The following is a 46,126-nucleotide window of genomic DNA, read 5'->3' on the forward strand; positions in this document are numbered from 1 at the left end:
CGCACCACCCCGTCAGTAGCTGAACAGGAGGGACAGCTGATAGAAACAGAAGCCACTGGAGCACCTCAAAAACACCATCATACACTAAATCAGTAAGTTGGCAGCATCACCCCATCGACGCGCTGATTTTATTTTTACGTTTGCCATGCGCTATTGCAAGCAAACCTCTGATGAAGATCAGATGCTTGAAGGAGTCAAAATGAGCCCTTTTCTGGAGAAGGCTGCAAAACGGGTGAGGATACTTGCTGGAATCAATGTGAAGATCTGATTCAATCCCACCCGCTATTACTGAATGTGTTTCATGATTAGCCACACCATCCTGCACTTACAATGCACAGAAGGAGTGAGCACAGAAAGAAGTCTTGAACTTTTCCGGGCATATAACTATACTCCCCGCATAGCTGAATTGTTGGCTATGCGGTTTTATGGGGCCCCGGTAATCTTTCTAGTCGCCAAACTTGAAGAAGATTATCGGGGTTTTCGCTTTTCTGGCTCCTGTAAATCCACATCAGAACCAGTTCCCTGCCACCTTACGGCGTGGCCAGCCACAAAATTCCTTAAACGATCAGCAATCTACCACTCACTCCTGAGATAAGCAAGAATGTGAATATTTACGAAGTCGCTCTGCGTTTCAGCTCTGATTCAATCAGTTTTTCAAGCATCTGCGCCTGAGTAATACCTTCCTCATCCGCCAGTTCACTCAGCCTGTCTTTTAACCGGGCCTGAATAACCGCATGAAAAGCCTTATGAGTGTTGCTTCTGCGAGCCAGAGAAGCTCTTTGCCTCTCTCTGGCCGGAACAGGGTTACCTTTCCGGTATGTACGCTTGGTGCCTGATGAGGAAGTCACTGCATTTTCTGTCTGCGACATCTCGCCTCCTCAATTCTCAAACAGGGATCGTTTCGCAGAGAATACTACAGTTTTTTGAAATCAGCGACTTGAAAGTTGTGACGATGATCTGTGTTGGCGCACAAATCATGTCTGATTACGACCGTTTAATGTGATTTTGATAATGAAATGACTGAAAAGCTGGAAATGCCTTAGCCAGGGTGCCGGCCCCGGGCGGGACCGGCTGTTTCTGGTATATAGGGTGTCTGCCCCTGAAATACCTCACACTTCCGGAAAGCGGGGACTTCCGTCCCCGCCCGGCAGCTTACTTCCGTGCTTCGTAGGCCAGAGTTACCTGCACCACTGTATTTCCTCTGTGAATATTCAGCTCACATAACCGTTCCCTGAATATCAGTGAAAAACACAACACCGTGGCGCACACGGCGAGCAACCCGATAAGGGCATATTTCGTCATAAACTTTGACCTCTCAGCAAAGAAGAGGCTACAATCAGTAGTGTTAAGGTACTTCATGCAGACCTCACGAGTTAATGGATTAACGAGTGGGGTCTTCGCATTTCTGGTACCTGCGTCTTGCCTGAACCAGAAAGGCTCAAACACCCGCCGCGATAATACCACATTCCCTGTTGCTGACTATTACCCCCATTTGCCTGTTTTTGTTACAAAAACGCCGGGAGCGGGGGAAAACTTACTTTTTCCCGTTTCCGGGGGGGACAACTGAGCATTGCGAACGCGTCAGCTACGATGTTCCGGTGATTGCTGATCAGCCCCTGTTGTATTCATAAACTAATTAACATTCATTCTGTCTGGTGCATAAATCTGCCCGTGAACATCTGCAGACAATACCGGCCATGAAAAGATAAATAATACCAGTGGAATATATTTCCTCATGTTATTCTCCATATCAGATAAATGGCACCTGTATTTCAGCCCCCCTGAATATCGCAGCACACATTGAATAAGACCTTATTTTGTGAAATTAATCACAAAATATAAAATCGCGACTTAATACGGAAAAAACTCTGTGCTACTCAGAACTGGCCGGTCATACTGCCCGACCGGATATTAAAAAAAGCAAATCTCATAAACTCCTTTCAGCCTTCTGACTCCTGGAGTAATGAAGGCTGCTTTTTTCGTTACACCCTTCCCCGGCAGCGCCGGTGGCAGTGTTCAGCCCTTTTCCGGGCAAACTGTTGCCAGTCTGTCCGGGGAGCTATGCAGGCAGCCCGTCGCCATGCTTCTGCCGCTTCCATCCAGCGTCCACTGACCTCCAGAATAACGGCCCGCCCGCCGGCACGCTGGTAACGCCAGACCTGACCGTTCCGTGAACTGTTTCTGAATCCATTCATTTTTCTGCTCCTCCCTTTTAGTCGTCAGTATTATTGTGGTAAATAATTCAGTGGACTGGCTTCCTTTCGGGTACGGAAGTTATTTCCTTTTAAGCCTTATTGTTTCAGCCTCCCCGGTTTCCGGGGAGGCTTTTTTTATTTCCCATCAAGCACGGCCTGAAGTTCTGCCTTTGTCCGGTTCTGGCGGCGAATTTTCTCCAAACGCCCTGCCGCATACGCTTCCTCCTCCTGAGAAATATGCTCCGTCACATACCCTTCCGTGTCATACCGGCAGGCACCGGCTTTCATGGCACACAGATAGCTTTCTGAACGGGTGATGGCCTTCAGCGCCCGGCGCAGTTTTTTATGCGAGAGCGGGATATTCCGCTGCGCCACGTCTTCCAGTAACACGTCCCGGATACCGCAGGCCAGAAGCCGGGGCGTGTTACCGTCAAACAATCCCGGCCACCAAGGTTTCAGAGTGTTCACCGCCTCATCCAGCGAGGGCAGCGTCAGATAAATGGACAGCGCCTGTCTGGCCTGTGCTTTCTTCGCCGCCAGCTCTGCTTCCCGGGCAGCCTTCTCCGCCAGTTTCTGCTTTTTCACCTTCCATTTTGGTGGCGTGGTGACATTGATGATGGTTTTCCGGCTCCGGGTCGGTGTTTCCCCTTCCGTTTTCCGTTTCAGTGTCAGTACCGGTCGTTTCTGCTCTGTCATGATTGCCCTGACCTTTGTGAAAATATGTCCTCCAGGTCGTTGAAACTACTCACTATGATATTAAGCTGACCTCAACGACCTCTGACATATTAATACCGACAATTAAAGATGTTTTTTAAACCATTGCGTCTGTACTGCCGCCACACGTTCAAAAAAAGCGCCTTTATAAATATCATAATGGCATGCGTCAGCTTCCTCGTATAATTCCTTAGTACCAGAAGCAACAGCATCATATAAGGCTCTTCCTTGTTCTGGTGGATTAACACTATCCTGGCCGGCAATAACAACCAAAACTGGGCACTGTACTTTGGCTGCGCTCTCTGCCGGTTTATATTGCAACGTCTCCATAACCGTAAGGAAAGGTATTTTTATATCCATTTCAGGATACTGACCTTTTACCTTCTCGAAGAATACCTTTGATTCATTATCACTCAGTACCCGGGTAACCCCCACAAACATCTCTTTCCCGGTATTTTTCTTCTTTTCTGCCATTTTATTCAGCGTGGACAGAAAAGAAGCTTTCTCCAGTTCATTCATTTCTCCGGTAACCAGAACCTCACCGTCAGCAAAAGCCAGCTGGCTGACAATACTTTTCACTCTTTTATCCTGCGCAGCTGCATTGAATACATGACACCCACCCAGCGATGTTCCCCATAATCCTATACGCTGATTATCAATACATACCTGCTTTTCTGCCCAATTGATAACTGAAATAATATCTTCGGTCTGCATTGCCGGAACCAGACGACCTCGTTCCCCTTCACTCTCACCGAATCCACGATAATCAAAAGTAATCGTTGCAAACCCGGCTTCTGTAAACGCATTCGCAAAGGAAGGCAGCAGAACATTCCGGATACCGCAAAATCCATGGCATAAGAGAATCAAAGGATGTTTTATATTTCCTTCCGGGACACGAAATGTCAGGGCAATACCTTCAGGGAGTTTGTGATCCGTAATTTTCATAAATATCCTGTGTTATGTTGTTTATTAATAAGCAGAATCAGCGCCAGCATCATACCAGTCACACAGCCAGAACGCCCAGCACAGTAAGATGACAGGCATAGAACGTCGGGAAAAAATCCCCGTACCAGAAACGGGGTAGTGATTTCCCTGTACAGGACACCAGACCAACAGTCAGCACCGTCATCACAAGGCCGGCCACCGCCGCTGCATCACTGGTGGCAAGGTTAAGCGCCGGAATAACAGCCAGCAGGCAGGCGACCAGCGCCAGACGTTCCATTCTGTCTTCCGCCCGGTACAGCCTGTGGCTGACTGCCAGCATCAGCAGCCCGGCAATGCCGTAACTGGTGCCGGAGAAAGGCAACCACATTGCCAGAAGCAACATGGTCTCTGCGGAACGCCACCAGGTGCGCGTTTCACACCATGTCAGCACCTGTGCCGCAACTGCAAAGGCAAACAGGATATTCCCCTCATACCAAGGAAAGCCGGCCAGATAATATGCGAACTGGGCAATCACCGCCCATCCCCACAGCCGGTTAATGGCCTCCTGCCGGATATGCGTATGACGGGACAGATTCAGCCCCCACACCAGGGCAAACAGCGGAAAGGCCCCACGCCCGACCAGAAACATCCACGACTGGTCCAGATGCAGAATGCGGTTTGCATGGTCCAGAACCATCAGCACCAGTGCCACCGTTTTGATGATATCCCGCTGTCCGGGTGACCAGACCAGCAACGACTGCAACCAGGTATCGGTCCGGGCAGCCAGTGAATCATTACGTGTTGTGTTCGTGTTATCCGTTGTCATCAGCGTTTATCTTCCTGTGTCAGTCTCCGCCCAGGGTTTTCTCTTTCTGCAGGTCACGAACCATATCCCGCTCCATCTGCTGCAGTCGCTCCTGCAGCAGATTTTCCCGGGCAACCTCCCGGACCGCTTCCCGCACCCGTTGTGGTTCACGCAGTACACTCTCCGGCAGCGCGGCTTCCCGTTCAGATATGGCAGACCGGTCACGCTCCAGCCCGGCAATATCCCTGACAGCCTGCTCTGTTTTGCCGTCCGGCAGGTCAGGTTTGTTCTCTGCCATTTTACGGACAATTTCATCCGCACGGCGTTCCGTTTCACGGCGGATGGCCTCTTCAGCCTGCCGCTGTGCCAGTACCTCTGCCGTGACCGGTTCGCCATTTCCGGCTCCCGGCTGAACGCTGTTGTCCGGGATATCCCCCCACACGCGACCACCGGTGATGGTTCTGGGATTCCACGGACGACCTTCACCGGCGATTCTTACCACCACACCGCTGTCAGGATTATCACGGGCAATCCGGACACCATCCTGCATATTATCAGCCAGCAGGCTCTCTCCGTTACGGCTGCCCTGCAGGGCCACGAACTGCGCATCCCCGCTGCCTTTCACCCGGCCTTCACCACTGAAGCCCCGCAGCCCGTTTCCGTCATCCGTGGTCAGCGGGTTCAGCCAGATACCAGCTGACTTGCCGTTACGGTCAAAAGCCGGCAGTGCCACATACGGCTGCGGATATTTGCGCCCGGGTGCAATAAACCGTGCAGGACTGTCTCCCCCGGCCAGCCCTGCCTGACGGAGAACGGCACGGCCGGCCACCACGTCCCGCAGCTCCCGCGCCGTACTGAACAGCCGCTCTGCATTCATGACCTCCCGGTCCGATTTCGGCTCTAGCACATCGTGGGCAGTTCCTTTCTGTACGGCATTGTTGATGGCATCCGTCCAGCCCTGACGGTTATCGGTGTACACCTGCACATGCTGCTTCATACGCGACAGGGCCACGTAGGCTGACTCAAAGCCGGCCATCAGTTTCCGGTTACCTTCCGTGCCTTCAAGCGCGATGGCAAAGGTTTCACTTGCCCCCTGCGCACCGTGGGCGGTGATGGCATAAGCCAGGTCAATATGTTGCTCTGCCCGCTCCTGACCTGGGCGAATCACCCGGGTCTGCTGTCCGTCCGACAGCGTGACACTGTCACCGGAAACCGCTGTCACCGTCCAGACGCTGTTGGCCACATAACCTCGCTCCCGGTCACTCTTCGTGAAGCGCATCCGGTCACCGGTTCCCACCCGGATGGTGTCCGGGGTGTACAGTGTGACGCCTTCAGCCACCGCCTCCCGGGGCGAAATCAGCCGCGTGTTACCTTCCGCATCCTCCAGGGTTATCAGCCCGTCATCCTTGCTGATACCGGCAATCCGGTGATACACACTATCCACCAGGGCAAGGGCATCCGGGTTATTCTCCCAGGTGGAGAGACGACGCAGTTCTCCGTCACGTATATTCGCTGTGTTCAGGACAGGCACCATGACCTGCTCTTTGCCCAGCTCACCGGCCTTTTCCCGTGCATCATGAATCATGCTGTTCAGTACGCGCCGGTCCTCATTCAGGTGTGTGACAATCAGCGTCTGCTCCCGTGCTTCCGGTGTCCTGCCGGTATAGTCGCGGACAATGGCTTCATACAGTGTCATGGGGATATCCGGGAAAGCCTCGCCTTTCAGCATCGCCTTCTGCTGCGCTTCTGCCAGTTTCGCTTCCTGGCTGTGACTGAACTCCGTCACGGAGTGCTCCGGTGCCCATGCGCCCTCCTGACGGGGAACCTGAGACGGTTTCACACTCTCAAGCCCGGACAGTGCCCTTTCCACATCCCGGTTAATCAGGCTGTATACCGCCTCCCGCAGTTCCGGCGTCTGACGCACAATCTCCTTCATGATGACCACATCGGCAGCACTGCGCGTCTGCTGGAGACGGAAAGGCTGACCGGGCGCGATGGCCTGCAACTGGTCCGTGTCACCACTGGCCACGGCACGACCGCCACCGGCCGCAATCAGGGCGTATGCCCGTGCCATGTCGGTATTGCCCACCATAGAGCTCTCATCGAGCAGGAACAGCGTGTTGCTGAAATTCGGCGTTTCTCCGCTGCGCTGCAGCAGCTGCGTGTCATGCAGAAAGGACGCCAGCGTCTGTGCATCCACGCCGGCGCTGCGCATCTCACCGACCGCACGGTGCGTGGGCCCCAGCCCCACGACACGGGGACGTTCACTCTCCGGCAGCATGTTCACGGCTGACATCACCGCCCGGAACTGTGTGGTCTTACCCACACCGGCATAGCCCTGCACCACCGTGAAACGGTCGGACGTTTCCAGTATCATGCGGGTAGCGGCACGCTGTCCTGATGTCAGTTTCTCCATGAGTTCGCCAGGTACTCTCTCCATCAGTGGCGTGACCGCCTCCTTACCTTCGAGAATATGGCGAAGAATGCTCTTTTCTGCCTCATACGACGCACGGGAAACCAGCAGGCCTGTGCCATAGCCTTTTGCCACATCCACATACAGTAAATCACCGCGTTTTATCTGCGCATTGATTTCCCCTCCCAGTTCAGTAAAACTGGTTCCTTCTGCAGCAAACGACTTCGCCTCTGTCAGCAGGTCCACCATGCTGAAGGCCAGGTTTTTACTTTCCACCACAGGAAGCGCCAGATGAATAGCCTGCTGTGCCGGCGTGTGAAGCCCGGTTTTCTGCAGACTGATAGCGGTTTCCAGCAATGTCTCACCGGCACGCGCCTTTATCTGCTCAGAAACCACCGTAAAGGAGGGATGGCGGGCAAGTTTTTCCGCAGTACGGGTTTCATCCAGTGAGGAATACAGCCGGACATCACGACCGCTGCGGGCCAGACCGTTCAGGGTGGCGTTGTCCATTGCCATCTGTGTGACGGAGGCAAAAACCTTCGCACTGTCGCTGACGGAATGCCCGGGCGTTTCCACCCAGCCGTTCTCCAGCTTCAGTGCCATGAATGGTGAATCGCTCACAGGCAGGGAGGCCGGTTCAGCCCGCCCCGGCACAACAACCGTCATCGCATCTTCACTGACGGATGCCACCTGCAGGCGGTCACCGCCGGAGACGCGGAGTCCGGGAATTTTCCCTGTCACCCTCAGTCGCTCGCCGTCTGCCACCGGCATTTTTTCCGGCCGGAACAGCGACCAGCTGCTGTCCAGGGAGGAAATACGCACCACCTGCGTTTCATCCTGCGCATCCCGCAGGGTCAGGCTGTTACTCTGCGCCGTCACCCGGTCGATAACATAGCGGTCATGACTGCGTGTCTCCGGGTTCCACTGCTCCATCACCATCCCCGGACGGTACATATCCCGCAGATAACGGCTCCGGCTGTCCAGCCAGACCGGCGACAGGGCGGTCATGGTTACCTCCGGGCGTCCGAGCACGCCCTGTGTTTTCAGCTCACTGCGAATGGCCTGTGTCAGTATGGCCTGTTCCCGTACCCCGCTGACCTGTGCCACGCTCTCTTCTCCGGCTTTCACGCTGGCAGCAAAATCTCCTGCCAGCCGGGCATAGCGGACATTACGGTCCGGTTCACTGATGATGGTGGCCGGCCGCTGTTCTCCCCCCTGCCAGCGATATGTGTTCACCCCGGCATCTTTCATGGCCATCAGTGCACTGCCTGTACCGGTTCGCTGCCCGCTGTCGGTTATCAGGACCTGTACGTTATGACGTGCGGCACCGTCCAGCAGGGTTAACGTCTCTTTCAGGGAGAGTTTTTCGCCCTGGTCAACGATAACAGTATTGCCCGGCGTGAAGGCCATGCCCTCCTGCAGCTGACGACGTCCGGTTATCAGCTCACCGGACAGCCGTTCATCCTGCTTCAGGTTCATCTGCGAGCGACGGTCAGCGGCGATAATCTGCACCTCCCGCCCCTGCTCCCGGGCCATCATGACCAGCTCCGCCACCCGCTCACGCTGCCCGGCTGCACCGCCCTGCCCGGACACAATAGCCAGCGACGGGCGATCCTGTGCCAGAACACTGACCGCATCGCTGTAACCGGCCGTCCGGGGGACACTTTTCTCCGGATGTACGGTCACCCGGTTCTGTTTCATGATGTCACGACTGAGTGCCCGGACTGACAGCTCATCGAGCACATGAATCCCGGACGTGAACAGCCCCTTCTCACGATCGAGGGGGATAAGCTGCTCACGGCTGATGGCCTCATCGATACCGGCGCGTGCCCGTTCAATCACACCATTTTCCGGCGGCAGTATGCCGACCGTTCTGGCCAGCACGTCCGTGTACGTAAACTGCACTTTGCGTTCACTTAATCCGGCAATGGCCTGTGTCACCGCCTGCTGCACATCCGGCCCGTCCTGTGAAGCGGGTCCGGGCGTCTGCGTGCGGGTCTCCGCCCGTTGGTCCGCCGCGTCACGATACGCCCGGATGTCGAACCCGGTTTCCTTCAGCGTCTGCATCCATTCAGCCATTCTGACTTCAGGATCGACGTGCTGTTTGGATTTTCGCGTATCCAGTGCCGCCACATCCCGGGATTTCAGCGAGGCGTCTTCCCCGACGGCCTCCCGGATAGCCTGTGAGCGTCCGGAGAAGGCCTCCACCGGTACGCCCGGCATCTCCCACATACCGTGCTTACCAACCACTTCCGTTTCATAGCCTAGCGCCTCAACCTGCTCTTTCAGTTTTTCCCGGTAGAGCCTGCCGAAGGCAATCTGATTAGCGTACACATTCTCAATGAACCCCGTTTTCCCCACTTTGTCACTGCTCAATGTCTTCCACTCGCCGTTATGCTGCGTGACATTGGCCACTACCGCATGTGTGTGTAACTGTGGTTCCTGATCGCGACTGGTGTCGTGGTTAAACAGTGCCATCACCAGATTACCGGTCAGCACCGTTTCTGACTGTCCGTCCGTCATAACCCGTGTGGAAGCCAGCGCCTCCACCTGACGGACAGCAAAATCCACGGCCTGGTTATGTGCATCAATAAGACGTTTATCACCGCCTAACATGGCCATCACGGAGACACTTTTGGGGGCGGAGAAGGTCAGGTCGTAGCCGGGACGATGCTTATTACTGCCATCCTGCATGCGGCTTAAATCCGCTCCGTCCGGCAGCTTCCCCTCCAGAAGACGGGTAAAAACATCCTTATCGACGCTGCCCTGCAGCCCCAGCTGTTCAGCCCCCCTGCCGGCCCAGCGTTCTCCCATGCTGCCCAGCACATAGTAATTATCCTTGTCGGTATAATAGTTACCGGCACTTCCGGCCGATCTGACCTGCGCGATACTCATCATAAACGTATATCCCTTTGACATATCCCGGTATCAATCCCACAATGGATATACACAAGACATATCCACATAAGGAGGCAAATAATGGAAACCACCGTATTTTTCAGCAACCGCAGCCAGGCGGTCAGACTGCCAAAAGCGGTTGCATTGCCGGAAAACGTAAAACGCGTTGAAGTGATTGCTGTCGGACGAACCAGAATCATTACGCCAGCCGGAGAGACATGGGACGAATGGTTCGACGGACACAACGTCAGCGCCGATTTTATGGATAACAGGGAACAGCCCGGCATGCAGGAAAGGGAGTCATTCTGATGCTGAAGTTTATGCTCGATACCAACATCTGCATTTTCACGATAAAGAACAAACCCGCCAGCGTCAGGGAGCGTTTTAACCTGAACCAGGGGAGAATGTGTATCAGTTCGGTCACCCTGATGGAGCTGATATATGGTGCAGAAAAAAGCCAGATGCCTGAACGTAATCTCGCTGTGATCGAGGGATTTGTTTCCCGCATTGATGTTCTGGATTACGACGCTGCCGCAGCCACACACAGCGGCCAGATAAGAGCAGAACTTGCCCGTCAGGGACGCCCTGTCGGGCCATTTGATCAAATGATCGCAGGTCATGCCCGCAGTCGGGGACTGATTATTGTGACTAATAACACCCGGGAATTTGAACGTGTGGACGGTCTGAGAATTGAAGACTGGAGCTGACCTGTTCATCAGAAATCATCTCCCGGCTCAACATCCTCCCCGCGCTCCCGGTGCACATTGATGTTCACCTCTTCACGACGCTGCATCTTCTGCTGGATATCCGGATTCTGCTCCCGTTGCCATGCCTCATAAACGGCCATATCCACCACTTCACCGGATTCACTGATCCCGGGTGGCAGTTGCTGTTCCATCTCTTCTTCCGGTTTCATTTTCAGCTCCTGCTCGATCCCCCCTGCCGGAACATTCACACCTGCATCTGACTTCTTATCGTTGATGGCAGGAGACACCGGCTGTTGCGGCTGTTCAGCCTGAGTCACGTCTTCTCCGGAAACAACCTCCGGGACATCCGGTTCGAAGAGGCTGGCCATCTGACGACCTTCTGCTTCCCTTGCGGCAAGTACGGCACTCAGACGGTTCTCCATTTCCGGGTTGATGTCACGCGGAATAAACTCCGGAGCGACCTTCGGTCGTGTCTGATATTTCAGGGAGAGTTTTACTGCCGGATACGGTCCGGGCAGGGTGACATAACAGGTCAGATCCGGCAGAGACTGAATGTCGGAATAACTGACCAGCGTCTGACGCTCCATATCCTTACCGGTCGATACCCCGTCACGTACCGGATCAGCACCGTAGGAATACTGCTCGCTGGCTTTCAGGTGCTCTTTCTCACCAATTTCACCGGCAGCGAACTCTGCAATCTTATGGCTGGGAGAACGGAAAAAGGCACGGGTGTTCATGACGTCAAACAGCGTGGCAGCCGCTTTCTCACCGTAGATATCTTCCAGCTGGGCATAGGACTGGATACCAAACACATAACAGCCACCGAACTTACGGGCTTCCGGCAGGATCTCCACCAGGTCCGGCAGTTTGTGTAACGTGGGTAACTCGTCACAGAAAAACCACACACGACGGTTACGGTTTTCTCCCATTGCCAGCAGACCACGAATAGCAATGGACAGCCACATGGAGATCACCGGCTTCAGGGAGGCATGGGTGTCGGCGTTCGACGAAATAAACAGCCAGCCGTTTTTCTGATCTTCCCGGACACCACGCATCCAGTCACGGATGGTGAAGGGCTCACCGTTATGCTCAATCCCCTGCAGGTAACGGATGGCTTTCACGTAGTTGGTCAGCACAGCACGGATGGATATGGCCGTTTTCTCGATTTTCTCTTCCACCAGGTTGGCCGCCGGTGAATTACGCAGGAAGGTACGCAGCTTTTCAATTTTGATGGAAAGCAGTGTGTCCACCAGTTTGCTGTAGCTGCGGTTGGGGTCATTACGCATCAGGTATGCCGCTTCCGCAAAAATGGTACGTCCTGAACCCTGCCAGAACGGGTCCTCTTTTGTCCCCATCGGGATCAGAGTATTTGCGGTATTATCAAAATCTGGCTGTGTCAGGCACTCCTTCCACAAATCCCAGGCAGCACAGCGTGCATCCAGCGGATTCAGGATTTTATCGATGGAGGGATCATAGTAACTTTTAACAAATTCCCCCGAACGGTCATAAATCACCACCATATCACCACGCTGACGGGCGTAGTTGGCCAGACGACGGATAACCTCCGACTTACCGGCCCCGACAGTGCCGTGCAGACAGAAGTTCTGGATTTCAGAATCCCGGATAATCGGCAGATCGCCAATCCGGATATCGGAATCCTTGCCATCTTTTTTCAGCATCCTGGCCACCTCTTTCGGATTGTCAGTCAGCTGACGACCACCTGTGATTTCATTTTCGCTCTGTTGTTTACCCTGACGCCCCAGAATCCAGGAGACAACAAAGAAGGTGATCAGGCAGATAACCAGGGCCACGACAGACGCCAGAACGAATGCCGACCATAACTGCTCACCGCACCAGATCATATATTTATCATGCAGTACCTGAGCCGCGTTCATCCGGAAGGTTTTGCCGTAATACTGGATCTCATAGACCGGCTGGGACCTGATTAAATCCCGCATGCCTTCCAGCGTGGTGCACCACCAGTAAATGCAGCCATTCACAAACGTCTGCCAGCTTATTTTTACCCATAAAACCAGACCAACTAGGATCCAGAAAAAAATAAACAGGCAGTAAAGTATGATATTGGCGATCTGACTGAACATGCGGATACGCATGGACGCAATCTGACCGCCCTGGGTCATATCCTTTGCGTTAAAACTCATGATGATATTCTGAAGAAAGAAAGTCAGTCGGACTGATTATTAATGATGAAAAGATTAATAACCGTTAAATTCCGGCTTCGCCGGCAACACTTCACGGTCGCACAAAGAATTTGCACAACCGCTCAGTGTTTTCATATTTATTTCGGAAACGCCGGGGAGAAATAAAATTTATTTTATTTCTCCCCGGGGTTGGACAACGAGCAAAGCGAGGCGTCAGTCAGGAGGCCGGTCAGACCAGCCTCCGGAAGATAATCAGAGAATATTTGCGATTGATTTGGCCAGCTGGTCTTCGAGAACAGGCTTCGCCTCTTCAAATTTCAGGTTAACCTTGTTCGCATTTGAGACCACACGGGTCTGGTATTTATGCTGGTTACCTGTTTCAGTACTGGTCTGAATTTTCGCACCTGATGTGCCCTGACGCAGGGCGGCAACATTATCCGTTGTCACCGTTGCCTTAGTACGCTCTGCAATCTGCACATCCGTGATCATGGTATAGTTCACATCTTCCACCATCGCATCTGCAGCCATACCCACCAGACCGGCAGCAAGGCCCACACCGAGTGTGGCACCGGCAGAATTGGAATTATATCCGGTGATACCGGCACCTAACGCTGCACCAACTGCTGCGCCTTCATAACCACGGTTCAGCCATCCCTGAGACTCCCGCAGATCCATCTTATCGGCCTTCAGCACATTCGCCTGAATCCAGTAGTAGGCTTTATCCGGAGAAGTCACCACCTGATACCCTTTTGCTTTCACAGCATCAGCAATTTTGCCCTGCAGCCCACTCATGTCTTTATCAGACGTGTTTTTGATCTGCAGAAATACCGTGCGTTCGCTGGCGGGTTCAAGCCAGATGGTCTCACTCATCTGAGTCTTCACCTCAAGGTTACGCTTCTTGATTGCTGTGCTCATCGCACCACACCCTGAAAGGGCCAGAGTGGAACTGACCAGTGTAACCATCATCAATTTTTTTGTTTTCATCAAATTACCTTTTTTACAAACTACAGTTTTCTTATTGCCTGTCATAATAGTCCTGCCAACGAGTCCCAAAAGTATTTCCCGCTGAATCAAAGCCTCCATGCATAGGATATCCGGTTGAAGGGTTATAGTAGATCGTTGGGGTCTGTTCAATGCCCCCGAAGTCTAACTTTTCACTCCCATCATATTGGTCTTTGAGTTGATTTTGCCCCCATTTTTTTATGCTTATGCAACCACTAACTTGCCTTAATTCGTATAGTGTACCAATGATAAAAACCATCAGGCTTAATAACGGAGAGAGTAAGGAAGATACTGGCATCGTTATATACCAAACGCCTTTACTAAACTTAAACTCATCCGACACATCCCGTTTTTTTCGTATTTGAGAGAACAACCAGATAAACAGTCCCTGCCATAGCACTATGAAGAACAGCATAAAAACTGTTTCGGCATTCCCCCAATCAGCCAGATAACAGGCGATAAACTGTATCACTGTTACCAGAGCAATATGGGCTAAACATCTCATTATCATCTCCCAAACACAGTATTATTGCTTATACTTATCCTGATACTCCTTTGCCCTTTTCATCAGTTCCTGTGGACTGTCAGCCCCGGGCATTCTTTCCTGAGCCGACTTTTCTTCATTATATTTATTATTCTGAGATAATGCCTCTGTTTTATGGTGATTCTGCAGTTCAGAATACTGTCCTCTTACAATATTTTCCTCGCCACGTATGCTGTTCTGAGTATCACCTATATTCCCTTTATATTCTGTGACCATATTATCAACCTGATGTTTTACATCATTACGGATATTACTGTCCTGCGTTCTTTGCTCAATAATGGCCTGATGTCCCTGATGGTCAGCAATAATATCCTGACTGCCTCCACCCGAAGGTACGCTCTCCATTCCTTTACCAATATCGCCACGGGATTCCCGCCAGGCATTATCAACACCAGGCTGTATCTGTTCCTGCACAAAAGACCAGGCCATTGCCCGACGGCGTTCTGCAATCTCCGGCGAACTGGTATTTGTCAGAATAGCTTCGGCATCCTGCGGTGCGTGTTTCATCACATACTGTGCAAACTGTTGCGACAAATCTTCGCTCATCTGCCCACTCATGCTTTCAGTACGGGATGCCATTTCAGCATATTCATGGCTGCGGGTCATATTCGTCGTGTACTGGTCGTAACTCTGTTTCGCTGAATTCAGGGCTGCAGACAGTTGATCCACCCGGGAATCAGCATTATTGTCAGTATGGCTGCCGGATTCACTGACTTTGCGACTGGTAAAGTAATCGCTGGCCTCTTTAAAGTCCTTACTGGCTTTAGCGTCAATATCATGACGAGCATCATAGCTGGCCCGTGAACCACTGCTGGCCTGATGCGCATCATCATCACTCCAGTCAATGCCAGCCCGACCACCACCTCTAACGCCTAATCCTCCACCAACACCAAGAATTTTAGGTTTAACCCCCCATTCAGCATGAGCATCTCCATACATCCCGGCAGAAGCTCTCGTACTTCTGGATGCCAGTTCCTGAGTCGCCTGCTCATTACTGATATTATGCGCCTTCGCATAGCTTTCCACTGCACTGCGCATACGGCTGGCCATCATGGAGTCCTGTGCACTCATCGTACTGTCAGCACCACTGGTGACAGAGTCACTGCTCCCCCGGTTAGAACCAAACTGACTGAGCGTGTTCCAGGCACTGGCAATACTGCTGCTGAAACCATGCAGGGCACTTTCTGCTCTGTTCGACGCCTCCCGGGCCATTTCCTGTTGTGCCACTGCAATCTGACGCGTTGCATTGATACCGACCGGTAAACGGGACATCGCTCCGCTTGCATCCATCACCATATTACCGTCACGGGTCTGTGTGGCGGTTGCGCCACTGCCGGTCTGGTACATCATCTGACCAAACGACGTGGTGCTGTTGGTGCTCCAGCTGAAGCCGTTCACGTTTTCCGTCTGCATGTTGCCGTAGGAGTAATTACCGTCAACCACACTACCTGCCGCACTGGCAGTCGGGCTGATAGCAGAGGAAGCGAAATGGCTGTACACACTGGAAAATCCGGCCCCAAGCCCCCTGACCATCATCCAGGATAATGGCGGGATCATCATGGAAAGATACCCGACAGTGGAAGCCAGATCGGAGTATTTCAGTTGTATCTGTGAAATTTCAGAGAGCACCACCGGCGCACCATTCTGTTTCGCATAAAATGTCATGGCACTGTTCAGAATGGCGTACAAGAGTGGCCATGACTGCAGCCACATCAGGGCAAACACATAACCTTTCAGGACAGACAGCGTCAGTTTGTTGAATACAGCCGCCAGTACCAGGAGCGGGAAAATACCGATGGCGATCCCCGTCAGGATGGTCTGCGTCATGGGCAGTGTCCGCATCGCCACATGACCGATGGAGACATGTGCCAGACGTTGTTTCTCCATCGATGACGTGGTGGCCAGATTCACCAGGCTGGCCGAATCACCATTACGTGCGGCATAACTGGTGATCCCCTCCTTCAGCGCATTGATGGTGACATTCTGGCGGATGATCTGGCTGGCTGATTTACTTGAGCCATAGAAGTAACTGTAACTGTCGCCAATCAGCGTACTGAACAGCAGGTTAGGATCAGGGCGTCCACCAAATAGCTGCTGGGCATAATAATGCCAGGTTTTTCCGCCACTCTGTGTGTCCAGATTCAGCTTGTCTTTCAGCGAAACCGACGCGTCCTTACAGGTTACGAAATTATTATTACTGTCATAAACGCCCCGCAGCGGGCTGGGGCGGGAAAAAATCAGCGTGTAGGGATCAGCGGAGGCCATCAGCTCCTCCAGCGTGTATTTGTGGTTCAGGTAAATATCCCCCATAACACAGTTCTGCACATAATCCTGGAAAAGATTGGCGATTTCCGGATTGCGGGACAAAAAGTCGGTGCTTTTTGATACCAGTTCTGCGCCAAACAGCATCCCCGTTTTGCTGTAGGTGACACTGTCCGGTTGCGTGAAGATCATCTCGTAACTGGCCACCATTGCATGCCCGATACGGGTCGTCAGTGAAAGTGGCATCGCCAGTCCGACCGGCACATTATCCACCCGGTGAACTTTGACCAGGTCACTGTTATCAATAATCTGCACCGATGTGCGGACATTAACCAGCAGGCTGATAAGCACAAATACGGCCACCCAGCCCAGCAAATCCATCACGTTGTGCCGCTGTACCCACATTACGGCCACCGCGAGAACAGACAATGTGAGCGCAATTTTTTCAATGGAATCCCACGTCCTGGTTCCCATAAAGGCGGCAATGGCGTTCAGGTTATTCCGCAACCACTCACCACCGGCAATCACATAAACTTCATTCACCGCGTGCTCCCTCCGAAGTGATAGTTGTTTTGGTAACGACTGAGCATGCGGGCGGAAAGCTGCTGACGCATGTAGCTCATCTGACGATCGACAACCAGCAGCGCATCCTGCTGTACCTGCACCTGTGACTGAAACGCCGCAATCTGCCGGGTGGCATCATTCATGTTGTCGTTAATATGTCCGATAACCGCTTCGTCATAATTTCCCGTGGCCACCATCGCCCGGGCCTGCTGTATCAGCTCCTGAATGTACTGCAGCAGGATGTCGTAACCGATATAGTCCGTCAGCTGGTAAATCATGCTGTTGGAAACTCCGAGCATCTGCGGGTCAACCAGGTATTTGAAGACGGGGATGGTGGTACTGGAAATAAAGCCTTTTTCCTTGTCATCCAGAGGCGTGTCACTGACCGCCTTGTTCTGAATGCTGGCCAGAAGTTTAGTAATCTGAGACTTCAGTGCATTATCCCGGCTGATAGTCACCGGTGTGTCTGCCACCACTTTCAGGCATTTATCAGAATCGTTGCAGTGATAAATTTTTGCTGTGCCGCCTTCCATCATGGCCCGGATAATTGAGCGGTCAGTGGTTCTGGCTGACAGCGGTGTGATTTCGCCGTTGGGACCAAACACCAGTGAGCCGGTCAGCGTCATCACAAATTCTTTCAGCTCTTTGTTGCCGTCAAACATTCTGTTTTTGGAAAGCGCATTCCACATGATGTTGATGTTTTTGGTCACCCGCTCCTTATCCTTGTCGCTGGCTTTATCCCTGACACTGTCAGATTTCCCGCCAACGGTACATCCCTGCCGGGAAGCCGCCCAGTCAGCAAAAATATTGCTCTCACCGGCAATGTCCTGACAGACTTTCTGCTGGGACACCTGCGTCCGGGGGAAAAGCCCGCCGATAATCCCCTGTGCAGCCTGGCAGGAACTGAGGTTCATACTGTTAATGTCGCTTGCCATTTTCTGCACGAAGTCTTTTGCGGTTTTTATTTCCGGCACCGTTGTCTGCAGGGCAAGGTCAAAAAAGTAACCGGCAGCATTGCTCATAATCTGCTTAACAAAACGCTGCAACTGCTCACCATTAATAAAACTGAACGAGCCGAGATAGGCGTCGATGCCGCCACATCCAGCATTGATATCCGGCAGCGTCATGGAAATTAGCTGAACATTTTTGACCTGAGTACGGGCATACAGGGAGCCACCGTAAGCATAGCCGGCGGCCTGCCCCTGCCAGACGCCCGGCTGTGTGGTATTGGAAGCAAATCCCAGCTTATTAAAGAACTGATTCATGTCGCTGTTCACATCCGCTGACGCTGCAGGCGTCACCGTCAGTAAGGCGGCACAAAGAACCAGAAGAGGTTTAATGCGTGGCATCATTCTTGCCCTCCCTTAATGTGTTCTCCCGGTGCATACGACATTTCAGCAGGAATATCTCGATATTTCCGTATATTAATTCGTACATTGGGGACAGAAAAAAATGTAACAAGAAACCCGGCTGCAAGCGCATATAACGCATACGGAATGGCATATATCAGGATATTCCACATATAACTCGAATTATTTAATTCCGGGTCCGCTTTCCACGAATCAATACAGGCATCAAAAATAATATCCATAACTGTCCATAAAACAATTCCGGCAGTCAGGAATACCAGAGACAACCCAGCATACCTGCCAGTAATTCTGGAAATGTATTTATAATCTCGTTCTGTACTTCTGATTTTGAGCTCAGGATTACTTTTATTTTCTCTCATTATAAGTTCCCTCTGATATTTCCGATGATTCATTCAGACCGGTCATGCGGCTGTAATATATTTCAGACACCGAAATCCATCCCACAATTGCCCCCACAAAAAACACAACAGAAACAGAAAAGGTAAGACTCAGCGAAACGACAATTTCTACAGGGCTGGCGGGATAAAAAAGCCCCTGACGGATAAAGGGGATATTCAGGCTGACGATTATTCCCGTCACGATGCCGGATATTCCGGCAATGAGTAACACCACCTGCTTATTTCGCACCTTTTTTTCCTCCGTACATCTGCAAAACGGTATCCACCCGCGCCATAAAACCGGCGGCATCCGTTGCCCCCTGTAAAAGCGGTAATGCCTCAAGCGTGTTGACGTTGACCAGGAAGGTGGTCGGTGTGGCCACCGGGATATTCGGGAAGAAGGTCTGCATCACCTCCGGTGGCACCGGTAATGCTTCAGGAAAGGCCGTATCCCCCTGACCATCCAGGGTGTAGGAAAAAACGGAAAAGCCGTACTGCTGTGCCAGCTGTTTCAGTACCGGGTCAAACTGGTGACAGTAAGGGCAATGCCCCTGCATAAACAGCACCACCTTCCAGTCGGCCAGGTTAACCTGCCTGCCATTACTGAGGCGGAACCAGCGGGGAGCCGGCTTTGCTGTCCTGGCTGACGTGCCTGCTGCCGGTTGTGCAGGCTGCGTAGCCATACCCTGCGGATTCCAGAGTCGCTCTATTTCATCCCGGGTGGAGGCCTGCACAGCAGCGGCGCTCAGCAACAGGGTGAACAGCAGTGATTTAGTGAGAGACATGTCCGCCCTCCTGCTGCCCTTCCATCATGGCCTGTTGCCTGGCTTCCAGTGCCTCACGCTCTTCCCGGCTGACACGGGCAATCCATGCATCCAGCACCTGGTATGCGCCGAACAGTACGAGAATGGCCGCAATCAGCTCCGCCAGAAAAAAAGCCATCCAGGGTTTGCTGTAAACAAGACGGGCGACGATATGAAACCAGACACCCAGGGAAAATACCCACATTCCCGTAATATCAAGCCGGGGTAAAGAGAATCTGCGTTTACTTATCATGTTAAACTCCGGTTATTATTTACATGAGAGTATTCATGTCTGTAATATTCGCGTTTGTGTGATATTAATCAGAGGTACAAATGGAAAAGCGATCTTTTAAAGAAAAACTGGAAATAATCAGAAACATAATAAGAGAGTCGTTACCGGGAAATGCGGCAATTATTGCGCTGATATATGCAGCATCACATTCATTACCGGTCAATGCCTTCCCTGACTATCTTGTAATAAGTTTATTAAGTATCGCAGCAGGCATCGTTGTATTATGGTTATTTTCAATTATCTATATTTATTTTTGTGAGCTATTCAGAAGCCACTGGATTGCGGTATGGTTTATCATATGGTCTTCAGTAATCAACCTCATTATTTTGTATGGTTTTTATGACCGTTTTATATGACTTAGCCTGTCATAAGCCCCCTTATAAAAAACCACATCACTCCGGACCATACCGATGACAACACAATACAGATAAATATTCTTCTGAACCTGTCGAAGCTCGTAACGTCCGGTAATGCGGCCGCAACTATTGAAACAACCAGTGCTGCGCCCTGACTCATAATTGCACCACACAGAAACCAGAGACTGGCGGTAAGCACATATAAACACGCGATATTAATAACAAGGAAAACCAGTGAGCTCAGGAGAAACATTTTCCTGTCATTACGCTCAGAAAAGAAATAACCGGCAATAATGACAAATATTAACAGAACAACACCTGTAAACATTTTCAAATAATCTTCACTCATAAATCAAATCCGCGATTAAAAATTGGGTTTAAAATCTTCAGAAACGTTCAGGAACTGTTTTGCCAGGTCGTCCTGCGAAATAAAGCCGTATGATAACGGGCGAATACTGCCCTGTTTCGGGTCAACCAGCATCATGGCCGGGAAATATTTCACGCCGAGGCGCTGCGCCTGCCCCTGGTCAGTCCGGGAATCCGGCAACAGCGGATTAATCACGCCATCCACGGAAACGGGAATAACACTCAGACCATACGTATCCCGGAAGCCATTAATGACCTGCGCCAGTTGCCCGTCGATGGGGTCCTGCCCCCGGTAAAAAAACATGATGCCGTAGTGTTCAGCCAGTTTCGCAATGGCCTGTCGCTGCTGCGCCTGGTCTGCTGCCAGCTGGTTCCGTACCGTGCCGTTGTAATGGCTGTACTGCAGGTTATAGTCCAGTTCAGGATGTGCCAGCATGGCCTTTCTGGCGCTCATGGTGAAAAGCCCGGCCTGCTGAGTCCAGTAATTTTGCAGCCGGAAATATTTCACAAAATTATCCACGCCGGGATACAGAATGGCTTCGTACAGCGCCCGCTTTGTTGCCGTCTGCAGTGCGGCCAGTTTCTGCATAATATCCGGTTCCTGACGGGGGGCTGCAGGTACAGGTTTATTTTCTTTTTCCTTCGGATTTATTTTCTCGTTATACCACTGCCAGCCTGCATCTTTTCCTGACGCCGGAAAAATAAAGCAGCAGAGTAACAGTGGCAGTAATGCTTTATTCATCTTCATTCCTTTCATCACTTTTTCTTTCATCAGGTTTCTGCAGGTCAGTCAGGGCAGAAAAACAAAAATACAGAATAAACAGGAGCACACCGGAGTAAAGGATAACGAAAGCAGCGGCAAGCATCCCGTCTGCCGTGGTTTCTTTTACCGTATCCCACGACCAGATAATTACCGGAGAAATGACAATCGCTGTAATCAAAAGCCGGATAAGAAAATCAATAAAACGGTTCGACGTGAATATGACTTTCATCATTTCCCCCGGTTATTTCCCATACCTTACTGTCCTGCCTGTTTCAGCTGGTCAGCAATCTGCTCTTTCACTTTCTGCGTCAGAACGCCACTGTCCGGGATTTTCTGGTTATTCATCAGGTCTTCGTAGAAGTTAGTGAAATCCAGTCTGTTGAACTGAATTTTCTGCAGCTCATCAACCGTAATCCCCCGACAGTCAGGATGCTTCGCACTACCAAAACTGATACGCAACTGACCGTTGCGCCCCTGCTGCTGGACTATCTGCGCCAGCTTCGAATCAAACTGACAGTAGCTGCGTTTTTTCTCCAGACAGACACCCAGCACTTTCTTCGAACAGAACTCCCCGACGCTGACGGTCAGTTTGTTTGATTTTGCTTTAGCCAGGGCCTTTTCATCACTGCTGCATTTGGCCAGCCCGATATCCTGTCCCCAGCCGCTGTCCTTACAGCAGTTGCTGTATCCGGCTGCAGCCTTCTTACAAAATTTCGCCTGACCGGTGAAAGCACGGACATCCCCCCCGTTCAGCGCCGCAACATCCTTACCTGCTGCGGCCAGTGCCGCCAGCTGAGAAACGGCTTCGGCAAAATCATTACTCTGCCCGCTCTGAGCCTTATCGCATTCGCCATCGAGACAGAATACGTCTCCCCCACAGACCATCACTTTCCCGGATGTTTTTGACTCACAGGAGTACGTGGCATATTCATGCAGACAGGCACCTTCTTCGGAGTAAAAGGCACACTGGTGTGACACCAGGGTACAGGCAGGATTGTCGGTGTAGGTCTGACAGGTTCCCTTGTCTGCTGACTGCGTGACATACGTGTCCCGGTATGCCCAGCAGCTCTGGTACATGCTGTATGACTGACCGTCTTTCACCAGCGTCCTGTTCCCGCCAGCCTCCGTACATTCTGTTTTTGTCAGTTTCCCCAGCTCCTTGCTGAACGGGCAGCTTTCAGACCAGACAACATACGGGGTGTACGAGGCTTTTTTTACCCTGACAACCAGACGCAGCTTCATTGCCGTATGACGTTTGAATTTTGTATTCCCGACCCGGACGGGGTGAGATGACGTAAAAGCCACACCGGCAGTCAGTGTTTTCTGTACTGGTGTAAATGAGGCATCTGCTGAGTATTTGGCATTCCAGCTCAGTGGGGTTCCCAGTACTGTAATTGTCATAGGTACACTCTTCTGCAAGTAAGTACGACTCCAGCTGTAATGCGCATCGACAATTTCACCGGTAACGGGAGAGGTAATGGAGACAACATACTGACCATTCACTTCACGTGCAGGTAGCTGACTCATTTCATACTCCAGCGTCCGGGTTTCCCATGTGGTACTCCCCTGCAGCTCCATACGGGCAGTTCGTGTGCAGTACTGCTCCACCTGTAAATCCCGCTCACAGGTGTAATTCGTGTATTCACTCCTGCTAATCTCCTGCGCACTGCACTGCTGCCCGGTGTTTCCCACAATGCTGTCAGCCCGGTTCACCACATCCCTGCCGGTCTGGATAAACGGTGCATCCGGTGAAAGAATGTCTTTCGGCTTGTTCATGAATGACTCTGTAATGGTTTTTCCGGTTTCACCGGTCGCCCATTCCGTGGTGCCGTCATTTTTCAGGCCGCCATCCCCGCCGGCAGTCACGCCACCGTAATATTTTGTCTCGTCCGGATTCGCGTTATAGCCGGGGATACTCTCCTGTGGCTTAAAGCCCTGAATACTGCTGCTTCCCTGCCCTTTGATCTGGTGAGCAAAATCAGAACCGGCCCGGTAATCACTGTTGCTGTCAGCCTGTGCCATGCCGGCAACCAGAGCCAGTATCAGAGGTAAAATACGTTTCATTTCCCGGAATCTCCTTTCCCTGCCAGTAAATCATGAGCCACCTGCCGGCAGTCACCCGTGGCGGCCACTTTCTCCAGCGCCTGGCCGACCCGCAGGTTTCCCCGGATGATGTCGTATCCCTGACTGCAGAACACCACCAGTGCCGGTACAGTGCGAATGCCGTACTGTGAAAACAGCGTCGGGTCGATCTGAACACCATCAGTCGCTCCGTCTTTCACCAGGGACAACACAGCTTCAGCGGTGGTCTTCAGGTCATTGTTCACCATGCCCCGCAGTGTGGCCGGAATACCGTAGTGCCGGGTTTCGCCCAGCATTCGTTTCAGCCCCTCTTCGGGAATGGAAAACGACACAAAATACAGAGCACCCTGCCGGGGTTTCCCGTCCTGCGAAGCCTGCTGTTTACGAACCAGCTCATCCAGGAAATGGTTATCTGAACGCTGAAGGGGGGTTTCCAGCACCTGTTTCTCCGCCCAGGCTTTCAGCTGATGGTCAGGTTTTTCACGCAGTTGTCTGCTTAAATTTTCCTGCTGCTTCAGGAACTGGCGGTTTTCAGGAGTGTTCACGTTTTCTGACGCCATAACCGCCCCGTTCAGCATCATCAGCAGTGCTGCCAGAGATTTCATACTCAGCTTCATCATTCACCTCACAGGAAGACACAGTTACGTTTACGCCACATCAGGTAGCCGAAGTTTTTCTTTGTGTTGGGCGGATTTTTCCCGGTTTCCCAGCGGGTCACGCTGCGCCCGAACGGGTGGCACTGCCCGCTGTCCGGATACATATTCACCATCTGGTAACGCCAGCGTTCTTTGGGCAGGATTGGGGGCGGATATTCATTACAGACGGCGTTATTTTTCCCGATGGTTTCCATAATCATGCCCTGACGGTGCAGCTTGAACGCCATGCGTTCACTGACCAGCAGGGAGGACTGCAACGGACTGGACTCATTACTCACCCAGCCATTGAACGGGTACATACTTCCCTGCGAACCGGCACACCAGAACAGAACATCGAGAGGCATATTAAAGGCGCTGGCAATCGCATCTGCTGCGCAGGCTCCCTGTGCTATCGGATTGGCAAAGATGACAGCTTCCGGATTGAGAATGGTGGTCAGGCTGCTGTCCGTCCAGGTGGGGTCGATTTCAGAAAGATAAGCGATATCCAGGTCACCACCTTCCAGACAGCCCAGCGATGTGATGATGTTCAGCCAGTACGTCAGCGGGTATTTGTACCAGTGAACGTGATAGAACGCCCCATTTACCTGCTTCTCATCCTTTTTCGCCGTTCCCTGTGCCGTTTTACCAAAAGCCGGCAGGCTGAAGCCCAGGTTCACCATGCATCCCGGTGACCGGGTGACGTCCGTCAACGCCATCGGCTCCCAGTAACCAATGGCCAGCCCGATACGCCTGAACAGCGGCGGCGGTGCCGGACAAATCTGAATGGGCATCGACGGGTTCGCCGTGTCGGGGACCTTACCCTGACTGACTTTGATACTGCCCAGCGAGAGCGGGAAAATACAGCTCCAGCAGATATCTGTGATCGGGTTTACAAAACGCCCCTCACAGGCAGAATCCGCAGACGCCGCAGGGACATGACCGGCGAAAAGGAATAACATCAGCAGCCACAGCCTTCGCTTCATTTTCTGCCCTCCTCTGCCGGAATAAATTCCACCTTCAGGAAGCGATCGCCGGGAACGGCGCTCACCCGTGCCGGGACCTGATCAATGCCGAGGCGCTGGCAGAGCACACCGTTCTGGTCAAAGTAAACACGGCTGTCCAGAGACTTCTGCATCTCCGGGATACTGCCCTGCACGAGGATAATTTTGCTCTCCAGTGTGGGCGGCGTCTGGCGTTTCATCCAGGCCACCTGCGCCGGATCATCGCCATTGATGAAATACAGCGTCTGGTTAAAAGGAACATACTGCAGCGGATTCATCACTTCACCCTGACGGGCAAACACCCGCCCTTCGTTATCCCGGATATCCGCAGCCAGTCTGACGGACGGGTCAAACAACCGGCTGCCGTATTTCTCCGTGCGTCCGATACCGGGCACGGCAGGGGGCCGCAGACTGTTGCGGATCACCCGCTCCTTAAAGGCATCCATTTTCCGGCCCATCTCACCGGACTGCTCCAGTGCCGTCAGGCGCTGCATGATCACCGTCAGCATGTCCGGCTCCTTTACCGGCCACAGATCGCCCCAGGTACCAAGATCGGCGGCGGCCACACTCTGCCCCCATATCAGCAGGGCAATCAGCCCCCGGCATCTCATGGTTCCGCCCTCATTCGCCGGGCAATATCCTGCTGGATTTCCCGGGTGATATCCGGTGCCCCCTGTACCACAGCAGGCGACACCAGAATGACCGCGTGGTGTTTCTGCTGCCACGCCTGCAGGCTGGCTTCCAGTGCCGTGTTAAAACGCGCTGAAAGGGCTTTTGACTGCGCTTCTGACAGTTGTTTCTGACTGGCTCTGTCAAAAAACGCATCCACGGTCTGTTTCATGTTGAAGGCGACAGTCACCGGTGCGTTCAGTCTGACAATGCCGTAACTGACGGCTGCGTTCAGTAACACCATTGCCAGGCATCCCGGCACCGTCCACCACCAGTGGCTGCGTCGTTCTGCCATGACGTCGGCGGGTTTCTGCGTTGAACTCATGCCACACTCCTGTATTTCTCATGTTCTTCCAGCCAGGCTTCCAGCGAAGCCATTTCCGGCCCTGACTTCTTCCACGCCAGCTGCCACACTGCCTCATGAATACTCAGCCCCTCTTTACGCTTCTGCTGCACAAACTCAAAATCCGGGCCGTCAGAGCTGTACATGGCGCGGCTTAACGGGTCCACAAACAGACGGTGCCAGGAGGAATGGTTTTCCACCTGCAGCAGGAAGGAACTGAACCACTGGTCTTTGGCCGCACCAAACTTACCAATCATGTCGCGCTGCAGTGGCAGGAACTGGTCCGGATACAGTTGGTTGTATTTCGCGAACTCCTTCGCACTCTGTTTGAGGATAATTTTGTAGGAGGAGTTACCCCATGCCGCGCGGGCAGCACTGGAGGCCTTATCAGAGTCAAAGTCGACGATGTTCTGTGTGATGGTGATATAGGCACCGGTATGACGGCGGGCCGTACGGTAGCCTTTCTCAATAAATTCACCGACCTTGTGATTTTTGAAGTCCAGCAGACGCCAGCCTTCATCAATAACGTTCAGTTTCTTGAGGTTACGCGGCGTGCGGTACATCCTGTTCTCGATGTAGATAATCAGGGAGAACATCACCGCAACCAGCAGTGACGGACGGTCTTCCAGTCCGCCCAGCTCCAGCACCACCATTTTTGCGTCATCCCGCAGGGACGGCTCATCAGAGTTAAAATACTGGCCGTAAGTGCCGTTGGCAGTGTACTGGTCAAGCAGCACAATCATTTCGTCCAGACGGCTGCGGATAGTCGGTGACTCGGCATACTGCTCGCTGTCACTGGCGTTTTTCAGGAAATCCACCACGTCATCAATACGTGCTCTGTTCTCTTTGGCCAGCCAGGAGGCTCTGACCGCCTGCAACAGCAGACCTTCATGCACTTCATCCAGGTTACCGTTGGGGCTGGCCATCACTGACAACTGGTCACGGACACGCTCCGCTGACTGGTCAATATCGGTGATGTTCGCAAACGGGTTAAAACGCAGGGTTTCACCGTCCAGATACACCCCGCCCATGTTCCCACACAGGGACTTGTATCCATCCCCCATGTCGAACACCACGGCAAAGCCTCCGGAGTCCAGCACGCTGCGGATAAGTGGCTGTATCAGCCCGGTTTTACCGGCCCCGGAGGTGCCACAGACCGCCATGTTGTAGTTGGTGTTATTCATCCCCCGGAAGAAAATATCGATAAACGCCAGCTGGTTACGGTAGGTGGGTGCCAGCAGACCTGCCGGTGTCAGGGGGTTATCCGCCACTAACGGCATCAGGTTGGCAACATTAAAGCTCTCTGCGCGCTGAACCACTCCGGCCTCTTTCAACTGTTTAAACAGCCCTTTCCCGGCCATAAAGGGCAGGCAGGTCAGGAAATTGCGCATGTGGTTAAAGCGCGGTGAAATCAGCTCAAAACCGTTTTTACGAAAGCTGTTCAGGATGTCCTGCTCCACTTCCAGCGCCGTTTCATTATTGTCCTTGCAGAATGCTGTGATGTTGAGGAAGTAGGACACCACGGAGGACTGACCGGAGCCCAGCCGCTGACGCAGTTCCCCCCACTCCTTCGCCTCTTTCTCCACGGACGGAAACCATTTGGCATAGGAGGTCTTCGACTTTTTCTCCAGGTCCATGTACTTCAGGTTGGCTTCGCTGTGGGTTTTCACCTGGTCTTCCACCACCAGAGTCAGCGTCAGGATGAACGGACAGGAGATGGACAGTTCCGGGTTCAGCAGGTTGCTGTAGTTGTCGGCCACGTTCCACAGGAAGGCGATTTCCGGGTTACGGGCCAGATGGAAATTCAGGATGCGGGCCGTGCTGTTCCTGCCGTTCTCACGCAGGCCCAGCGTCAGGTAATCAGCCCGGACTTTCAGATCAAAACTGTCCTCCACACACTGATAATTCAGATCAGAATACGGGTCCAGCTGACGTCTTTTCGGGTACAGGGAGTCCGGGTTATGGTTAATCATCTCCCCGACAATATCGATAAAGGCCTGTGCATCCACCGTCTGTGTGGTGATACTGGCCCCCTGTAACGACGCCCGGATGATTTTCACCAGGTTTTCCATTTCCAGAATGTCGGCCCGGCTTTTTTTCTTCGAAGGAGAACAGTACGAGATAAACACCCGGTAATGGCGCAGGGTCAGGGGCAGATTCATCCCCTCCGGCAGCGGAAACTGTGTCGCTGCCGCTTTCATATAATAGGCCCGGGTAATGGCGTTAAACCGTTCAGCCTGTTCACCTGACCAGGAGAACTCACGCAGCCCGTATTCAATCCTGTCACCAACCAGCTGACTGGACATCAGATGGATACACAACGGAATACCGCGCGGCAGTTTGGTGCGCAGCATGTGATCGAGGGCCTCCACAATGGACTCATTCGCCCCATTGATGGGGATGGCTTCCAGCATAAAGCCCATCGTGGTGTCATTCATGAACAGACCGGATTCCTGGTTGTAATCACGGTACGGCAGCAGACGGCTGAACTGCGGGAAGCTCATTTCGCCCAGAACTTCATTGGCCTTTGCGGATTCGTCAGGCAGTTTCAGTGCTGTGACGAGGGAGTTAACCGCCTGAGTGACGGCCTCAAGTGGGTTATTCACATGAATTCCTTAGTTGAAAAATAAAGCGAGAAATGCGGTAGCCATGAAGGGAATACCTGTAATTAACGCGCCATTTCCCGGCGCATATACAAAGATTTCTGTTTTCTGAATATCCACTCATGTTCATCCGGAATTAAATCACTATGTTCTGCGACTGACTTATGCATAATGTTTTCTCTGTCTTTCCTGATACGCCTGACATTCAACGCACAACGTCACACCGGGAAATATTTTCCGCCGGGCTTCCGGAATAGGATTTCCGCATGCTTCACAGAGATAAACAGGAATACCATGAGCATTTATTTTCTGGCGTATCCGGTTTATTCCTGTCATGGTCAGTTGTTCTGTCACTGAATATGCTTCATCGGCTTCATCACTCACGGAATATTCCTCCCGACATGTTCTGACACGCTACCGCCCATCCCTTTTCACGCACAGGGCACTCGTTTTACAGGCAGATTTTGAATACAGAAAGCCCGCCGGCATTGCCGGCTGATATACAACTTCAGGGCCAGTTAATTAATACGTGGTTTTCCCCACGCAGACGGTTTAATAACAAAAAACACGCTGGATGGCTGATGATAAACATCCTGGTTATCAATATAAGGCGCTATCCATAATGCTGCCGTCTGCTCACCCGTTCTTAGCGGACGAGGAGGTGTTACCGGCGTAACTGAACTGACCGGAACAACCGTTTTCACTTCCCGGGCAGCGGTAAACAGCGGGCGAGGTGCCAGCAGTTTCTGCTCCGGATGTGCTGTCACCGCAGGTCTGCTGCCGGACGGAGTGGTCGCGGTGACGGTCTGCACCGGCATTGTCCGGAAGTTCCCTTCAGCCAGGCGCGGCAGTGATGCCGCAACCGGCTTTGCTTCTGAGGACTGCTCCAGTTTTTTGGCCTTCTCATTGGCCTGCTCCATCGTCATACAGGTATCGGATGTGGTGGCGTTACACTCAAATTCCGTACTGGTTCCGGCACAGCCGGAAAGTAATAAGGTCCCCAGCAGAGGAATAAAGAAAGAAATCTGTTTCATTGTCCCTCACCTTTCTCATCGCAGTTCACAAAATCCTTCTTCAAATCCCTGACCGTACAGGTTTTTACAATGTCAGGATTTTCAAAAACCGTACTCCGTGATGATTTATAAACATATGCCACAATGCGTTTCCCACCCGCATCAGGTTCTGGTGCACTGACTTCACATAACGGAGGTGTTATTCCGGACTCATACAGCACCGGATAATTTATTTTTTTGACGCTGCCATCAGAAACCAGCTTATTCATCGAAGGGTTCCTTATATTTCTGAATTCTTCATCACACCGACAGCAGTCATATTAAAATTGTCCGGCAATGACTCAGAACCGAATTTCTCCGGTGCAGGAAGTACGATTCTTGTGGCGCAGTTACTGAGAACAGCATGCATAAAATCATCTGACACGGTTTTACCCGGCACAGAGAGGGCTGTAATAACATTAATATTACGCATGTTCATTTTTATCTCCGTTGTTTCTGTTTGTTCTGTCATCAGGAAGATAAACAGGGCATTTCCTGATTTTTCCCGGCAGGGAAGCGTCTTCCGTATAAACTTCCTTCAGATGTTCATCTGCGGTTACCACCCGGATACATTTCATTTTTCCGGGTCGCACCGGATATTTCCCGGTGATCGCTGCCAGCGAGACATACATCAGTGCCAGTGTTGCCCATAATGCGGTGACCAGTTGCATCAGTGACCGGTCAGTCTCCCTGACATAATCTGCAGCATCAGCCGCGCGGTAATGGCAGATATCCTGTATTTCTGATCTGCCTGAAGAATCAGAGGAAGAAAACCAGCATTCACTGACCGGGAACTGTCCGGCAGGTGCTGTTTGTCTTACGAAGTTAATCTCCTTAACCAGTAATTTCCCCGGCGTGGTGTTGTCCTTCCATAAAACAAACAGAGCCATCAGGGCCATTGTGGCCAGTGGCAGAATGACGGTGTACTTCAGACACCAGAACAGTCCTCGCAGAACCCGGGCGACAACATACCGGGCGGCATGGCCCGCCTGACGGGACGACGTATTATTTGCCATCATTGCCCCCTCCCTGACTGCCGGACATAAACTGCTGCGGATTCAGGTTGCCCAGCTGCTTCAGCATCTGGTCAGTATTAAAGCCGTTAAGATGACTTTCAGCTGATGGCGGAACAGGAACCGGACTTTCCGGATTGTCTTCTTCCGCTCTGCTCTGCGTGCGTTCCAGCGCCATCTCTTCCACGGTTTTCAGCTGGAAGCCGTCCTGGAACACCACGGTCACTTCGTTGCCCGCACCAATCGGTATCACCGGGTGATACTGTTCGGCACGTTTGATGTAGTAGTCACTGAGCGTCTGTGCGGCTTTCGATGCGCCGCCACCGATACCCATTTTAAGGACATCGCCGGCCCCGTAAGCAGCAGTGGCACCCAGCCCGACAGCCGGCTGGGAGGCGCGCTCCATTCCCTGACCGATACCGTCAACAAATCCCGCGCCCCATGCCCAGCCGAGGATTTTGCCGTTACGCATCACCACTTCGCCCTTGATACCGTTTTTACCCCGGAAGCTGACATGCCCCTTAATCGGCATATCAATAGTTTTGCCGTCCTTCAGGCAGCTGATATTGCGGGTACGTACAATGGCACGCTCACTGGACACATCCCCCCAGGCTTCCAGACCAACAAAACATCCCGTTGCGTCATACGTCTTGCTGTTCGGCATTTCCACCAGGCCGGTGATACGCAGCTGCATCGGCACCGTGGATTCATTACCGGTGACAGAGGCATTGGCATCCGCCCCTTCAATCAGCATGGCTTTCGCAAAACTTCCTGACGGAATGTACGGCAGTGATGGTCCCTGTTTTCCCTCATTATGGGTAAACACCTTACGCTGTATCCGGTTAGGCACCGGCACAGACTGGTACGTCACCTGTGGTGGTGGCGTGACACCATTCCCGGGATAAAACGCCGTCGGCGGTGGAACAGCAACGCTGCCCTGCGGCGGGAAGGATACGGGGGTGTTTCCTGGCTGTGGTTCGCCTTCCGGGCCGGGCGGTGAGGCAGGCATCTGCGGTACAGGCTCACCGGTCGCCGTGACGGGATTAGCACCCAGGGCTTTTACCTGCTCTGCCAGGGCGGCATTGTCCTGTCCCAACTTTTCAATACGACGCTGGTCATCACCGCGCTGTTTGTTCAGAACATCCAGCTCACGACGGATTTCCTCATACTGCTTCTGCATCTGCGCTGCCGTCACCTGCATCTCGGTGGTGGCATGCTGACGCACCTTGTCATCAAAGGTCGTATCCACCACACCGGTCATATCCGGCACAGGCTCCTGTTCAGCCACGGTTTCACCGTTACCGGACATGTCCACATCAGACAGATACAGTGCCCCACCAATCGCGGAGGCTGTACCGACAACCACAATCCCCAGCCACAGGTACTGCTTGCGTTTCACAATGGTATTGATACTGGCCATCAGTTGCCCTCCCCGTCACGGATGACATACACATCCATGCGCGCACCTGCCAGTAACTGGCTGGCAGGCTGGCTGAACATCACGGCACGGGTTCCCGGCTGCCAGAAGTCACTTTCCCGGATATTCAGGGCAGACAGCGTTTTATTTTCCACGGCAAAGCGGACCATCTTCAGGTGATTCCCCGTCCATACGGCATCTGCCACTGAAGACAGCCCCGCCGGGGCCTGCAGGGTTTCCTTTGTCACTGGGACCTGATACCAGCCTGCGGGTAATTTTCCGCCACGGACGGCCTGGCTGATGGTCACAAGCAGGGATTCGTAAGGCGTGGACGTTTCCCACGCACCGGCTTCTTCTCCGGTTCCGCGCAGGTCACTGACCAGCTGAATGGTACGCCCCGCGCCTTCACGGGGAACGGCCTGAATGGAAAGATTCAGACCACGTTCTGTTTCCAGAATGAACGTAAAGGGCTTTTTGTTGACGGTGGCAACCACCACACCGCCGGAGGCGGTCTGCTCATTATTGGTCAGGGCACCATCCAGACTGTTCACGGCGATAATCCGGTCACCGGGAACGGTAAACAGATTCGGGCTGGTATTGCTGATGGCAATACTGGCCTGACCACCGTTCACCATTGGCACCACGGTGGGGGCCAGCGTACCGTTTGCGGCCATCACGCTGCAGGAAAAAAACAGGCTGCCGAATATTATTGCCGAATATTATTGCCGTATTATTTTTTCTCATCGTCTGTTTCCCCGAAATTATCCAGCCAGGTCACCCCGTTTTCCCGCTTCAGAATAAGGATGTAATGTTTGATATCAGTGAAAGGTTTTGAATCACCAATCCAGGTTTTAAGCACACCTCGAATTTCCACACGGCCATACTGAGGCCAGACACGAACACTGGTCTGGAAAAAGGCTGAGTTCACGTTATCGTTTTTAATACGCTTCGCTTCTTCAGCCAGAATAACTTTCATCTGGTTCTGTGCGCCCGGGCGGATATATTGCAGAAGCGCCTGATGTGAGGCATCGACGGTTTCTGATGAAACATTCAGACGGAGGGCAATAAATGACAGCGCCATCTGCTGTAAATAAGAGGCGTCGGCACTGTTCTGTGACACGGCAAAGGGGGCATTAAATGCCATTGGCGTCACGGCAGTGCGTTGCTCATTCTGAAGACGGTAGTTATTCACCCCCTGAATGACGTTAACAGAGAGGCTGAGAACAATAAGCACTGACATAAATATAAAGGCGATGGCCATTACACGACTGGTACTTAAACGGGCACCGTGTTCCATATAACAATCCTGGTATCAGTTCTATTTAATCCACTGCCGGAAACACGAATCGGGAACATTATGAAAAATACCGCGCAGCAGGGCTGTTGGCATATACCAGTAAATCAGGTCACGTAACCAGGAACTGCCCCGCCCTTTTTTCAGTTTTTTAATCCCGAAATAAACCAGAACCGCTGCACCAATACCGAACAGATATTTCGATGTTGTGATACCCCAGCCAATACAGATTGCTGCGGGGATCAGTTCATCCAGTGGCAGGCCAAACCAGCGGCTCTGGTTGGTCAGTGTTTCCGGGAAACGATATTTCTTAAGTTTATTCTCGTCTCCCGACATCGTTTTATTTCCTGTCAGAGGCCAACGACGGCCATACCCACAGCAATAAATACAGAGATGATGGCAAAACCGGCCAGGAACTTGACGTTTTTGGTCATCATGTACATGACAGCACCGACCAGAACTTCAGCCAGAACAACCCATTTAACAACACTGGAGTCCTTACCGAAGGTCGCCTTAACCGTGGTGTTACCGCTTGCCATCAGGTCCTGACCACTGCTGCCGGCGGCCATCGCCAGCTGCGGGAAGAACATCATCAGAACAGCAGCCGGGATCACTGCGCGAGCCAGGCGAAGCATATTCAGACGAGTGAATTTAGAAAAAAACGACTTCTTTTTGACGGGCGCAGAAGCACCCTGAACACTTAAAACAGCATTCATAAGTTACCTCAATTTCGGATAAATGAATAAAACTAGAGTGTATTAAATGTTATATCTTCCTCTTTATCTGCCTCCCTGAATATCTCCGAGTTATAAAAATCAGGAAACTTGATCAAATGATCAATAACTCTGTCTGCAGCCTCATCTGTTTTACACCATCCACTACGATTTTTGGCTGCAATAAGTAGCTGGTTAGTTTCATCATCCAGACGCATTGTCAGATACTTAACCAGCGACTTACCATAGATATTCCCTGCCCTGTTAAACTTTGGATAGCGGTGAAGATGATCTTTAAGTCTTATTACTGCCTCAAACGATCGACTTCTTCCGCTTCTGTTACTTGCCTCAATTAATAGACTTTCCACATCTACAGGTAATTTTAGTTTTACCATCTTACCTGTTGCAGAACGTGTACCAAATCTTTTCAATAACACCTCCCGCTGTTTATCTTCTGGTTACCACTTATGTTTACAGAATAATCAGAAAAGGTAAATAGACGGAAAGTCTATATTTTATTAACACCTTATTAACGCGTATTTATGATACACATAGCCTTCTCGTATAAATAATAAATAAACTTTTTATTGTAGAGTAAGATAATTAACTCATCTTTATTAGAAACAGAGAAGTAGTCGCATATCAGAGATGCGTGTTTCTTTGATGTGGAGATGGATATATTTAATATTCTTGCTATAGCATTATGACTGATTCCGGTGCTATATAAGTAAAAGACATCATTTACATATGATGATACAGAAGAATCATCACTCATTCTTCTGATTATATTTCTGATATCATCACTGACAATCGTTTTTTGATTATAACTGTCTTTATGACGAACATGAGCAGCATCATAAAATTGCCACAGAATAATATTTCTGTGTCCATTAAGAAATGACTGGACAGATATTGTCCAGAATCTGTTCTGAATAAAAACATCCTCTACAAGATTAAGATGCGTATGCTCATTCCTGTATGCTTCCATCTCTGTGACAGAGATCAATTCACAAAAATCTCTCTGCGACAGAAGCCATTTTTCAGCACTTTGATCTTGTGTAAGAAATGACTCATGAAACAGCGTATTGCAAAAAATAAATTTTCCAGTTTCGTCCCTGATACAGGCTGGATTTGGATAATCCTGAATAACTGCCGTCAGATTTTCCAGCAGATCTATTTGACGAGCATGTTTTTGTTGAATACGATCCATCGGATACATAGGAACCTCCTCACAAAGGATTCTATGGACAGTCGATGCAGGGAGGAGAGAACTCCCTGCATCGGCGATTTTCAAATTCAAATTTTAACGTGGCATTAACCACGTAATTAATATACTAATTATCTTTCGTACTGTCACCTTTTTAAATCATAAAAACTCTGATATTTGAACGAAGTCAAATTTCTTTTATTCATCATCATTTTTTGGAAAAAATCGTTCCATCTCAGATGATACCTTCTCCCTGATATCTTCAACCATATTGGCATATTCAAACTTTGGATTTCCGGAGACATGAGGACTGAGAGACTCAATACCCAAAATTTTCGCTACTGATGATTGTGTTTTTACAACGCATTCAAGAAGCAATTTATTAAACTCAGTCTGATTAAATGCAGACTCTTTACGCTCCATCTGAGCCTCATGTACACGAAGCCCCAGTTCAAGAAGCATTGAAGCTGTTGCTGAAAAACTGACATCTTTTTCCCTTGCCCCTTCCTGTCGACGCTTCTCAATAATCGCATTTATTTTTTCATAGGCATCATTGCTGATATACAGGTTCACCTTAGCCATTAGAGATTACCTTTTTTGAACATAAAATAAAGTTAATTTCGAAACACTAAAATTCATAATGCAAACAGGGACGCACCGCTAGCAGCGCCCCTAGCGGTATCCTATAAAAAAACACACCGCGCCGCTAGCAGCACCCCTAATATAAAATAATGTTTTTTATAAAAATAGTCAGTACCACCCCTACAAAGCGGTGTCGGCGCGTTGTTGTAGCCGCGCCGACACCGCTTTTTTAAATATCATAAAGAGAGTAAGAGAAACTAATTTTTCATAACTCTCTATTTATAAAGAAAAATCAGCAAAAACTTGTTTTTGCGTGGGGTGTGGTGCTTTTGGTGGTGAGAACCACCAACCTGTTGAGCCTTTTTGTGGAGTGGGTTAAATTATTTACGGATAAAGTCACCAGAGGTGGAAAAATGAAAAAATGGATGTTAGCCATCTGCCTGATGTTTATAAATGAGATCTGCCAGGCCACTGATTGCTTTGATCTTGCAGGCCGGGATTACAAAATAGATCCTGATTTACTGAGAGCAATATCATGGCAAGAATCCCGTTACCGGGTTAATGCCATCGGTATTAATCCGGTAACGGGATATGGCAGCGGACTGATGCAGGTAGATTCCCAGCATTTTAACGAACTGGCCCGCTACGGAATTAAGCCAGAACATCTGACAACAGATCCCTGCATGAACATTTATACCGGTGCTTATTATCTGGCAATAGCATTTAAAAAATGGGGCGTCACCTGGGAGGCCGTTGGTGCATACAATGCCGGATTCAGGAAAACCGAACGCCAGAACCAGAGACGTCTTGCCTACGCATCAGATGTTTACCGGATTTATACTGGGATAAAAAGCAGTAAAGGTATCCGGCTTCCGGCCACGAAGAAATCACTTCCGGAAATTAACAGCGTGCAGAACAATTAATCTTACAGACATTGTCAGATACCGGTTATGCCGCAAAAGCGGCATGGAAGGCCACACACAAAAATATCATATGAGTGACAATACTGACTGGCCGAAGCCCCGCGAAGCGGGAACCCATCTTATATATACCCGGTAACTGTGCAGCCTCCTGCCAGACCATTTTTCGCGGGCACAATATTTACAGACAACCGGAAATCCGGTTGATGAAATTGAGGTATATCAGACGACACAGCAATGCCGAAAAATGATAATATAAGTAAAGCCCCGAAAATTTTTTCGGGGCTTTACTTATATTATCATAACTTCCACTTTCTGAACTGTTCGGCAATCACCCATAACGCCTTGTTGATTCTTATATCACCATCAATACCTGTAATGGCTCTTGTCCTGGTATTTTTCCCGGAGGCACTTCGCCCCGATAATCCACCTTTTATCATATTCTCCTGAACCCGCTGCCAGGTTGTCCAGAGATCGTTCTGTTTGTCTTCCCGACGACGGGGAGTAATTATCTGTTCAGGTGTCACTGGCGTTTTATTTTCATCTTCATACCTGACCATCAGTGCAGCTCTGCCAAATAAATGTTGCTCGTCACTGTTAAGATGAATTTCTTTCATCGCCTCCATATTATCAGTGACCTTATCAAAGACACCGAGCACTTCATACGCTCCCTCGATAACCTGCCCGACAATATCACCTTTATGTGGAACGCGGATTTCGCCAAAATTATTTCCGCACACCAGGCCATTTGTGCAGACAAAACGAAAAATTCCGGGGATCATCTGATAACTGGATGAACCATCATGTGAATTAAGCAGGATAATTTCAGGAACTTCCTGTCCGTTAATATGCCCTTCCCTGCGAAGACGTAACATATGTTTACTGTATTCGCGACGTCCCAAATCACGAATCCGACTCTGACAGGCAAAGAATGGCTGGAAACCTTCATCACGTAACTTATTGATGATATTGATTGTTGGAATATACGTATAACGTTCACTCCGGGACTCATGTTTATCACCGGAAAATACCGAAGGCACGAACTGCATTAATTCATCATCCGTTAAAGGACGTTCACGGCGGATGGAATTATACCGACCAAAACGGGAAGCTAATCGCATAACAGCTACTCCTTTATGAAAGAATAAATTTAATAAAAAATTTTTCCGCTTAATATCATCCCCCCGATCTCCATTAACAAGATTGCAACAATCAGGAGGGATATTCATCACATCCGGTCAGCAGATCGCCCGGATATCGAGGCCGGCACGCTTAATCTGACGCAGGAACTGTTTGAAGTGATCGGCTTCCGCAATGTTGATATGGCGGAACTGCTTATCCACACCCTGACTGAGCGCGTAGCTATAACTGAAGGCCATCTTTTCCGGGTGGCTTTTGCGATATTTTTTCAGCTCAGTCAGGCTGCTGAATTCCAGGACGTCCCACTCTTCCCCGGTGTTTTTTTTCTTCCCGGCAACAAGAAGCGTGTACGACGCGGTGTTAACGTGGATATTTCGGGTACTCATCCTGCTTTCTCCTCTCTCTGGTTTTCAGCCCCCATCATCTGTTGAGTTTCGGGAGCCGCGGTTTTGACGTTTTGCGGGGACCTGCCTTTTGTTCCCTCCGGTATTCACCATCACCTGTTTGAGAACCTTCGCCGCATGGGGCATCACTGCCACGGCCGGAAACGACTGTCCGGGGGCAGACCGCAAAAGTTTTTGCCTGCTTCTGGGCAAAAAGTTTTGCGGGATGTGCATTTCACCCCTGGACTGGCGGAGACGGTTGTGGCTGTCTATGCCCCCGGCGACAGGGGCTTAAACTGGTGAATGGCACCGGACACAACAACGGGCAGGGACCCGCCGCAACGACGTGAAGCGCGGTTTGCGAAACGGCGTTGCGCCTTACATCCCGGCGCCTTTTGCCGGGATGCCGGGAGCGCAGGTCACGGCGCGACAGAGGCGGCGCGACCGGAACGGTCGCTGCAAGCCAGGGGTTTTCACGCATCGGACCGTAGCGACAGCCCGAAACCGCGCCAGCGGGTTCGGCGGAGACTGGCAGGTGCGCCAGCAGCTGCCTGTCGGAGTCGGGCCTGACGACCGGATGCCGCCAGGCAGCCGGGAGCCGAAGGTACGCCCGGCAGACAGGACAACACTGCAGTAGTCAGAATCAGAGCAGGAAGAAAAAGAGAATAATCACAGGGAAGGTGATGTGATTTCTGACAGGCCATAACCAGAGAAGGCGGGGGAAAAGAACGGGCGCCGCAGGCGCGCGTTCATCCCCGTTCCTGAAGTCAGGTTGTTCATGCCCGTACAACATCAGCAAGGAGAAAGGGGCTACCGGCGAACCAGCAGCCCCTTTATAAAGGCGCTTCAGTAGTCAGACCAGCATCAGTCCTGAAAAGGCGGGCCTGCGCCCGCCTCCAGGTTGCTACTTACCGGATTCGTAAGCCATGAAAGCCGCCACCTCCCTGTGTCCGTCTCTGTAACGAATCTCGCACAGCGATTTTCGTGTCAGATAAGTGAATATCAACAGTGTGAGACACACGATCAACACACACCAGACAAGGGAACTTCGTGGTAGTTTCATGGCCTTCTTCTCCTTGCGCAAAGCGCGGTAAGAGGCTATCCTGATGTGGACTAGACATAGGGATGCCTCGTGGTGGTTAATGAAAATTAACTTACTACGGGGCTATCTTCTTTCTGCCACACAACACGGCAACAAACCACCTTCACGTCATGAGGCAGAAAGCCTCAAGCGCCGGGCACATCATAGCCCATATACCTGCACGCTGACCACACTCACTTTCCCTGAAAATAATCCGCTCATTCAGACCGTTCACGGGAAATCCGTGTGATTGTTGCCGCATCACGCTGCCTCCCGGAGTTTGTTCGGCACCATCCACCGCTCCATCTCACGAACAGCATGACCGACCACCCTTGCCGCCATACCAGCCTCTGCGATGACCTGCCAGAATGGCATATCCTGCCACTGCCAGCGTTCCATTCCGGCCAGTGACGGAAAACGCTCGCCCCACTGCCAGAACAGGGTTTCCAGGTCATGCTCTGCCACCCGGTCACTCCAGCGTGCATACCAGCTTCCGACTGTTTCCGGCGAATGGAATGCCAGTTCGATTTCAGCCTGAGCGACCAGCGCCTGGTACGCACGGGCTTTCTGCTCTGCCTCCCTCGCCTGCTGGCGGCTGTACTTCTGCATGACCAGCGCGGATTTATGGCGACTGCGTTCCCTGACACGAAACCGCACCGACGGGAACAAGCGTTCTGCTGCATCGCCTGGAAGGGGAAGGAGGCAAACCTCGCCCTGTGTTTCAATCAGCACATCGATGGCATACAGCCACTGAAGACGGTTGCCGTGCAGTTCTTCTGCGGTCAGGGACGGCATGAAAAATCGCAGGTCAGACAGCGATATCCTGCGGCTTCCGTTCAGACAGCGGAAAAACGCCCCCGCATACGGATATTCAGCCAGCGTGTTACCCTGATGGCGGCGTTTTTCGGTCTCCGCCACCGCCCGCCATGCGGCCTGTTGCTCTGTGCTGAGAGGAACCAGTGCCTGTGAACGTGCGCTCATGCCTGACTTCCTTCCGCCATCAGGATATGGATGATGTCACTGACGCTGTACCCCTGCGCGTCCAGTGACGCCGCCAGTGCCAGTGAATGGCTGACAGCTTCCGGTGCAAACCGCCGCTGTACCTGAACCACCGCAAACGGCTCACCACCGGCATTCACCAGAACCAGCACCCAGACCTGAGAGACATCGCCCGGTGAACATAACGCCAGGTGAAAACGTTCGTGGGCAGGCGTGAAACGGACCTGGACGGGGAAAAAGCCGCCAAACTCGCTGCCGTACTCGCCGTTCATCGTCCAGTTATCCGGCGCATCCAGCTCCCGCATCACGGCGTGAGTCAGCTCACGGCGTTCATCACTTCCGGCAGCCCGGATATCTTCATATTCCTGTGTGTTCATGGTCTGTAATACATTCAGGGTCAGTTCAGTTTTCATCACGGTATCTCCCTTGCTGCCGCCCCGTCTCCGGCGGGGCGGTGTGGTTGTTCATCAGGCGGCATCAGCCAGGTTATCGGTGCGTTCAGTGGCATCCGTCTGTGGGCGTGGTGCACACATCCAGCCTGGAACCCAGCGGTTGTCTTTCATATGGTGCTCTGCATGTTCAGCCGCATCACCTTTCTTCATCTTCTCCGCGTCCCGTGCGGCACCGGACAGCCCTGCCTTATTCAGGGCTGCGATAATCTGCGGCGGACGTTCGCGCGTCGGGCACCTCTCTTACTTAAGAATCCCGAAATCCCTGATGACATGGTTCATCCAGTACCCGGCACCGTCCTCAAAATTCCAGGTACGCCAGACCATTGCACCGTTATTACGGACAACCAGGCGAAACTGTTCGCCGTGGTCATCCTCGATAAAGACGTTCCGGTACTGTGCGGCAACAGCTTCGGCATGTTTGCGGGTAAAAGGACCGTCAGGCAGCCCCTGAAGTATTCTGAAATATTCGCTCATCCTCATCTCTCCGGTGATGCCCCGCACAGAACGGGGCGGGGCGGGGCGGTTATCACAGTCAGCCCGATCAGAACGGGATATCGTCTGAAAACCCGTAATCGTCACCCTCCGGCGGTTGCGGCTGAGGCTCCGGCTGCGCGGCCTTACGTCCACGGCCTTTCGTTTTTGCGCCACCTTTTTTCGTACCGGCCTCCGCCTGTGGTTCCGGCTGAGGCTGACCGCTGAACTGTTGCCCCTCTTCCGGCTGAGTCTGAGCACCTGCGGCACGTCCCAGCATCTGCATGGTGCCCGTGGTCTTAACAAGAATTTCGGTGACGTAACGGGTGATACCGTTATCCTCCCAGCTACGGGTGCGAAGCTGACCTTCGATGTAGACCTGCGCGCCCTTGCGCAGATATTCGCCAGCCACTTCCGCGAGCTTGCCGAACAGCACCACGCGATGCCATTCTGTCTGCTCCCGCATCTCCCCTGTCTGTTTGTCACGCCAGGTTTCCGACGTGGCGACCTGCAGGTTTGCCACTGCGCCCCCGTTGGGGATGTAACGGACTTCCGGATCTTTTCCCAGGCGTCCCACGAGAATGACCTTGTTAATGCCACGAACTGCCATGATGTGCCTCCTTCTGTTGATGTTTTCAGCCCCCATCATCTTTTGAGTTTCGGGAGCCGCGGTTTTGACGTTTTGCGGGGACCTGCCTTTTGTTCCCTCCGGTATTCACCATCACCTTTTTGAGAACCTTCGCCGCAAGGGGCATCACTGCCACGGCCGGAAACGACTGTCCGGGGGCAGACCGCAAAAGTTTTTGCCTGCTTCTGGGCAAAAAGTTTTGCGGGATGTACATTTCACCCCTGGACTGGCGGAGACGGTTGTGGCTGTATCAGCCCCCGGCGACAGGGGCTTAAACAGGTGAATGGCACCGGACAGAACAACGGGCAGGGACCCGCCGCAACGACGTGAAGCGCGGTTTGCGAAACGGCGTTGCCCCTTGCATCAACGCCAGCCCGGCTAAGATGGAGGCACGGCACAGCCCGCACACGACTCGACGTCCACATAACTGAACCCCCACAAGGCCATGCTCCGCATGGCCGGGTAAAGCGGAGCCGGCGGCGACTTCCTTTGTGCTCTGTCCGGGGACCGGCAGGAAAAAGGCGGGGATTTTCCCCGCCATCGTCATCATTTCCGGATTTTTGCCAGGGCATCCGCCATGCTGCGGATTTCATCCCGTGCCTCCAAGAAAACTCCCGCAGAATATAGCGGTCAAACAAGCGGCGGGGCGGTTCACCCGGTATACGCAGCACATCACAGACCAAGCCACTGGCCAAGATATGTTCCACACACTCACTGGCAGGCATTAATGGAATCGTAGTCTCACGCTGATAATCAGATCGACAATACAAGTGAGACCGTGGTCCCAGACTGATTAGCAGACCAACAATACGAGTGGGACCGCGGTCCCAGACTGATTATCAGACTAACAATATGAGTGGGACCGTGGTCCCAGACCGATAATCAGACCAACAATATGAGTGGGACCGTGGTCCCAGACTGATTAGCAGACCGACAATATGAGTGGGACCGTGGTCCCAGACTGATTAGCAGACCGACAATATGAGTGGGACCGTGGTCCCAGACTGATTAGCAGACCGACAATATGAGTGGGACCGTGGTCCCAGACTGATTAGCAGACCAACAATACGAGTGGGACCGCGGTCCCAGACTGATTAGCAGACTAACAATATGAGTGGGCCCGTGGTCCCAGACCGATAATCAGACCGACAATATGAGTGGGACCGTGGTCCCAGACTGATTATCAGACCGACAATACAACTGGGACCGTGGTCCCAGATATAATATTCAGGCCAGTTAGTTATGTTTTCTAGCCTGTGCTAAAGGAAATTAAGTAAAGACAGATAAATGTAGACTAAAACGTGCCGCATCAAAGTGCCGCTTTTTCAAGTTCCTTAAGAATGGCTTCAATTCTCTCTATACACTCAGTTGGAATACGAGATCTATCTAGGTTTAACACCATTTTATCGCCCTTGTACAACACTGTCGCTCCAGGAGCAAACTGATGTCGTGAGCTTAAGCTAGTTCTTGAGGCAGATGACGTTTTAAGCACAGACGTTAAAAGAGTGATGACTTCTTCAGCTTCAAATATCACTCCTGCTTTTTTCTGCTCGTGAAGGTTAGATGCCTGCTGCTTAAGTAATTCTTCTTTATCTGTAAAAGCTCTTTGAAGTGCATCACCTGACCGGGCAGATAGTTCACCGGGATGAGAAAAAAGAGCAACAACTGATTTAGGCAGTTTAGCTGTGTTGATACAGCGGGTAATAATCTTACGTGAAATATTTTCTGCATCAGCCAGCGCAGAAATATTTCCAGCAAATTCATTCTGCAATCGGCTTGCATAACGCTGACCACGTTCATAAGCACTTGTTGGCCTATAATCGTTACCCAATCTGGACAATGCAGCCATCTGCTCATCATCCAGCTCACCAACCAGAACTCGATAATCACTTTCTGTAAGTGCAGCAGCTTTACGACGGCGGCTCCCATCGGCAATTTCTATGACCCCAGACACTCTTCGACCGAATGCTGGTGTCTGCTGACCTGTCAGTAGAAAAGAAGGGATAAGATCATCCAGGGCGTCTTCGGTAAGCAGTTCCTGGTCACGTTCATTACCTGACCATACCCGAGAGGTCTTCTCAACACTATCTCCCCGGAGCACCTCAAGGGTAAATTTCACGTCCCTACCACATACAGGCAAAGTAATAGCATTGCCACGAGCCATAGCTCCTACGCGCGCAATTAACGAATCCACCATCGGTGCAGCTGGTGCCGATGACGGAGTATCTTCAAGCGGTTGAGTCTTAATCGTATGTTTTGGAATGACAGGCGCACGCTTCATTATCTAATCTCCCAGCGTGGTTTAATCAAACGATCGAAAATTTCATTGCAGACAGGTTCCCAAATAGAAAGGGCATTTCTCCAGGCACCTGTTGAAGAGCGTTGATCAATAGCCTGTTCAAAAACAGTTCTCATCCGGATCTGACCTTTACCAACTTCATCCGTTTCACGCACAACATTTTTTAGGACCATGCTTCCCCAGGCGTCCCGAATTTGCTCCTCCATCCACGGGGACTGAGAACCATTACTATTACTGTATTTGGTAAGCAAAATACGTACATCAGGCTCGAATCCTTTAAGATCTACGTTTTTGAGCAGATCACGAAGCATATCGAAAAACTGCAGAGCGGAAGTGTAGTCGAACAACTCAGCAGGCGTGGGGACAATCAACACATCAGCAGCACATACAACATTAATCGTGCCGATACCTAGGTTAGGCGCGCTGTCAATGACAATGACATCATAGTCATGAGCGACGGTTTCAATGGCCAGTCGGAGCATCAGGTGTGGATCGGTGGGCAATTTACCTTCATCAAATTTGCCCATTAGCTCAGTTTCAATGCGGTGCAGAGCCAAACAGGAAGGAATAATGTCAAGCCCAGGCCAGCAAGTAGGCTTTATTGCATAAGTGACATCGTCCTTTTCCCCAAGATAGAAGGGAAGGAGAGTATCCTCTGCATGAATATGAAGATCTGGCACCCAGCCGTGATACATCGATGCTGTTCCCTGGGGGTCGTTACCTTCCACGAGCAGAACACGTAATCCCTTCAGAGCCAGATCCTGAGCAAGATGAACAGAAACAGAGGTTTTGTAAACGCCCCCTTTATGAGCAGCAACTCCAATCACCGGCGGAAATACGTCTTCAGCACGTCGTAGTCTCGTACCAAACACGTCACGCATATGATTAATTTGTTCAATTGTATAACCAACACGTTGCTCAACCCGTCCTCGTATTTCCATATCCGGGTGCGGTAGCCGGCCTGCTTTCTCGGCATCCCTGATAGCCTGAGAAGATACTCCAACTAAATCCGCTGCTTCACCTATTCTCCAGCGTCGGGTGATTTTCCTCGCTTCCGGGCTGTCATCATTAAACTGTGCAATGGCGATAGCCTTCGTCATTTCATGACCAGCGTTTATGCACTGGTTAAGTGTTTCCATGAGTCTCATTCTGAACATCCTTTAATCATTGCTTTGCATATTTTCATTTAATCTTGCATTTTATTGCAAAGCAACAACAAAATTGCAAAGTAGTCAAAAAACCGCAAAGTTGTTTAAAATGAGAGCAACACATCAAAAAAGGAAACAGGAAGAGCACATACCTCAGTCAATAATTATCACTAGTACTCGTAGCCGTCGTGTAACCGAGCGTAGCGAGCTAACTGGCGAGGACGCGCGCTAACTGTTCACACTCAGTATCCCTAGCACCAAAATAACTATCTGATGGTCAAGGCGGTAATGACTCCAACTTATTGATAGTGTTTTATGTTCAGATAATGCCCGATGACTTTGTCATGCAGCTCCACCGATTTTGAAAACGACAGCGACTTCCGTCCCAGCCGTGCCAGGTGCTGCCTCAGATTCAGGTTATGCCGCTCAATTCGCTGCGTATATCGCTTGCTGATTACGTGCAGCTTTCCCTTCAGG

At 51.5% G+C, this 46,126-nt stretch carries 57 protein-coding genes and 7 pseudogenes; 7 read left to right on the plus strand and 57 right to left on the minus strand.

Going from position 1 to position 46,126, the window contains the following annotated elements:
• The 10 genes and pseudogenes from ACJHX7_RS23370 to traI all read right to left on the minus strand — a co-directional run.
• Positions 1 to 56, minus strand: a 56-nt coding sequence (locus ACJHX7_RS23370) for an IS1 family transposase (RefSeq protein WP_097491765.1), incomplete at its 3' end; no start/stop codon positions are given.
• 249 nt (positions 57 to 305) lie between these two features.
• Entirely contained in the window at positions 306 to 380 is a 75-nt protein-coding gene (gene tap / locus ACJHX7_RS23375) for a RepA leader peptide Tap (protein ID WP_001442103.1), read from the minus strand.
• Positions 381 to 611: 231 nt separating this feature from the next.
• A complete protein-coding gene (locus ACJHX7_RS23380; RefSeq protein WP_000083845.1) occupies positions 612 to 869 on the minus strand; it encodes a replication regulatory protein RepA in 258 nt (85 codons plus the stop codon).
• A gap of 283 nt (positions 870 to 1,152) precedes the next feature.
• Positions 1,153 to 1,359 carry a Hok/Gef family protein gene (locus ACJHX7_RS23385; protein WP_001351576.1) on the minus strand — a complete coding sequence of 69 codons (207 nt, stop codon included), beginning with the start codon at positions 1,357 to 1,359 and terminating at the stop codon, positions 1,153 to 1,155.
• A gap of 303 nt (positions 1,360 to 1,662) precedes the next feature.
• Positions 1,663 to 1,737 (minus strand): annotated as a pseudogene (locus tag ACJHX7_RS23390) (endonuclease); the annotation flags it as partial.
• A gap of 245 nt (positions 1,738 to 1,982) precedes the next feature.
• Entirely contained in the window at positions 1,983 to 2,195 is a 213-nt protein-coding gene (locus tag ACJHX7_RS23395; RefSeq protein ID WP_001299730.1) for an ANR family transcriptional regulator, read from the minus strand.
• 135 nt (positions 2,196 to 2,330) lie between these two features.
• Complete coding sequence (locus ACJHX7_RS23400) at positions 2,331 to 2,891, minus strand: fertility inhibition protein FinO (RefSeq protein ID WP_000139315.1); 561 nt, start codon at positions 2,889 to 2,891, stop codon at positions 2,331 to 2,333.
• Between the two features lie 102 nt (positions 2,892 to 2,993).
• On the minus strand, positions 2,994 to 3,854 hold the full coding sequence (locus ACJHX7_RS23405) for an alpha/beta hydrolase (RefSeq protein WP_000704513.1): 861 nt from the start codon (positions 3,852 to 3,854) through the stop codon (positions 2,994 to 2,996).
• A gap of 58 nt (positions 3,855 to 3,912) precedes the next feature.
• A complete protein-coding gene (traX, locus tag ACJHX7_RS23410; RefSeq protein WP_000205749.1) occupies positions 3,913 to 4,659 on the minus strand; it encodes a conjugal transfer pilus acetylase TraX in 747 nt (248 codons plus the stop codon).
• Positions 4,660 to 4,678: 19 nt separating this feature from the next.
• Positions 4,679 to 9,949 (minus strand): conjugative transfer relaxase/helicase TraI, encoded by a 5,271-nt coding sequence (gene traI / locus ACJHX7_RS23415; protein ID WP_000986963.1) that lies wholly within the window; start codon positions 9,947 to 9,949, stop codon positions 4,679 to 4,681.
• Positions 9,950 to 10,030: 81 nt separating this feature from the next.
• Between traI and vapB the strand changes: the two genes are divergently transcribed.
• Both vapB and ACJHX7_RS23425 read left to right on the plus strand, forming a co-directional pair.
• Complete coding sequence (gene vapB / locus ACJHX7_RS23420) at positions 10,031 to 10,258, plus strand: toxin-antitoxin system antitoxin VapB (protein WP_000450520.1); 228 nt, start codon at positions 10,031 to 10,033, stop codon at positions 10,256 to 10,258.
• Complete coding sequence (locus tag ACJHX7_RS23425) at positions 10,258 to 10,656, plus strand: type II toxin-antitoxin system tRNA(fMet)-specific endonuclease VapC (RefSeq protein WP_000911313.1); 399 nt, start codon at positions 10,258 to 10,260, stop codon at positions 10,654 to 10,656. Before vapB ends, ACJHX7_RS23425 begins: the two co-directional genes overlap by 1 nt.
• A gap of 8 nt (positions 10,657 to 10,664) precedes the next feature.
• On the opposite strand, the gene traD is transcribed toward ACJHX7_RS23425, so the two are convergent.
• The 9 genes from traD to traQ all read right to left on the minus strand — a co-directional run bounded on the left by traD (position 10,665) and on the right by traQ (position 19,993).
• Positions 10,665 to 12,818 (minus strand): type IV conjugative transfer system coupling protein TraD, encoded by a 2,154-nt coding sequence (gene traD, locus ACJHX7_RS23430; RefSeq protein WP_000009324.1) that lies wholly within the window; start codon positions 12,816 to 12,818, stop codon positions 10,665 to 10,667.
• A 252-nt stretch (positions 12,819 to 13,070) separates the two neighbouring features.
• On the minus strand, positions 13,071 to 13,802 hold the full coding sequence (gene traT / locus ACJHX7_RS23435) for a conjugal transfer complement resistance protein TraT (protein ID WP_023565183.1): 732 nt from the start codon (positions 13,800 to 13,802) through the stop codon (positions 13,071 to 13,073).
• A 31-nt stretch (positions 13,803 to 13,833) separates the two neighbouring features.
• Positions 13,834 to 14,331 carry an entry exclusion protein gene (locus ACJHX7_RS23440; protein WP_000605857.1) on the minus strand — a complete coding sequence of 166 codons (498 nt, stop codon included), beginning with the start codon at positions 14,329 to 14,331 and terminating at the stop codon, positions 13,834 to 13,836.
• A 15-nt stretch (positions 14,332 to 14,346) separates the two neighbouring features.
• Positions 14,347 to 17,169, minus strand: a complete 2,823-nt coding sequence (traG, locus tag ACJHX7_RS23445) for a conjugal transfer mating-pair stabilization protein TraG (protein ID WP_410231707.1) — start codon at positions 17,167 to 17,169, stop codon at positions 14,347 to 14,349.
• On the minus strand, positions 17,166 to 18,539 hold the full coding sequence (gene traH / locus ACJHX7_RS23450) for a conjugal transfer pilus assembly protein TraH (RefSeq protein ID WP_001517790.1): 1,374 nt from the start codon (positions 18,537 to 18,539) through the stop codon (positions 17,166 to 17,168). The genes traG and traH overlap by 4 nt, the downstream gene beginning before the upstream one ends.
• The gene (gene trbF, locus ACJHX7_RS23455; protein ID WP_001389370.1) at positions 18,539 to 18,919 is read right to left on the minus strand and encodes an F-type conjugal transfer protein TrbF; all 381 of its coding nucleotides are present in this window, start codon (positions 18,917 to 18,919) and stop codon (positions 18,539 to 18,541) included. The genes traH and trbF overlap by 1 nt, the downstream gene beginning before the upstream one ends.
• On the minus strand, positions 18,906 to 19,247 hold the full coding sequence (gene trbJ / locus ACJHX7_RS23460; RefSeq protein WP_001443031.1) for a P-type conjugative transfer protein TrbJ: 342 nt from the start codon (positions 19,245 to 19,247) through the stop codon (positions 18,906 to 18,908). The genes trbF and trbJ overlap by 14 nt, the downstream gene beginning before the upstream one ends.
• A complete protein-coding gene (gene trbB, locus ACJHX7_RS23465; protein WP_000059851.1) occupies positions 19,177 to 19,722 on the minus strand; it encodes a type-F conjugative transfer system pilin assembly thiol-disulfide isomerase TrbB in 546 nt (181 codons plus the stop codon). The genes trbJ and trbB overlap by 71 nt, the downstream gene beginning before the upstream one ends.
• The gene (gene traQ, locus ACJHX7_RS23470) at positions 19,709 to 19,993 is read right to left on the minus strand and encodes a type-F conjugative transfer system pilin chaperone TraQ (RefSeq protein WP_000624109.1); all 285 of its coding nucleotides are present in this window, start codon (positions 19,991 to 19,993) and stop codon (positions 19,709 to 19,711) included. Before traQ ends, trbB begins: the two co-directional genes overlap by 14 nt.
• An 80-nt stretch (positions 19,994 to 20,073) precedes the next feature.
• Here traQ and ACJHX7_RS23475 point away from each other — a divergent pair, with 80 nt between their 5' ends.
• Positions 20,074 to 20,388 (plus strand): hypothetical protein, encoded by a 315-nt coding sequence (locus tag ACJHX7_RS23475; RefSeq protein ID WP_001324103.1) that lies wholly within the window; start codon positions 20,074 to 20,076, stop codon positions 20,386 to 20,388.
• Position 20,389: 1 nt separating this feature from the next.
• On the opposite strand, the gene trbA is transcribed toward ACJHX7_RS23475, so the two are convergent.
• From trbA to traM, 22 genes are all read right to left on the minus strand, one after another.
• Positions 20,390 to 20,737, minus strand: coding sequence for a conjugal transfer protein TrbA (gene trbA, locus ACJHX7_RS23480; RefSeq protein ID WP_001287910.1), 348 nt, complete (start codon positions 20,735 to 20,737; stop codon positions 20,390 to 20,392).
• A 15-nt stretch (positions 20,738 to 20,752) separates the two neighbouring features.
• Positions 20,753 to 21,496 (minus strand): type-F conjugative transfer system pilin assembly protein TraF, encoded by a 744-nt coding sequence (gene traF / locus ACJHX7_RS23485; protein ID WP_001030377.1) that lies wholly within the window; start codon positions 21,494 to 21,496, stop codon positions 20,753 to 20,755.
• Positions 21,489 to 21,746, minus strand: coding sequence for a conjugal transfer protein TrbE (locus ACJHX7_RS23490; RefSeq protein WP_000864318.1), 258 nt, complete (start codon positions 21,744 to 21,746; stop codon positions 21,489 to 21,491). Before ACJHX7_RS23490 ends, traF begins: the two co-directional genes overlap by 8 nt.
• A gap of 26 nt (positions 21,747 to 21,772) precedes the next feature.
• On the minus strand, positions 21,773 to 23,581 hold the full coding sequence (traN, locus tag ACJHX7_RS23495) for a type-F conjugative transfer system mating-pair stabilization protein TraN (protein ID WP_000821838.1): 1,809 nt from the start codon (positions 23,579 to 23,581) through the stop codon (positions 21,773 to 21,775).
• Entirely contained in the window at positions 23,578 to 24,216 is a 639-nt protein-coding gene (trbC, locus tag ACJHX7_RS23500) for a type-F conjugative transfer system pilin assembly protein TrbC (protein WP_000777700.1), read from the minus strand. The genes traN and trbC overlap by 4 nt, the downstream gene beginning before the upstream one ends.
• Before the next feature lie 8 nt (positions 24,217 to 24,224).
• The gene (traU, locus tag ACJHX7_RS23505; RefSeq protein ID WP_000830181.1) at positions 24,225 to 25,217 is read right to left on the minus strand and encodes a conjugal transfer pilus assembly protein TraU; all 993 of its coding nucleotides are present in this window, start codon (positions 25,215 to 25,217) and stop codon (positions 24,225 to 24,227) included.
• Positions 25,214 to 25,846, minus strand: coding sequence for a type-F conjugative transfer system protein TraW (gene traW / locus ACJHX7_RS23510; RefSeq protein ID WP_001203720.1), 633 nt, complete (start codon positions 25,844 to 25,846; stop codon positions 25,214 to 25,216). Before traW ends, traU begins: the two co-directional genes overlap by 4 nt.
• Positions 25,843 to 26,229, minus strand: a complete 387-nt coding sequence (trbI, locus tag ACJHX7_RS23515; RefSeq protein ID WP_000099686.1) for a type-F conjugative transfer system protein TrbI — start codon at positions 26,227 to 26,229, stop codon at positions 25,843 to 25,845. Before trbI ends, traW begins: the two co-directional genes overlap by 4 nt.
• Complete coding sequence (gene traC / locus ACJHX7_RS23520) at positions 26,226 to 28,853, minus strand: type IV secretion system protein TraC (RefSeq protein WP_410231708.1); 2,628 nt, start codon at positions 28,851 to 28,853, stop codon at positions 26,226 to 26,228. The genes trbI and traC overlap by 4 nt, the downstream gene beginning before the upstream one ends.
• A 159-nt stretch (positions 28,854 to 29,012) precedes the next feature.
• On the minus strand, positions 29,013 to 29,234 hold the full coding sequence (gene traR, locus ACJHX7_RS23525) for a conjugal transfer protein TraR (protein ID WP_001278689.1): 222 nt from the start codon (positions 29,232 to 29,234) through the stop codon (positions 29,013 to 29,015).
• 134 nt (positions 29,235 to 29,368) lie between these two features.
• The gene (gene traV / locus ACJHX7_RS23530; RefSeq protein ID WP_000809838.1) at positions 29,369 to 29,884 is read right to left on the minus strand and encodes a type IV conjugative transfer system lipoprotein TraV; all 516 of its coding nucleotides are present in this window, start codon (positions 29,882 to 29,884) and stop codon (positions 29,369 to 29,371) included.
• Entirely contained in the window at positions 29,881 to 30,132 is a 252-nt protein-coding gene (trbG, locus tag ACJHX7_RS23535) for a conjugal transfer protein TrbG (RefSeq protein ID WP_001038342.1), read from the minus strand. Before trbG ends, traV begins: the two co-directional genes overlap by 4 nt.
• 11 nt (positions 30,133 to 30,143) lie before the next feature.
• Positions 30,144 to 30,341 (minus strand): conjugal transfer protein TrbD, encoded by a 198-nt coding sequence (locus tag ACJHX7_RS23540; RefSeq protein WP_001324648.1) that lies wholly within the window; start codon positions 30,339 to 30,341, stop codon positions 30,144 to 30,146.
• The gene (gene traP, locus ACJHX7_RS23545) at positions 30,328 to 30,918 is read right to left on the minus strand and encodes a conjugal transfer pilus-stabilizing protein TraP (RefSeq protein WP_001376242.1); all 591 of its coding nucleotides are present in this window, start codon (positions 30,916 to 30,918) and stop codon (positions 30,328 to 30,330) included. Before traP ends, ACJHX7_RS23540 begins: the two co-directional genes overlap by 14 nt.
• Positions 30,908 to 32,335, minus strand: a complete 1,428-nt coding sequence (traB, locus tag ACJHX7_RS23550; protein WP_410231709.1) for an F-type conjugal transfer pilus assembly protein TraB — start codon at positions 32,333 to 32,335, stop codon at positions 30,908 to 30,910. Before traB ends, traP begins: the two co-directional genes overlap by 11 nt.
• Positions 32,335 to 33,006, minus strand: coding sequence for a type-F conjugative transfer system secretin TraK (gene traK / locus ACJHX7_RS23555; protein ID WP_001340581.1), 672 nt, complete (start codon positions 33,004 to 33,006; stop codon positions 32,335 to 32,337). The genes traB and traK overlap by 1 nt, the downstream gene beginning before the upstream one ends.
• Positions 33,007 to 33,062: 56 nt before the next feature.
• Positions 33,063 to 33,629, minus strand: a complete 567-nt coding sequence (gene traE / locus ACJHX7_RS23560) for a type IV conjugative transfer system protein TraE (protein ID WP_000399792.1) — start codon at positions 33,627 to 33,629, stop codon at positions 33,063 to 33,065.
• A 21-nt stretch (positions 33,630 to 33,650) separates the two neighbouring features.
• Positions 33,651 to 33,962, minus strand: coding sequence for a type IV conjugative transfer system protein TraL (gene traL / locus ACJHX7_RS23565; protein WP_000012106.1), 312 nt, complete (start codon positions 33,960 to 33,962; stop codon positions 33,651 to 33,653).
• A 14-nt stretch (positions 33,963 to 33,976) separates the two neighbouring features.
• On the minus strand, positions 33,977 to 34,342 hold the full coding sequence (gene traA / locus ACJHX7_RS23570) for a type IV conjugative transfer system pilin TraA (RefSeq protein ID WP_000994779.1): 366 nt from the start codon (positions 34,340 to 34,342) through the stop codon (positions 33,977 to 33,979).
• 32 nt (positions 34,343 to 34,374) lie between these two features.
• The gene (gene traY, locus ACJHX7_RS23575; RefSeq protein ID WP_001309237.1) at positions 34,375 to 34,770 is read right to left on the minus strand and encodes a conjugal transfer relaxosome DNA-bindin protein TraY; all 396 of its coding nucleotides are present in this window, start codon (positions 34,768 to 34,770) and stop codon (positions 34,375 to 34,377) included.
• Between the two features lie 98 nt (positions 34,771 to 34,868).
• Positions 34,869 to 35,558: a conjugal transfer transcriptional regulator TraJ gene (gene traJ, locus ACJHX7_RS23580; RefSeq protein ID WP_000283385.1), complete on the minus strand. Its 690-nt coding sequence runs from the start codon at positions 35,556 to 35,558 to the stop codon at positions 34,869 to 34,871.
• 186 nt (positions 35,559 to 35,744) lie between these two features.
• Positions 35,745 to 36,128 carry a conjugal transfer relaxosome DNA-binding protein TraM gene (gene traM / locus ACJHX7_RS23585; protein WP_001151524.1) on the minus strand — a complete coding sequence of 128 codons (384 nt, stop codon included), beginning with the start codon at positions 36,126 to 36,128 and terminating at the stop codon, positions 35,745 to 35,747.
• A gap of 320 nt (positions 36,129 to 36,448) precedes the next feature.
• Here traM and ACJHX7_RS23590 point away from each other — a divergent pair, with 320 nt between their 5' ends.
• A complete protein-coding gene (locus ACJHX7_RS23590; protein ID WP_000243712.1) occupies positions 36,449 to 37,051 on the plus strand; it encodes a transglycosylase SLT domain-containing protein in 603 nt (200 codons plus the stop codon).
• Between the two features lie 296 nt (positions 37,052 to 37,347).
• Here the strand turns inward: ACJHX7_RS23590 and ACJHX7_RS23595 are convergent, their stop codons facing one another.
• The 3 genes from ACJHX7_RS23595 to ACJHX7_RS23605 form a co-directional block, all read right to left on the minus strand.
• Positions 37,348 to 38,169 (minus strand): DUF932 domain-containing protein, encoded by an 822-nt coding sequence (locus tag ACJHX7_RS23595; RefSeq protein ID WP_410231710.1) that lies wholly within the window; start codon positions 38,167 to 38,169, stop codon positions 37,348 to 37,350.
• A 117-nt stretch (positions 38,170 to 38,286) separates the two neighbouring features.
• Entirely contained in the window at positions 38,287 to 38,574 is a 288-nt protein-coding gene (locus ACJHX7_RS23600; RefSeq protein ID WP_000107535.1) for a hypothetical protein, read from the minus strand.
• A gap of 24 nt (positions 38,575 to 38,598) precedes the next feature.
• The gene (locus ACJHX7_RS23605; protein WP_000547968.1) at positions 38,599 to 38,805 is read right to left on the minus strand and encodes a hypothetical protein; all 207 of its coding nucleotides are present in this window, start codon (positions 38,803 to 38,805) and stop codon (positions 38,599 to 38,601) included.
• Between the two features lie 69 nt (positions 38,806 to 38,874).
• Here ACJHX7_RS23605 and ACJHX7_RS23610 point away from each other — a divergent pair.
• A pseudogene (locus tag ACJHX7_RS23610) lies at positions 38,875 to 39,047 on the plus strand (hypothetical protein); the annotation flags it as partial.
• On the opposite strand, the gene ACJHX7_RS23615 reads toward ACJHX7_RS23610, so the two are convergent.
• The 3 genes and pseudogenes from ACJHX7_RS23615 to mok all read right to left on the minus strand — a co-directional run.
• On the minus strand, positions 39,045 to 39,275 hold the full coding sequence (locus ACJHX7_RS23615) for a hypothetical protein (RefSeq protein WP_071586998.1): 231 nt from the start codon (positions 39,273 to 39,275) through the stop codon (positions 39,045 to 39,047). The pseudogene ACJHX7_RS23610 and the gene ACJHX7_RS23615 overlap by 3 nt on opposite strands.
• Before the next feature lie 200 nt (positions 39,276 to 39,475).
• Positions 39,476 to 39,601: a type I toxin-antitoxin system Hok family toxin gene (locus ACJHX7_RS23620; RefSeq protein WP_001372321.1), complete on the minus strand. Its 126-nt coding sequence runs from the start codon at positions 39,599 to 39,601 to the stop codon at positions 39,476 to 39,478.
• A pseudogene (gene mok, locus ACJHX7_RS23625) lies at positions 39,543 to 39,692 on the minus strand (plasmid maintenance protein Mok); the annotation flags it as partial. The pseudogene mok and the gene ACJHX7_RS23620, both read right to left, overlap by 59 nt.
• A gap of 21 nt (positions 39,693 to 39,713) precedes the next feature.
• On the opposite strand from mok, the gene ACJHX7_RS23630 reads away from it, so the two are divergent.
• Positions 39,714 to 39,902, plus strand: coding sequence for a hypothetical protein (locus tag ACJHX7_RS23630; protein ID WP_001299721.1), 189 nt, complete (start codon positions 39,714 to 39,716; stop codon positions 39,900 to 39,902).
• On the opposite strand, the pseudogene ACJHX7_RS23635 reads toward ACJHX7_RS23630, so the two are convergent.
• The 6 genes and pseudogenes from ACJHX7_RS23635 to ACJHX7_RS23660 all read right to left on the minus strand — a co-directional run bounded on the left by ACJHX7_RS23635 (position 39,871) and on the right by ACJHX7_RS23660 (position 42,416).
• Positions 39,871 to 40,633 (minus strand): annotated as a pseudogene (locus tag ACJHX7_RS23635) (plasmid SOS inhibition protein A). The gene ACJHX7_RS23630 and the pseudogene ACJHX7_RS23635 overlap by 32 nt on opposite strands.
• On the minus strand, positions 40,630 to 41,064 hold the full coding sequence (psiB, locus tag ACJHX7_RS23640) for a conjugation system SOS inhibitor PsiB (RefSeq protein WP_000845936.1): 435 nt from the start codon (positions 41,062 to 41,064) through the stop codon (positions 40,630 to 40,632). The pseudogene ACJHX7_RS23635 and the gene psiB overlap by 4 nt, the downstream one beginning before the upstream one ends.
• Positions 41,065 to 41,118: 54 nt before the next feature.
• Positions 41,119 to 41,322 (minus strand): annotated as a pseudogene (locus ACJHX7_RS23645) (hypothetical protein); the annotation flags it as partial.
• Positions 41,323 to 41,343: 21 nt separating this feature from the next.
• Positions 41,344 to 41,577 carry a DUF905 family protein gene (locus ACJHX7_RS23650; RefSeq protein WP_000005990.1) on the minus strand — a complete coding sequence of 78 codons (234 nt, stop codon included), beginning with the start codon at positions 41,575 to 41,577 and terminating at the stop codon, positions 41,344 to 41,346.
• A 67-nt stretch (positions 41,578 to 41,644) separates the two neighbouring features.
• Positions 41,645 to 42,184 carry a single-stranded DNA-binding protein gene (locus ACJHX7_RS23655; RefSeq protein ID WP_000290840.1) on the minus strand — a complete coding sequence of 180 codons (540 nt, stop codon included), beginning with the start codon at positions 42,182 to 42,184 and terminating at the stop codon, positions 41,645 to 41,647.
• Positions 42,185 to 42,209: 25 nt separating this feature from the next.
• Positions 42,210 to 42,416 (minus strand): hypothetical protein, encoded by a 207-nt coding sequence (locus ACJHX7_RS23660; RefSeq protein WP_000275856.1) that lies wholly within the window; start codon positions 42,414 to 42,416, stop codon positions 42,210 to 42,212.
• Between the two features lie 69 nt (positions 42,417 to 42,485).
• On the opposite strand from ACJHX7_RS23660, the pseudogene ACJHX7_RS23665 reads away from it, so the two are divergent.
• Positions 42,486 to 42,566 (plus strand): annotated as a pseudogene (locus tag ACJHX7_RS23665) (hypothetical protein); the annotation flags it as partial.
• Between the two features lie 182 nt (positions 42,567 to 42,748).
• Here ACJHX7_RS23665 and ACJHX7_RS23670 read toward each other — a convergent pair.
• The 4 genes and pseudogenes from ACJHX7_RS23670 to ACJHX7_RS23685 form a co-directional block, all read right to left on the minus strand.
• Positions 42,749 to 42,918, minus strand: a pseudogene (locus tag ACJHX7_RS23670) (hypothetical protein); the annotation flags it as partial.
• A 593-nt stretch (positions 42,919 to 43,511) separates the two neighbouring features.
• Entirely contained in the window at positions 43,512 to 44,483 is a 972-nt protein-coding gene (locus ACJHX7_RS23675; RefSeq protein ID WP_000817028.1) for a ParB/RepB/Spo0J family plasmid partition protein, read from the minus strand.
• Positions 44,483 to 45,649 (minus strand): plasmid-partitioning protein SopA, encoded by a 1,167-nt coding sequence (sopA, locus tag ACJHX7_RS23680; protein WP_001238646.1) that lies wholly within the window; start codon positions 45,647 to 45,649, stop codon positions 44,483 to 44,485. Before sopA ends, ACJHX7_RS23675 begins: the two co-directional genes overlap by 1 nt.
• Positions 45,650 to 45,948: 299 nt before the next feature.
• Positions 45,949 to 46,126 (minus strand): IS1 family transposase (locus ACJHX7_RS23685; protein WP_000663719.1); only part of this gene is annotated, 178 nt, incomplete at its 5' end.

Origin of the sequence: Escherichia sp. WS1451, assembly GCF_046487365.1 — a bacterium.
In the GTDB taxonomy this organism is placed as follows: Bacteria; Pseudomonadota; Gammaproteobacteria; order Enterobacterales; family Enterobacteriaceae; genus Escherichia; species Escherichia coli.

Bases quoted from the DNA above. Each gene is read 5' to 3' on its own strand.
- traJ (WP_000283385.1), bottom strand. From the start codon at position 35,558: ATGTATCCGATGGATCGTATTCAACAAAAACATGCTCGTCAAATAGAT.
- ACJHX7_RS23405 (WP_000704513.1), bottom strand. From the start codon at position 3,854: ATGAAAATTACGGATCACAAACTCCCTGAAGGTATTGCCCTGACATTT.
- traT (WP_023565183.1), bottom strand. From the start codon at position 13,802: ATGAAAACAAAAAAATTGATGATGGTTACACTGGTCAGTTCCACTCTG.
- ACJHX7_RS23475 (WP_001324103.1), top strand. From the start codon at position 20,074: ATGGAAAAGCGATCTTTTAAAGAAAAACTGGAAATAATCAGAAACATA.
- ACJHX7_RS23425 (WP_000911313.1), top strand. From the start codon at position 10,258: ATGCTGAAGTTTATGCTCGATACCAACATCTGCATTTTCACGATAAAG.
- ACJHX7_RS23660 (WP_000275856.1), bottom strand. From the start codon at position 42,416: ATGTACATCCCGCAAAACTTTTTGCCCAGAAGCAGGCAAAAACTTTTG.
- traX (WP_000205749.1), bottom strand. From the start codon at position 4,659: ATGACAACGGATAACACGAACACAACACGTAATGATTCACTGGCTGCC.
- ACJHX7_RS23600 (WP_000107535.1), bottom strand. From the start codon at position 38,574: ATGAGTACCCGAAATATCCACGTTAACACCGCGTCGTACACGCTTCTT.
- ACJHX7_RS23380 (WP_000083845.1), bottom strand. From the start codon at position 869: ATGTCGCAGACAGAAAATGCAGTGACTTCCTCATCAGGCACCAAGCGT.
- traA (WP_000994779.1), bottom strand. From the start codon at position 34,342: ATGAATGCTGTTTTAAGTGTTCAGGGTGCTTCTGCGCCCGTCAAAAAG.
- psiB (WP_000845936.1), bottom strand. From the start codon at position 41,064: ATGAAAACTGAACTGACCCTGAATGTATTACAGACCATGAACACACAG.
- ACJHX7_RS23650 (WP_000005990.1), bottom strand. From the start codon at position 41,577: ATGAGCGAATATTTCAGAATACTTCAGGGGCTGCCTGACGGTCCTTTT.
- traM (WP_001151524.1), bottom strand. From the start codon at position 36,128: ATGGCTAAGGTGAACCTGTATATCAGCAATGATGCCTATGAAAAAATA.
- traL (WP_000012106.1), bottom strand. From the start codon at position 33,962: ATGTCGGGAGACGAGAATAAACTTAAGAAATATCGTTTCCCGGAAACA.
- ACJHX7_RS23595 (WP_410231710.1), bottom strand. From the start codon at position 38,169: ATGCGATTAGCTTCCCGTTTTGGTCGGTATAATTCCATCCGCCGTGAA.
- trbB (WP_000059851.1), bottom strand. From the start codon at position 19,722: ATGTCTCTCACTAAATCACTGCTGTTCACCCTGTTGCTGAGCGCCGCT.
- trbC (WP_000777700.1), bottom strand. From the start codon at position 24,216: ATGAAGCTGAGTATGAAATCTCTGGCAGCACTGCTGATGATGCTGAAC.
- ACJHX7_RS23630 (WP_001299721.1), top strand. From the start codon at position 39,714: ATGAAAATTAACTTACTACGGGGCTATCTTCTTTCTGCCACACAACAC.
- traP (WP_001376242.1), bottom strand. From the start codon at position 30,918: ATGGCAAATAATACGTCGTCCCGTCAGGCGGGCCATGCCGCCCGGTAT.
- traE (WP_000399792.1), bottom strand. From the start codon at position 33,629: ATGGAACACGGTGCCCGTTTAAGTACCAGTCGTGTAATGGCCATCGCC.
- traN (WP_000821838.1), bottom strand. From the start codon at position 23,581: ATGAAACGTATTTTACCTCTGATACTGGCTCTGGTTGCCGGCATGGCA.
- ACJHX7_RS23605 (WP_000547968.1), bottom strand. From the start codon at position 38,805: ATGCACATCCCGCAAAACTTTTTGCCCAGAAGCAGGCAAAAACTTTTG.
- traH (WP_001517790.1), bottom strand. From the start codon at position 18,539: ATGCCACGCATTAAACCTCTTCTGGTTCTTTGTGCCGCCTTACTGACG.
- vapB (WP_000450520.1), top strand. From the start codon at position 10,031: ATGGAAACCACCGTATTTTTCAGCAACCGCAGCCAGGCGGTCAGACTG.
- trbF (WP_001389370.1), bottom strand. From the start codon at position 18,919: ATGAGAGAAAATAAAAGTAATCCTGAGCTCAAAATCAGAAGTACAGAA.
- ACJHX7_RS23655 (WP_000290840.1), bottom strand. From the start codon at position 42,184: ATGGCAGTTCGTGGCATTAACAAGGTCATTCTCGTGGGACGCCTGGGA.
- ACJHX7_RS23615 (WP_071586998.1), bottom strand. From the start codon at position 39,275: ATGGCCTGTCAGAAATCACATCACCTTCCCTGTGATTATTCTCTTTTT.
- traK (WP_001340581.1), bottom strand. From the start codon at position 33,006: ATGGCCGCAAACGGTACGCTGGCCCCCACCGTGGTGCCAATGGTGAAC.
- traD (WP_000009324.1), bottom strand. From the start codon at position 12,818: ATGAGTTTTAACGCAAAGGATATGACCCAGGGCGGTCAGATTGCGTCC.
- sopA (WP_001238646.1), bottom strand. From the start codon at position 45,649: ATGAGACTCATGGAAACACTTAACCAGTGCATAAACGCTGGTCATGAA.
- ACJHX7_RS23385 (WP_001351576.1), bottom strand. From the start codon at position 1,359: ATGAAGTACCTTAACACTACTGATTGTAGCCTCTTCTTTGCTGAGAGG.
- ACJHX7_RS23490 (WP_000864318.1), bottom strand. From the start codon at position 21,746: ATGAAAGTCATATTCACGTCGAACCGTTTTATTGATTTTCTTATCCGG.
- ACJHX7_RS23540 (WP_001324648.1), bottom strand. From the start codon at position 30,341: ATGAACATGCGTAATATTAATGTTATTACAGCCCTCTCTGTGCCGGGT.
- ACJHX7_RS23440 (WP_000605857.1), bottom strand. From the start codon at position 14,331: ATGATAATGAGATGTTTAGCCCATATTGCTCTGGTAACAGTGATACAG.
- ACJHX7_RS23395 (WP_001299730.1), bottom strand. From the start codon at position 2,195: ATGAATGGATTCAGAAACAGTTCACGGAACGGTCAGGTCTGGCGTTAC.
- traU (WP_000830181.1), bottom strand. From the start codon at position 25,217: ATGAAGCGAAGGCTGTGGCTGCTGATGTTATTCCTTTTCGCCGGTCAT.
- traV (WP_000809838.1), bottom strand. From the start codon at position 29,884: ATGAAACAGATTTCTTTCTTTATTCCTCTGCTGGGGACCTTATTACTT.
- ACJHX7_RS23400 (WP_000139315.1), bottom strand. From the start codon at position 2,891: ATGACAGAGCAGAAACGACCGGTACTGACACTGAAACGGAAAACGGAA.
- trbI (WP_000099686.1), bottom strand. From the start codon at position 26,229: ATGAGTTCAACGCAGAAACCCGCCGACGTCATGGCAGAACGACGCAGC.
- traQ (WP_000624109.1), bottom strand. From the start codon at position 19,993: ATGATAAGTAAACGCAGATTCTCTTTACCCCGGCTTGATATTACGGGA.
- trbG (WP_001038342.1), bottom strand. From the start codon at position 30,132: ATGAATAAGCTGGTTTCTGATGGCAGCGTCAAAAAAATAAATTATCCG.
- traF (WP_001030377.1), bottom strand. From the start codon at position 21,496: ATGAATAAAGCATTACTGCCACTGTTACTCTGCTGCTTTATTTTTCCG.
- trbA (WP_001287910.1), bottom strand. From the start codon at position 20,737: ATGAGTGAAGATTATTTGAAAATGTTTACAGGTGTTGTTCTGTTAATA.
- trbJ (WP_001443031.1), bottom strand. From the start codon at position 19,247: ATGCCGCCGGTTTTATGGCGCGGGTGGATACCGTTTTGCAGATGTACG.
- traI (WP_000986963.1), bottom strand. From the start codon at position 9,949: ATGATGAGTATCGCGCAGGTCAGATCGGCCGGAAGTGCCGGTAACTAT.
- traW (WP_001203720.1), bottom strand. From the start codon at position 25,846: ATGAGATGCCGGGGGCTGATTGCCCTGCTGATATGGGGGCAGAGTGTG.
- traB (WP_410231709.1), bottom strand. From the start codon at position 32,335: ATGGCCAGTATCAATACCATTGTGAAACGCAAGCAGTACCTGTGGCTG.
- ACJHX7_RS23675 (WP_000817028.1), bottom strand. From the start codon at position 44,483: ATGAAGCGTGCGCCTGTCATTCCAAAACATACGATTAAGACTCAACCG.